Below are 57,671 nucleotides of genomic sequence, written 5' to 3' on the forward strand. Positions count from 1 at the left end.
CAGTTTTTGTATGTTTTCCTACCGGCTTCAAGCTCAGTCCATTTCGCTATCAGCCTTGGGCTGCCGTCCGTGGCAGCCCATATGAAAACATTCAAAAACTGCTTTAAGATTCTACTAGGCTCATTTCAAAATCATGCAATTAATACTAATATTGCCGCCACTGCTATTGCTCTAGGTAGAGTGTGTCTGTGAGATACATACAGTACCTTCGAATAGTCAAAGCCGTGAATAGAAAAATAGAGGCCAAGCGGTTTGCCTGGCCTCTACTATAATTAAAGGAGAAATAATGAATCTATTAGATAAGTGAAGCTACACACTTCTCAACTTCCTTCATGTCAGCTGTTGGCTCAAAGCGAGCAACAACGTTACCTTCACGGTCTACGATGAACTTTGTGAAGTTCCACTTGATCTCTGAATTGTTCTTGTAATCCTTGTCAATTTTCTTAAGCATAGCGCTCATTGCAAGAGCCTTAGGTCCTTTGCCGAAGCCCTCAAATGTCTTCTGTGACTTAAGGTACTTGAAAAGCTCAATAGCTGTCTCACCATTTACGTCAGCCTTCTTCATCTGAGGAAACTGTGTGTTGTAATGAAGTGAGCAGAACTCGTGAATTTCTTCATCTGTACCAGGTGTCTGACCTGCGAACTGGTTGCAAGGAACATCTACAATCTCAAGTCCCTTGTCATGGTATGTCTCATAGATGCTTTCAATATCTTTGTACTGTGGTGTGAATCCACAACCTGTGGCTGTATTAACTACCATTACTACCTTACCCTTGTAGTCAGCCATTGCCTGAGCTTCACCATTTGTCTTCTCTACTGTTAAATCATAAAATCCCATTCTAATTTCCTCCTTGATAGGTACGGGCTGTGCCCTTTTGTTTATAGTTCATTTAATTGTGCGCAATCTTTATTTGATGATTTGATTGTACGCAATTTAATTTTATTTGTCAACTACTTTTTTTATTTTTTTTATAATTCTTTTTTGGTAAAATTATATTGGGTTTAAAAATGGTAAAGGGGAGTTGAATAATGTTACTTACATCTATTAAAAGAATCTTAAAGAATAGTGCTATCTGCGCTACTGTTATTTCCACTGTTGTATTTTCTACAACCATTTCTTCACAGGCTGCTGCATATTCCGTCACACCAGAAACCGGGGTACTCTTATCCTGCGTTGGAACGGAAGTTTTCTCAGATGCCAATCCTGGAACCTACGTTACCACTGTAAAGGCCAACACACCTGTAAATGTAATTGGCCGCACCAGTAATGGTTTTTGGCAGGTGGATGTTAATGGTACGCCATACTATATTTCCCAGCAGGCATTGTCTACCATGCCAAATAAAACAGCCTATAGGCTTACATCCTTTGATGCTGGTGCAGTGCTTGTTGCCAATGCTTCAAATGGAAAGCTTATATATTCTCAAGGAGCCATGGATAAGCTTGAGCCTGCCAGCACCACAAAAATCATGACTGCATTGCTTACTGTAGAGGCAATTGAAGCAGGGCGAATATCTTTAGATACACCTGTCATGGTTTCGAATTCTGCCCTTGCTACACTTCCATCAGACGCAAGCCATGTATCTCCTAGGCTTAGTCCTGGAGAAATAATGAACGTAGACCAGCTGCTTACAGCTATGATGGTTAGCTCCGATTGTCAGGCCAGCAATGTGTTGGCAGAACTTGTGGCTGGCTCAGTTCCAAATTTTGTTGCCATGATGAACGCAAGAGCTGCTCAGCTTGGTTGCGTCAATACCAATTTCACTAATCCATCTGGCTATCCTGATGTAAATATGTACACCAATGCATATTCATTATATATAATCACATTAAATGCTATTTCACATCCACTGTTCAATCAGTACTTTGGTAAGACAACAGCTGTGCTTCCAGCCACTAACACTTGCCCTACACCTAGAGTCATTTCAAACACAGACTCTCTTATGGATGTAAACAGCGTTTACTACAATCCGTCAGTAATAGGTGGCAAAACAGGCAGTGCCAACCGCGCCGGTCAATGCCTGGTTTCAGTAGCATCCTCTGAAGGCAAGACTGTTATCTCCGTGGTGCTTGGAGCCAAAACAAGAACAATGTTTGACGGCAACAGGGTGGCTATGCGCTACGCTGAATCTAACCGCCTAATTAACCTTGGATTTGAAAACTATTAAAATAAGGCCACCTGCAAGTAACAGCGGGTGGCCTTTATTGTGTCAATATTAATTTACTCTACAGCATTGATTAGAGCAAAAATCTCTTCTTTGATTGCTGCGTTTGTAGCAAGTGCATTCTCACGAGAATCACGGTTTGAATAGAAGTAGAACTTAATCTTTGGTTCTGTTCCTGATGGTCTGATTGCAAACCATGAACCGTTATCAAGGAATAATCTGATTGCATTCTGTGGTGGAATGTCCTCGTAACCATTAATGTAATCGATTACCTTTTCTACCTTTGCGCCAGCAACCTCTGTTGGCATGTTCTCACGGAACCATTTCATCATTCGCTGAATACGCTGTGCTCCAGGAATTCCCTCTAGGATAATGTTTGGCTCGTCCTCTGCGAAGAAACCGTACTTAGCGTAGATTTCCTGAAGAACATCCCAAAGTGTCTTGCCCTGCTTTCTGTAATATGCAGCTGCCTCTGCAACCATCATACCTGCAGAGATACCGTCCTTGTCGCGGATATCTTCGCAGATAGCATATCCGACAGACTCTTCATATCCAAAGAGATATGTGTAACCATTCTCATGAAGATATGGGATTTTTCCACAAATGTTCTTAAATCCTGTAAGAGTTTCAAACATTTCCACACCGTAAGCCTTAGCCATGATTGTAGAAAGTGTAGATGTAACGATTGACTTAACCATTGCACCCTTAGCTGGTAAAGTTCCTGCATCCTTGTGACCTTCTAATATGTAATTAACAAGCAGATATCCTGTCTGGTTACCGTTAAGAGGTACATAGTTGCCCTCGCTGTCACGAATCTCAATGGCAAATCTGTCTGAATCAGGGTCTGTAGCCATAAGAAGCTCTGCACCAAACTTACGTCCATACTCCTCTGAAAGCTTAAATGCCTTAGGGTCCTCTGGATTAGGATAACCTACTGTTGTGAAGTCAGGGTCTGGATTTTCCTGCTCAGGTACGATTGTCCAGTTAGAGAAGCCTCTGTCTGTAAGCATCTGTCTGAATGGGATTGAACCGCAGCCGTTAAGTGGTGTGTAAACAAGTGGAATGCTAAGGTCAAGCTCGTCTCCTTCGTGAATTGCAAGAGACTCTATCTTATCAAGATATTCTCTATCATATTCCTCACCAAGAACTGTGATTTTGCCAGCCTTTACGCACTCATCAAAATCAGCCTTCTTAACGCCATTCCACATATCTACAGCATTAATGCACTCTGTCATTCCATCTGCAATCTCAGATGAAACCTGGCATCCATCATCCCAGTATGCCTTGTAGCCATTGTATTCCTTTGGGTTATGGCTTGCTGTGATGTTGATACCTGAAACCGTACCAAGTCTTCTAATCATGTAAGCAAGCTCAGGCGTAGGACGAAGGTCTGGGAAAACATAGACCTTAATTCCATTTGCTGCAAATATGCCTGCTGCAAGCTGTGAAAATTCCTTTGAGAAGTGACGTGGATCATGGGCAATAACAACACCCTTTTCCATTGCTTCCTTCCCCTTTGAAACGATAAAATCAGCAACACCCTGTGTAGCCTTGCCAACTGTGAAGAAGTTCATGCGGTTTGTACCTGCACCAACCTTACCACGAAGTCCTGCTGTTCCAAATGAAAGATCCTGATAAAATCTATCCTCTATATCCTTTTCATCGTTTTTGATAGCTTCAAGCTCTGCCTTTAAAGGGTCATTTGCTTCAAGCTTTTGTAACCACTCGTTATATCTTTCCTTGTAGTTCATAGTTCCTCCTTATTAATCAGATAAATCAATATCCATATTTATATTAAAATTATATTGTGGATATGCCTTACTTATAGCATCAACAATTGTGTTAAACAATTCTCTTCGGTTAGTAGCATCAAAGCTAATTACTAAGTCAAAGCTTACTGTTTGATTTGCTTCATCAAAATAAAAACCGTGGATTTGCTTAACATACTCGTATTTCTTTGCAAATTTGGATAATTCTTTTCTTAACAAATCTGCTGGTGAATCTTTTTTATTCTTGCAATAGATGCCGATTCCCTCTAAAAGTACCCCTGTTTCACCAAGGACTTTATGTGTAATCTCTCGCTGCAGCTGGTCAAGGCGCGCCATATCCATATCCTCATCTACCTCGATATGGATTGAACCTACATAGCGCTCTGGACCATAGTTGTGAAGGCTAAGGTCGTATGCACCAAGGACATCGTCAAATCCTACAACTACTCGCTTTACATCATGACTTAGCTGCATCTCAATTCGCTCACCCAATATATGAGAGATAGTGTCTGCAATCATTTCATAGCCTGATTTAATAATGACTATAGAAATGATGGCACCAAGCCATGCCTCAAGGCTTACACCTGAGAAAATAAAGATAATAGCCGCAACCAGTGTAGATGCTGAAATTACAGAATCAAGCTTTGCATCTTCGCCTGAAGCCACCAGGGAATCAGAATTAACTTCCTTGCCCACCTTTTTAACATAGGTTCCTAAAACAATCTTTACCACTACAGCAACAGCAACGATAATAAGACTGCTTGTTGTGTATTCTGGTATAGATGGATTTATAATCTTCTTTACCGACTCAATTAAGGAAGTGATACCTGCGTAAGATACAATAATTGCTATAATTGCAGCACTGATATATTCTACTCTTCCGTGTCCAAGTGGATGCTTCTTGTCAGGCTCCTTACCTGCAAGCTTTGTTCCAACTATCGTAATTACGGATGACAATGCATCACTTAAATTGTTAACAGCATCAAGAACAATAGCGATAGACCCTGTTACAGTACCAACAAATGCTTTAAAAGCGGCTAGTAGGCAGTTAGCACCAATACCAAGGATACTTGTTTGAATAATCTTTTTGTTTCGTTCCATGTTAGCTACTTTTTATTCTTAAGATTCTTAACGTAAGTCTTAAGCTCCTCCTTCGTTTTTTTATTCAGTTTTTCCATTTTCTTAAGCACATCATACTCTGCTGTGCCCTCACTTGCGATGAGGAAATCTACCTCACCAGCCCCCTTAGAAGGAATAGTATCCTGTAAAACCTCAAATGGAGAAACATCCAAAACATCACAGATAGACATAATCTTATCTGCCGATGGATTAGTTTTCTTTCTTTTCCAATCACTGATGGTACTCTGGGCAATGCCAGTGCGAGTAGCCATCTCAAGCTGCGATACCCCTTTTTCCTCCATTAACATAAAAATTCTCTCACTAATAATCATAATGCACCCCCTCCATTATTGCATATACGATAATAATATTTATTATACTCAATAATAATCTTAGTCACAAGTTTAGCCTAAAGCTACTGATTTGCCTTTTCTTATCAGAAACCAGAAAGCTACAGTGATGCATGATGTCTTTGCTTTTCATTATACATAAGCCTATCAATAATCTGTTGAAATTCCTTTGCACTCATTCCACTGGCATGATAATATTCTTCAAATCCACAGCTAACATCAACTCCATTTGGCCAGCCATGCTTTCTACTAGCCTTTGCTACATCAGTGTGAAGAATATCAATCTTTTTTGAAACCTCATATTTAGAAGCCTCTTCAACAACAATGCAAAACTCATCGCCACCAAATCTGCCAATATACGCATTTTCTCCAAAAATATCAACAAGAATGTCTGCAACCACCTTGATAGCTTTGTCACCTGCATCATGACCTAAGCTATCATTGATTTCCTTGAAATTGTCAATATCAATCATAACTGCAGTAAAATCCCGACCTGTGGACGCAGCATTCTTAACCATATCCTGCATCTTAATATCCAGACCACGCCTGTTTAATAAACCAGACAGATAATCTACATTAACGTCTCTGCTTTGGTAGAAGAAAAATAGTATAAGGCATCCCAGTGAAATACCTGCATAGGTAGTGTCAAGCTCAGCTAAGAATACCTGTAATACAGAGCCTATAAATGAAAATGCTGGAAGAAACAGCACCGCCTGCTTGTATTCGCTCATAATATTATTTCTAAATGCAATGGCATATACCACCAGCAAACAGATAAAAATCATTAGCAATATGGCTCTTGGATAAAAAAACTCTCCCCTATAATAAACACCATCTTCAAAATAGTAGAACCATTTTGTCTTAAATACTGTAGCCAAAAATACCAAAACAAAGTTTGTAACCGCAAAAAGCTCAAAGGCTATTCTAAAAGTTGCTCTAGGCTTTTTATTTCCATCATCCATCCAACAATCCATATAATAGACTGCAAAAAGAATATCTACAGGATCTAATAAAAAGATAATGAAGTACCCTATCTGAGAGAAAATTAAAAAATCGTTTGGATAAGTCTCTCCAATTCTACCGATTGACTCCGAAAGCAGTAAAACAAGGGTGCATTTTAGTATAGCGGAATATTTACGCCCCTTTTGAAGCCGTGATGATTTATTCTGAAAAATCAGCAATAGCACCAATAGGAAGGACGTGAAAAAGTTAAGTGTTATCCAGCTTGCTACCTCAACCATATTTCACCTTTCATCTAACTAATCCCATTAACGAACATACTACAAGTGTATGATACCATATAAAATCCATAAATCTGTGAATTAAAAAAATCACCTGAATTAGCTGATTCCATAGTAATCAGTTGTTTCAGGTGATTTTACCTATATGCTAGTGTTATTCAAGAATAATCTGATATTCACTAGCAAAAGCATCACTAGGATTTAGGCTGTTGCCATATTCTCTCTCTTCAAGCTTTTGGTTAAAGCCCACTCTATCGCATCGCCCGAACCATGGTTCAATACATACAAATGGTGCATGCTTTGCAACTGGTGACCACACACCAAATAAAGGTGTAGGGCATGTCACTGAAAGAAGAGGCTTTTTATCCTTGTCTAAAATAGTCACCTTATCTGCCTGTTCATCTTCTATCACCAAGGCATCCTTTGAAAAAAGCTCATCGGACATCTTAAGAATTCCATCTTCTAATGAATAATTATCCTTTTCATCAGAAAGGCATCCACTGCCATCACCAGCAATAACATTAGCTGTGATTGCTTCTAATGCCTCCCCTGCCTTTTCAAATCGAAGATAATCTGTATCAAGATCCACGTTAAAAGCAGGATGTGCTCCGATTGAAAAATACATTTTTCTGCTGTCAGTATTTAATACATTCCAACATACCTTAACTGTATTTTCCTCTATTACATATGTAATAGTAAGCTTGAAATCAAATGGATATTTTTCGTGGGTGCTATCATCAGAATTAAGCTCAAAAACCAGCTTGTTCTCACTCTCACTCGCCAATGCAAAATCCATATCTCTGGCAAATCCGTGCTGTCCCATTTCGTAGGTCTTTCCATCATATACTGATTTCTTCTGATAGTAGCTACCTACAACCGGGAACAATACAGGAGATGTTCTTCCCCAAAATGCAGCATCAGCCTGCCACATCATTTCTTTATTATCGTATTTACGAATCAAGGATTTTATCTCTGCACCATGTTCTGCCACTGTTAGCTTAAGGTTATTATTTTCAATTGTATAATTCATTTGTCTCTCCTAATTCAAAGTCCTTCTATCTTACATCCAACTATTTACTATCTTGATTTCTTCCATGTATCCTGCGTCATCATTTGGTGTTTCAAGGATGAAAGGAAGCTTCTGAAGAGCTGGATGAAGAGCTATACGTTTCATTGCTTCCATGCCAATAAATCCCTGACCTAGCTTTTCGTGGCGGTCTTTTGCGGCGCCACATTCATTTTTGCTATCGTTAAAATGAATAGCCTTTAAACGGTCAAGCCCTATTATTTTATCAAACTTAGTAAGCACACCATCAAAATCATTTACTATATCATATCCACCATCCCAAATATGGCAGGTGTCCAAGCAAACACCAAGCTTATCGTTTAAGGTGGTGCGGTCAATAATTTCTCGCAGTTCTTCAAAGGTCTTACCCACTTCCGAGCCTTTACCAGCCATAGTCTCTAGCAAGACGGTGGTTTGCATATCAGGCCACAGTGCTTCGTTTAATCCATCTGCAATCTGTTTAATCCCTGTTTCAACCCCTTGGCCTGTATGAGAGCCGGGATGAAAATTATAAAGCTGATTTGGAACCTGTTCCATTCTTTGTAAATCCTGCTTTAGCATATCCAGTGCATTTGCCCTGGTTTCAGGCTTAGCAGAGCAAAGATTCATAGTGTAGCTGGCATGCGCCACCAGCTTACCAAATTTCTTTTCACCTAAGATTTGCTGGAGTTTTTGCACATCATCTCCATCTATATCCTTAGCTTTTCCACCACGTGGATTTCGTGTAAACCAGGCAAAGGTATTGCCGCCAAAATCTACCATGGTACGCCCCATGGCTTCATATCCATTAGTCACTGACAAGTGACAACCTATGTATATCATATATTACCTCTAAATGCTTTATAGTAGCTTAGCTACCATACTAATAACTTTTCCAAGATTTTCTATATCTGTGGAAACTTCCCCTGTTTCAAGGGAATGATTTGCCTTTGGAATTACCACATAGGTAAGTGATAACTCATCGCAAAGCTGAGTACACATATCTGTATCGCAAAGTGGGTCAGCATCACCATGGAAAACAAAGCCCTCGCATGGATTAATATAGGCAAAGGTTGTTTCTATAGGAGTTAAAATAATCTGGTGTGCTTCAAGCTCATAGGTCATATTGTACCTGGCAGCCAGTGCTGAACCAATACTTTTTCCTATAAATACAATCTTTTCATAATCCGTAAATACGATATCTTTTAACTGCTCTGTAACCTGCTCAAATGCATTATCAAAGGCTTCCATCCTTTTTTCTTCATCTGCCTTGATTACAGAACCAGGCTCTGGTAAATCATACTTTATTTCTACAACTTCGTAATCCTTAGCCTTTGCAAGCTTTTTTGAATAATAAAGAAGTGGTTTATCTGTGTGATAGCCTATCCCTGGAAAAATTACTGCTAATTTCTTACTCATACTTTCCTCCGTGCCTTCTATACTTCAAAATCCAGGCAACTTCTGATTTTTGTGTAAGGTCTAACCTTTCCATCTGCCACTGCTACATGCTCTGGATGCACTGCATAACCCTTTAGGGCATCCTCATTTTCAAATGTAGAATCAAGCATCAAATCTGCATTTGAGCTGGCAAGACCATTGATGTTAACCTTGATATCAATCATACCTGGAATCTTTCCTGCAAGACCTTCTAATCCTTCCTTGATACCAAGCTTTACCTGCTCCTTCTCCTTGGCTGAAAGCTCATCCTTAAGTGTCCATAAAATAATGTGTTTTACCATTGTTATCTCCTTTCTTATAAACCACCCTTCATACTCCAATTCCCCTGGTTTTATAATAACCTCTTAATTTCTTCCATACGGTTATTTATCATTTTACCATAAAAAAACTGTAATATACTAAGAGCTAAACCTATATCAATTATTCGCCCTATTAACAATAAATATTCCAAGACTCACAAGTACAAGCGCCACCAAGTATTTTAAAGTGATTGTCTGCCACTCTGACAAGAATATTGCCGAAAGGATTGCTCCAAAAATTGGATTCGTAAATCCGTATATGGTGACTGATGATACTGGATTGTACTTAAGTAGCACACCCCAGATGGAATAAGCCACTGATGATATCAATGCCATATAAATAATGAGTGGAATGCCGGCAGGGGATGTCATGTGAAGTCTGCCACCAGCCAGTAATCCTACGATTATCATTATAAGACCACCAATAATAAACTGATATCCGCTGAGCGTGACAGGATTTTCCCTGAGGGAATATTCCTTAATAAGTACTGATGAAATAGCATAGGATACTGAAGCTATAAGGATAAAACCTTCGCCATTTATTGCAAAGCCTGCGCCCATGTCGCCGCCAGCTAAGCTAACCAGTATCACACCTGCAGCCCCCAGCACGCAGCCTACCATCTTATTGGTAGTGAGTTTTTCCTGTTTCCTCACAAGGGAAGCCATCAGGATTGCGAAGAAAGTGCTCATGCCATTAATAATAGATGATTTCACTCCTGATGAGTGTGCAAGTCCCATGTAGAAAAAGAAATATTGAAGGACAGTCTGGAAGATGCTGAGCTTGCAAACCATTCCCCAAGACTGCTTTTTAGGATACAATAACTTTTTCTGTAATAAGCTGCCAAAAACAATCGCCAAAATTCCTGCTAAGAAAAATCTGATTCCCGCGAAAAGAATCTGTGACATGCTATCACCAGCGCCTATTTCAAAAAGCCTGTAGCCAATTTTTATACTTGGAAATGCACTGCCCCACAGCAAGCAGCAAAGTATTGCCAGACCGCATACTACAATTTTGTTTTTTAATATACTTTTATTTTCCATCTAATATCTCTACTTACTTTATAATTGGACTTTGCATGCCCTACAGATTAGTTGTTAAGCTGTTTCCAATCCTCTTTTGTCATGAGATTTACCACATTTGTCCTAACCTCATTTAAAAGTGGCACCTTAACATTTTCATCTGTTCTATTATACTTGAATCCAAGCTTTTCTTGAACACGTTTTGACTTTTCATTTCCTTGGAAATATGCGCACCAAACCTTTGAAGCATTCAAATCTTCAAAGGCTCTTTTTAAGAGAAGTGTGCAGGCCTCAGGCATAATGCCCTGACCCCAGTAAGGCTTTCCCAGCCAATAACCAAGCTCGCACTCATCCTTATTTTCATAATGAAACATCAAATCAGCAGTGCCGATTGGCTCCCCTGTCTCCTTCAAGCAAATGGCATAATTTTCAGGATTCGTAAATACGTTATTTATCACGTTGATGCTTTCTTCTATTGTCTTATGAGCAGGCCATCCGCAAGGGCTTCCAACCTCTTTTTCTTTTGCCATGCTAAATAAAACCTCTGCATCATCCTCTCTCCAATGGCGAAAGCCTAATCTTTCTGTCTCAAATAAATATTCAGTTTTTGTGCTCATGTCGTCATCCTCCTACTCGTAAATATGTTAAACAATGGGCAGGTGCTTGTGTACACCTGCCCCTATTGCAGTCGTTTTAGCTAAGCTTAGCTTCCCATTCAGCTTCTTTAAATCCAAGCAACACAAAGTCATCTCCTATCACAAGTGGCCTTTTTACAAGCATTCCATCTGTTGCTAAAAGATTTAGCTGCTCATCTTCACTCATATCTGGAAGCTTCTTAGAAAGCTCCATGCCACGATAAAGCTGACCGCTAGTATTGAAGAACTTTTTAAGTGGCTGACCACTTTTCTCATAAGCCTCCTTAAGAGTTGCTTTGTCCGGATTACTTCCCTTAATATCTATGAGCTCATATTTGATTTTATTATCATCTAGCCATTTCAAAGCCTTCTTGCATGTAGTGCATCTTTCATAGCAATATACTTTCATAACCTAATACCTCCTACGAATATTTTAAATAGTATACTAAACTCTTATTTTATTGACTAGTACTATTACCACTTTTACATTTGTTTTTATCTTTTGATTTTGCTAGACTAGCTTATGGATTTTATTAATTTCATATTATGAAAGAGGTTAAGATGATTAAAACAATTATTTTTGATATCGGTGGAGTGCTTATCGGCTACGACTGGACTGCCTATCTAATGAAAGAGTTCAATAATGACGTAGCACTTGTTGAACGCATAAAGGAAAACGTATTTGGTAATCACAAATGGGATGAAGTGGACCGTGGTGTTTTAACAGATGACGAATTACTTGCGTCCTTCACTAAGGATGCTCCTGACATCAAAGATGAAATCACACATTTTTGGGAGACCTGTGGTGATGCATTATGGCAATATGATTTTGCTAAAGACTGGATTAAAGAGCTGAAAGCCAGAGGCTATCAAGTGCTTTATCTATCAAACTGGTCATATCATTTGCGAAAGCTTGCTGCAAAACAGATGGATTTCCTACCTTTGCTAGATGGAGGCGTTTTCTCTTGTGAAGAAAAGCTAATTAAGCCTGACCACGCAATTTATGAGCGTATTGTTGAAAAGTACAATCTGAAACCAGAAGAATGTGTATTTATTGATGATTCTGAGCGCAATGTAATTGGTGCTAGAGAGTGCGGCCTTTACGCTGTTCATGCCAAGGATAAAAACCATGATATAGCAGTTTCCGAATTAGAAGCACTTCTTAACCAGTAATTTTAAGGAGCTAGTTGACTTTATGAACATAGAAAACAAAAATGGAGTATCATTTTTAACATTTGATTCATTTAAGACTGCTGGTGTCAAGCATGGCTTTTCCACCAGAATAGGCGGTGTCAGCGAAGGCGTTTTCGATTCCCTAAACCTAGGCTTTAACAGAGGGGATTTAGATGAAAATGTCCGTGAGAACTATCGCAGAATCGCATCAGCACTTGATATGAATTATGAGCGCATGTGCCTGTCAAAGCAGACTCACACTACAAATGTAATCATTGTGGATGAGAAGGATGCTGGAAATGGATTAACAAAGCCTTTGCCATACGATGATGTGGACGGATTAATCACAAATGTAAAAGACATGCCGCTAGTTACATTCTACGCAGACTGTGTTCCACTATTCTTCTATGATCCTGTAAAGGAAGTGGTGGCATTGTCTCATTCAGGCTGGCGTGGAACTGTTGGCAAAATCGGAAAAGTGACAGTTGAAAAAATGCATGAAGCATTTGACTGTAATCCTTCTGATATTTTGTGTGGAATCGCTCCTAGCATCTGCAAGGATTGCTATGAAGTTAGTGTAGATGTGGCAGAAGAATTTATAAAAGCTTTTGGTGATTCACATAAAGCAGAACTGCTTCGTCCATCTATCTTTAATCCAAATGACAAGGATAAATATATGCTTGATTTATGGGCTGCCTGCCGGCTGGTGTTTCTTGAGGCTGGCATTCCTGAGGAGCATATCGAAATTACGAATTACTGCACCCGCTGCAATCCCAAACTTTTCTATTCCCATAGAATCATGGGAGCTAATAGAGGTAGCCTTGCAGCATTTATTTCTTTATAAAAATAAGACCTTGAAGAGACTTATTCATTAAGCTTTTCAAGGTCTTTTTAATTTACGCTTATTTCTACATTGCTGTCTAGCTATGATAGAGTTTATTTCCTTCGTAACGTGGTTCGCAGGTGAGTTGCATACCTAGCTGCTTAAATACTCCCACATCCACTGAAGAAAGAATAACTGAGGAATGTACCTCTGCACCATCCATCTGTGGGATGCAATCGTATGCCTTCTTTGCATTTTCATTGCTTATAGATTCCATAGAAAGAGCAATCAAAAGCTCATTCAAATGAAGATGTGGATTGTGATCTCCCAAATGCTGTGTCTTAAGGTTCATAATTGGTGTAAGCACTTCTGGCGAAATCAGCTTTACTTCATCTGGTATTCCTGCCAAATATTTTAAAGCATTAAGAATCATAGCTGATGAAGCACCTAACATCTGAGATGTTTTGCCTGTAATGATTTGACCATCTGAAAGCTCCATTGCAGCACATGGCACACCTGTTTGTTCAGCTTTAATATTTGCAGCGGAAACAACTAATCTATCTGCTGGTGAGATGCCGGCCTTTTCCATAAGAAGCTCTAGCTTCTGAATAGCAGAATCACTACCATCTCCCTTACGCTTTGCAACTACAGCCTCATAATAGCGGCGGATGATTTCTTGGTTAGATGCATTGCGGCACACATCGTCATCAATAATTGCATTACCAGCCATATTTACACCCATATCTGTAGGTGATTTATAAGGAGATTCTCCTGAAATTTTTTCAAACATAGTCTTAAGTACTGGGAATACTTCTACGTCGCGGTTGTAGTTTACAACAGTCTCTCCATAGGCATCAAGGTGGACTGGGTCAATCATGTTCACATCATTTAAATCTGCTGTTGCTGCCTCGTATGCCAGGTTTACAGGATGATTTAATGACAGATTCCATATTGGGAAGGTTTCGAATTTGGCGTAACCAGCCTTAACCCCACGCTTAGACTCATGATAAAGCTGCGAAAGGCATGTGGCCATCTTTCCACTTCCTGGCCCTGGTGCTGTAACAACTACTAGCGGCCTGGTTGTTTCGATATAATCGTTCTTTCCAAAGCCTTCATCGGATACTATGTATGGAATATTTGATGGGTACCCTGGAATGATGTAGTGTCTGAATACCTTAAGGCCTAGTGCCTTAAGCTTTTTCTCGTATGCTACAGCAGATGGCTGCTCTGCAAACTGAGTAAGTACAACAGAACCTACATACAAACCATAGCTTGTAAAAGCATCAATAAGCCTGAGAAGATCCATATCGTAAGTGATACCAATATCCCCACGAACCTTGTTCTTCTCAATATCTCCTGCCTTGATAGCAATTACGATTTCTGTTTTGTCTGCAAGCTCCTTGAGCATAGTGATTTTTGCATCTGGCTTAAATCCAGGCAAAACTCTTGATGCATGATAATCATCAAAAAGCTTTCCACCAAACTCAAGATAAAGCTTTCCACCAAACTGGTCTATGCGCTCTCTAATATTCTTTGATTGCATCTCAGTGTATTTTTCGTTACTGAATCCTAATTTCCTCATAATTTCCTTCTTCTAAAATGTATTTAATTAATGCCTATAAGTTTATCATGGATTAGGGATTAATCCAATAATTTTGGTATAAAATAAATCATTTTTTCTTTCATAGTGCCCTCCATTTCTTATGTGTTTTCTTGTTAGCTCATATGTTAAGGGCTGCCCCAAGGGCAAGGTCAACAGCTTTTTTTGAAATTTATTCAATTTCCATTCCATACTTATCCAAATCTACCTTTCCGTTTTGGATGACAATTCCATCAGCCTCCAAAAGCTCCTTCTGAGCCCAGGCTCCGCCAAACACATACTCGCCAGCCAGCTCGCCTTTGGAATTTACTACTCGATAGCAAGGAATATTTTCAAAATCCGGATTTTTGTGGAGGGCATTTCCTACAGCGCGGCTCATTTTAGGATTTCCTGCCATAGCAGCCACCTGTCCGTAGGTTGCCACCTTGCCCTTAGGGATGCGCTTTACTGCTTCGTATATACGTTTTGTGGGAGAATCTGTTACCAGGTCATAGCTTTCAGCAATCATTCGTTTAACATCTTCATCAGGAATACTGCCATCTAAAATTATAGTGTTCCAATGCTCCTTGTTTTGGTGATATCCAGGAAGCACCGCATCATAGGTGCGTCTCCAGAAATCTCTCCACTCCGGGTCGCATTTTAGATTCAAGCAAATCTGCCCATCCTTTTCATAAGACCATAGAAAAGCCTTCTTGCTAGGTTTCACCCTTATCAGCTGCCAGTTCTGGTCGTGAAATGGAGCCTCCTGATACGTATATGGAAATGTAAGGCCGTAGCTTAGTGCCTCTTCTCTGGTTTTCATTATAATCCCCCTTTTACCACACAAATGGAATAATTCTATATTTTACCCGCTCTTTGTACTGCTTGTATCCAGCGAGTCCCTCTTCAAGTACCTGTTCCTCGTTTCGAATGCGCTTTGCAATGATTGGAAGATATACAAGCATTATAACAAATGAAAATATTGAGCCTAGAATGATTGGCATAGATAAGAATAACAGAACTGTTGCCATATACATAGGATGACGGACGATTCCATAAAGCCCTGTGTCTACCACCTTTTGGCCTTCCTGTACTTCTATAGTTCTTGAAAGATATTCATTTTCCCTTAGCACTTCTGCGTATAATGCGTAGGCTAAAAGAAAAATCACTGTACCAGCAATCGTCACCCAGGCTGGCAGCACTAGCCACGAAAATCTGAAATTTAAACCTGCAATAACGAATGAAGCTAAAAACATCAGTCCACTGAACAAAACCACTTCTTTTTGCTCTAACTGTTCTTCCTTTGCATTAAGTCGCTTTCGCAAAAGAGATGGATTTTTCTTCATTAGAATCAAACCCGCTACAAACATAGGGATAAAAAGCACTGCCATAAAAAGCCACGCCTGCCAAAAGTCAAAGCTTCCTGCCGCTGGAAAAAGCAGCAATCCCACTAAGAGCACGCCTGCGAAAAATTTAATTAGTGCTGAACAAAAAAGCTTCTGCGTATTTATTTCCATTTTATCCCTCCAATAATTGCCAACTAACTCCTCATTTGATTATAGCAAATCCAGTGTCAGCTGTTCATATCTCTCAGGCAAATCATTCAGATAATTAAAGCAATCATCAGGTTTATAAAGGATATTATGAGCTTTGCAGGTGTCCTCAAAAAGTCGCATTAGCTTGTGGCTGTTAGGGCTTGGAACATTATAAGAATTGCCATAAGTCTCGATGTATTTTTCTTTCAATCCTGGAAAATTTTTATCCAAAGCTTCATAAAAATACTCCCTGTCACCTTCCCTCAGGGTCACGCCCATATCAAAGCAAATAATGCCCTTCACACCTACGCGAATACATTCTTCAAGTATCGCATTTACGTTTTCTTCTGTATCGTTTATAAAAGGAAGAATCGGCGTCAGCCAAACCACTGTTGGAATGCCACGCTTTTGCATCTCCTCTAACACCTGTATTCTGCGCTTTGTGTTGCAGACATTTGGTTCTAGGATAGCGCACAGGTCATCGTCATAGGTAGTCAATGTCATCTGCACTACAGTCTTTGCCTTTTGATTGATTTCATCCAGCAAATCAATATCTCTAAGTATTCTGTCTGACTTTGTCTGAATCGCTATGCCAAATTCATATCTTGAAATAATTTCTAAGCACTGCCTTGTAAGCTTTAGCTGCTCTTCACAGTGCATATACGGGTCAGACATGGAGCCTGTGCCAATCATGCATTTCTTTCTTTTGGATTTAAGGGCGCCTTCCAAAAGTTCTGGTGCATTGCTCTTCACCTCAATATCCTCAAAGGCATGGGTAAACTGATAGCATTTGCTTCTGCTATCACAATAAATACAACCATGTGTGCACCCGCGATATATATTCATACCGCAGCGACCATTATTTGTAGTTAGTATCCCCTTCGCATTTACGAAATGCATTTACTCCTCCATTTTCTTTTGTACAGTGGCATATCATACTCATCTTTCCCATTTTCTACAAATCCAAGAGTTTTCCAGAATCGTACCGAATCTTCTTTCGTACTGTTGATTTCATAGTAAACCGCACCATCCTGCTTTGTATATTGCTCTAAAGCTTTAAAACATTCATGGCCCCAGCCCTTATTTCTGAATTCCGGAAACACCCAAAAATCCAAGATAAAACACTTACCATCTTCACTTGAGTATGTGTTATATTGTGCAGCTCCTATCTTCTTTTCTTCGCTCACAAAATAAATCATATGATGCTTATCAACAGCTCTCTCCATATGTGCCTTAATAATTCCACGATACTCTTCCCCTGAAAAATATTCTATATCCTCCTCGTCACTTATGATGTTTTCATCAACAAGATATTTAAGATGTATCTTCCAAAAATCATCAATCTGGCTAACTGGTATTTCATCAATACGTATTTCATCACTCATTTGCATGTCTTCTCCCAATATTTCTCCTTTAATTCCGTTTCAAAGTCATCCCTCTGAGCATTTTTTACTTTTGGGATGCATTTTAACAAAATCAAACTAATCCTAGATACATTTTCAATGTTCTCGGCTTTTCACAAACTCATATACCTTTTCTGACCATTCCCATATGTCCGTACAATCATTGTCTAAATAAAATGTCCTACTCTCCAAATCATATGGAATGATTGCTTTAAACACAGCTCTTTCAGCCGATGGTATAATAATAGTATCAACCCAATCAGACAATTTTACTTCTTCCTTAATCTTTAGTGGTAATACGCCCTCAAATGTTGCATTTGGATGTTTTACAATTTCATCATACCGAAAGAAAAATCTTACTCCTGGTGTAAAGTATGTGCTTAAATCTTCCTCTGTGGGAAAACGCTTCAGTTTCCTCTCTATAACCAATCGGTCCCCGGCCTGACAGTTTCCCCATGCAAACATTACATAATCAAAATAATCTTCTGGGTCATTTGCTGCATTTCTGCTTTCTGCTTTTAATACCGATGCCGGAACACCTCTCCATTTGGTAGGTGCTTGTAAAGCTCCACATTTAAAAATCTTTACAGCATTTTCAATAGGTGCCGTGTGGCAAACGAAATCAGTCATACATCCTTTATACCTTGGGCAGGCTACACATTCTGTAATCTTTTTGGGAACTGCTACGCGCTCGCCCGCCTCATAAATTGACCTATAATTATCAATAGCTCTGACTATGGAATCAGTTGCTTCTATAGTGCACTCCCTACCATTCCTTTGCTCATAACTTTCAAAATCCAATATGGTTTGAATTTCCCATTCTGTAATATAAGGGTAGTTAGTGAGCTTTTTGTAAAAAACACCATCCCAGCACTCAGTACAATCAAATTCTCCTATTTTAATCAACATTTAAAACCTCAATTTTTCTATTGGCTTGTCCGTTCTAACCAATAATGTCCTTGTGTTTTTCAACCTCATTTTTATATCCATAAGAAATGACGTGACATCGTGCAGCCAGGTAACTATTCGAATCAGCATATTTTTCGTCTACTCCATGGTCACTTATGAATCTTCTTTGCTCTGATTCAAAATCAGCATGTCCTGCACTAACGAAATCAACATAATCATTGATTCTAACTCCGATATTCTTTAATCCCATCTTTTTCATGAATACTGGTACTCTCACTCCAACTTGATAATCTCTGCCGCCAGATTGTTCTTCCGATAGCCACCTTTGCTTTAGGAAATCATCGATTTCAAACGGATCATAGTTGCTATTGTCTACAAAAATACCAGCATTTTCCATGCGTCTACTTGGCTCAATACATATAACTAATCCATTCTCTTTTACTGCACCAATCATCTTCTTCAATATATCTTCCGGCTTTGTAAGATGTCGAAGCAACGCCTGACATATAGCTATATCATATTCTGATGTAGGCTCATACTCATTTAAATCTGCAACTTCAAAGCAGACATCCTTTTGTCCTGCAAAAATTTCTTGTGCCTCAGCTATAAGTGCCTCAGAAATATCAATCCCCTTATAGGTACTTCCCTGCGGAACTAACGGCATCAGCATCTGAGCCAAATATCCATATCCACAGCCAAAATCAATTATTCTAACCGGCTTATCTATCTTCCATACATATTTTACAAGGAACTCAAAATAATCATTGTTCCACAAATGCTGTCTTGTGCTGTGTAAGTATTCCTTTTTTAATCCCCAATCTTTATTACTGCTATCAGGCACTTTCTCACAATCTCCTTTTTTAGAATCTGGCTATCGTTGAATTCTATAATATATAAAGCTATCATCTTCCTTTACATATTTGAATCCAACTTTTTCAATAACATGCTGACTTCTGGTGTTCTTTTTCACTGTATCTGCATTCACAGCAATCATTCCCAGCTCATCAAAAGCATACTTGATTGCAAGCTGCTCCGCCTTTGTACCATAGCCTTTTCCCTTAAAATTATCATTTTGCATATGGATACTGAGAGTACATTCATTATTGTCATAATCTATTTGCTTTAGCTGTAATTCGCCGATTGGCTTATCAGACAGCATTATCACAAACATTATTCTTGATGAATCCTGTTTTGAATCAAAGTATCTATTTACCGCATCTTCAGCGTATTCATATGGCTTGAATAGGCTCATATCCATATAGATAGCTTCATCATTTTCCCACTCTTTATAAAGCTTATGGCACAGTTCTCTTGTCATTCGTTGCAGTTTTAGTTCTTCCATGTTGTCCTTAATCCACCCTTTCGTATGTCATCCAATTTCAGGTATTCGACAGTCTTCCGCGCACTTTCGGAAAGAAAATCATTGTTCATATCTGAATTCAACCTCATCAAGTTTACCAGTAATATGATTTCTATTTTCTGTAGGAACAAATCCCTGTCGCAAATACAGGCGCTCCGCTCCCTTGTTATTCTCTAAAATCCATAGAGATGGGATTAGTCCCAACTTCTGAATCTTAGCAATAACATAACCAAGCAATTGTGTTCCATATCCTTTGTTCTGGTGCTCTGGTAAAACATATAAGTCTTCTATAAGTCCCTCATTTATCGACACAACCGCAACTGGCTCTTTATCATAAAGCAGATAAAACTTGCTACCATTCTTCATTTTTGCCCTGATATATTCCTTTTGATGTTCAACCGTATGCTTCTGTATGAAGTCCTCATTGCAAAAAGAACGATGTGATTCCTGCCAAGAAACAGAATGGATTCTGGCTGCATCAGATATGTTTTCTTCTGTCACTGGGATAACTATGTTCTTTTGTGCCTCTACCACTGTAAAGTCATCCATGTCATACATCTTTCCAGTCTCTTTAAATCCATTCTTATGCCAGAAATGTTCTGCCTGAGGATTCCCTTTTACCCATCCTAACTGAATATCTGAGTATCCTTGGCTGCAAATAAACTGGCTCATTTCACTAATGATTGCACTTCCAACGCCCTTTCCTTGTACAGAAACATCAGTCATAAAAAATCCGATATAAGCAATGTCTTCATCTGGATATCCCAATATCAAATCCATTACTGCAATCAAATTATCATTATCAAAATATCCTAAATAGAATTTATCTTCCCTTCTCTTTCCCGGTGGTAGTGCCGTCATATCAGCCTTTATACTTTCAGGAGTCACAAATGGTGGACAGAAATCGTAGTACAGTGTATTCTTGCTACATAAGCTATAAATACTCGAAACATCGCTCTTTCCAAGCAGTTTTACTGCATATTTTTGGGAAAGATTGTCAACTTTTAACTTCATCATCTTTATAGTATCCTTTACTTTTCATTTTCCTTGCACCAGCACAGTATTCGAATGACTATAATGCAATAGAAAAATCTTCGTATGAATGTACCCCACTTCCATGATGCAATCCTCCATTTTGTTCAAGTTGCCATAATGCCTCTTCAATATCACCAATAATTGAGGTAGGTATATTAATTGCATGGTGTCCTGGAAATATTCTATCTACACTTAGTTTCCTAATTTTTCTTATAGAATCATAAAACAATAAAGGATCTGTAGAAAGATAATTAACATACAAACATCCTTTGTAAATCAAGTCACCCGAATACAAATACTTTCTGTCAGGTTCGTAAAAGCAGCAATGTCCAGGAGAATGGCCTGGTGTATGAATCACTTTAACTAAACGTTCGCCCAAATCAAAGTAATCGCCATCATGAAGTATAATCTGAGGCTCACCTTGAAAAACGTAGTACTTTTCAATATCAAAATCTCTAGGAGCATCAAAGCTCTCACGAGTCAAATTTGCCTTCACAACGCTTAGTGGCAAAGGGAACTTCCCGTTAAGCCATGGCTCTTCCAATTCATGAACAGCAATATTATCAAATAACGAATGTCCGCCTATATGGTCCCAATGAACATGTGTAGTTACCACCATCACTGGAAACTCAGTAATGGAATCAACAACTGCTTTAATATTAGCAATTCCAAGGCCAGTATCTATCAAAATCGCCTTTTGAGAGCCAAGCAGAAGATAACACCTTGTTTCTTCCCAATGTTTATTTTCACATATTACGTATGTTTGATTATCTATTTTTTCAACTGAAAACCAATCATTCATAACCCTACCTTATATCCAATCCTAACCTGATTATAGCTTCAATAATTCCTTTGCTCTCTTAAGAACATGAACTTCCCTATTTGCAACAAGCCTTCCCAGGCTCGTACATCTGCACCTTTCATATTCCCCAAGGTCTTGGTGTCATCAACGTAGTTTTTTCTATCCCAGGAAGTACATCATAAATTGAGCAGCCCATCAGCTCTTCAAAATACTCTTTTATACTAAATGCTACTTCCCACCCTTTGATATAGCCTTCCATAATGCCATATCTTCTTGTGACATCAACAAATCGCTTTTCTAAAATAACAAAGCCATAATCTGTTGCAAGAGAATCGCATAATTGAATTAACTTATCATAATCATCTGGCTCTCCGTAATTCATGATGTAATCCTTTATGACCTTCTCATGTTCAGTTTCAGGCTCATAACTGAACTCATCCTGCATTCGAAGATAAGAATGGGTCATGCAGATTCTGGCCACCTCATCCCAGCCTTTTTCCATACAATATTTATATCCATCATAAACATGGGTCGGAATATCGGTTATTCCAGCTCTTCTGCCTATATCATGCAAAAGCCCACAAATATAGGCTTTTTCAGAATCTAGCCCCGGCACTTTTTCTGCAATATATTTGGCTGCAGCTCCTGTATTCATAGAATGCTTAACCCAAGGACCTGGATTAAGTCTGCCTGCTATTTCTAACTCTTCAATTGCCTCATCAGCTGTTGGTAACATCTAATCTCCTCCATTGCACTTGCGCTTTAATAATCCCACTATCCCTGATATCCATTACAACTCCATCTCATAGCAAAGCATTGGCTGCTCATATATCTCGCACTCGCCAACCTTGTTAAATGGAAAGGCAGAATAACATTTAAGTGCTTTTAAATTATGTCTGTTTACCAAGAAATGCAGGCTTTTATAGCTTCTATCTCTTAGCTCTTCCAAGCCTGTTTCTATCATTTCTTTTGCTAAGCCTTTACTTTGACAATCAGGGCTGACTGCAAGACGTGAAAGTTCTCCGCCAGGTTGTAATTCAGATGTCCAACACTCCAAATTGTTAACCTCTTTATCGTCATCAACAGATATTGCGGCTATTATCTTGCCCTCTTCTCTCATTATAAGTAACGCATCTCTAGATAAATCAAAATCTATTGTTTCCATTGAAGGATAGTCTTCATTCCATGGGCAATATTTTCTACCCAGCTGGGATTTATATAGTTTAAGAATTTCGTCTTTGTCTTTTGCTGTAGCTTTCTCGATTACCCGCATGTTGTCCTCCATTTCTTATTACTACAAGTCTGCATCCACAGAACTACCATCCTTATGCCTTACAACTCCATCAATTATTTCCGCTGATTCCCTTGGAATAGGTAGACCACCTTAAAACTTCAGGGCAAACAGAAATGACCTCATGACCTTTTAAATATTCAAGAGTCTTTCCATCCTGTACTCGTCCACCTAGCTCCTCAATTCCATATTATGTCCAATAACAATTGCCTTCGAATCCGTGCCATGTCCTATTTCAGATGTTTTAGCCACAGGCAATGTATTAGGAATATGTCCTTTTAGCAAATCAAATACACTTTGTTTTGCGCCTGACTTTTCATACGCTGTAAATGTTCCAAGTATTATTCCCTCTACTTGTTTAAACACTCCCATCTGTTCAAGTTGCGTAAACAGCGCCGCTATTTGGCTAATCTTACCGCCATACGCTTCCAATAAAAGAATTCTGCCTTTCATATCAGGCCAGTACTCTGTTCCCGCCAGTTTTAGCAAGCATCTTATATTTCCACCTACAACAATGCCTTCCATTCGTTCACCCTGAAGAAATGTATATTTAATATCAAACAATTCATTATTCTTTTGGGATACAAACTCCGCATATCGTTTTCTCTGAAGTTCGCCATTAGCATAAACCAAGTTCTTAATCTGATACAAAACAGAAGATTTTCCCGTTTTTGTAAAAATAGCATTTATTATAGTTGTAAGGTCACTGTAGCCCCAAAACATTTTATTGGTAGCCGCAATAACATCCCAATCCAAGTATTTCAAAACGCCATTTGCCAAATCTCCACCGGATATATCATATATGGCATCAATAGAATCATCTTGATAAAAGCCCATCAAATCCTCAGCGCGTTCCTCATCCGTTCCGCTAAATGAATCTTCCTTAACGTAGATATGTTTTGCAAACACAACCTCTATTCCTTGTTCATAAAGAATTGTTTCTAATTCCTCATTCTGCTTTTCCCATTCTTTCAATTGCCCGTCCGAGCATGCTGTTATTCCTACTTTCATTAGTACCTTCCCGTCATTCTCCGTAGCTTCTTATGTTTCAAAATTGTAAAAGGATATTTTGCAATTTCAACTTCTTCTCATAATACTATATATGTTGCATATACGCATTTTATCTAATATCAAAAAATCTTACAATATATAGGTACATAAATATAATCCTCAAAAGCCTATTATAAAAGAAACTCTCTTATTTTCTCCTCAACAAGCTTCACATCTATAGGCTCATCTGAGGATTCCATCGTTGTAATCAAATCTCTTCCTTGCCAATAACCATTTTTTTCATAGGCTTGTATCTTTTTAAAATTCTTTACAGCATACTCTATATCAGATGTCATTCCCAAATGCTCCCAGTAAATAGTCTTTCTAGTGCGCAGGTTAAGGACAACAAAATCAGGATAAACTGTGCTATATCCAAGTTCCAACATAGGCTCGTATTGGTAAGGGACCTTGTACTTGGCCAATGCATCTGCGATAATCTTTTCAGATTTAGAACGTACCATCTCCCCGCGATTTGTCTGATATAGACCTTTTTCTGGAAAAGTATTTTGGTTACCGGGATGTTGCTCTAACCATCTTTGTATAAAAACCGATGTTGGTTCTACTAACGGAACTAACATATTCTTTCTGGAATCAGGCAATTTATCATACAGTGCCTCAATAGAATTTATGTCATAGCCTAAAATAAACTTGTTTAATCTATTCCGTAAATCAAATAGCTTCTTATCTACTGAAACAGCATATTCCTTTTGAATCAATTTCTTTATAAGCTTATATTTCTCTTTTCCGGCATACTTGCGTTTACCTGACTCTTTATCTACAAAATAGTATTGATGACAGCCTCTAACAGTTGAAGCTTTCACTCCATAATCCGGTAGGTTCTTTAATTTAGTCAAATTCTTTGTATTTACCTTTATTAATTCATCCAGTTCTCTTAACTGTTCTTCTAGTTCTTCCTTATAATTTCTCAAATTTTCCTCCATTTCTTTCTTACATGCATCCCATCTACGGGAACTATGTTTTTGGGATGCATTGAAATTTATTTAATTTTCAAATATGCATCCCGCTACCACCTTTTACCCATTTGGGATGCATGTTTTTCAGAAATCCAACGGGATTTCGTTCCCAATAAAAAATGTAGTAGCTCTTTATGCATCCTTATAAGTGCTTTTAAACAACAGGATGCATACATAACATTAGCCGTGCATCCTATAACAAAAATCTCACTAATGGGATGCATACTCCATATTTTGAATGCATCCCAATTCACAAATTCCTATTGTAGGATGCATAACTAAGTAAAATCCGCAAATAAATCTAATAAATTCATCTTGGAATAATTGGCGAAATGAAAATTCTGCCTTGATAGTGATATATTACACCACTCCTGCAAACGACAGCTATGAATATAACTCCTATCCAAAGAAATGTCAACAGAAAAACTTACTACTTTATCAATATGCTATGACGAATAGTATCAAAAAAGCCCCGGAAACATTGAATTTTCAATGTTTCCGGGGCTCCAATTTTTGTTACTCAAGTTCCACTGTTCCAGGTGGCTTAGAAGTAAGGTCGTACATTACGCGGTTAACGCCCTTGACCTCGTTTATGATACGGCTCATGACGCGCTGCAATACCTCGAATGGAATCTCAGATGCTTCTGCTGTCATAAAGTCGATAGTTTCTACGGCACGAAGGACTACGGCGTAGTCATAGGTGCGCTCGTCTCCCATAACGCCAACGGAACGCATGTTGGAAAGGGCTGCGAAGTACTGGTCTGGAAGCTTCTTAAGGCCTGCTTCAGCAAGCTCAGTACGGTAAATATAGTCAGCATCCTGTACAATGCGAACCTTTTCTTCTGTAACTTCACCGATGATACGGATTCCAAGGCCTGGGCCTGGGAATGGCTGACGGAATACCAGGTATTTTGGTAAGCCAAGCTCTAAGCCAACCTTGCGAACCTCGTCCTTGAATAGGTTGCGAAGCGGCTCGATGATTTCCTTGAAATCAACATAATCAGGAAGACCGCCTACATTGTGGTGAGACTTAATTACAACTGACTCACCACCAAGTCCTGACTCAACAACGTCTGGATAAATAGTACCCTGTGCAAGGAAGTCTACTGTGCCAATCTTTTTAGCTTCTTCCTCAAATACACGGATAAATTCCTCACCTATTATCTTACGCTTCTGCTCTGGCTCTGTAACACCTGCGAGCTTAGCGTAGTAACGCTGTGCTGCGTTTACACGAACAAAATTAATATCAAAAGAACCAGCTGAACCAAATACTGACTCTACCTCGTCACCTTCATTCTTGCGAAGAAGACCGTGGTCTACGAATACGCAAGTAAGCTGCTTACCAATTGCCTTAGCAAGAAGTGCTGCAAGAACTGATGAATCAACACCACCAGAAAGTGCAAGTAACACCTTACCAGAACCAACACGCTCTCTAATCTCTGCTATTGTATGCTCTACAAAGGAGTCCATGCGCCAGCTACCTTCTGTACCACAGATATTACGAACAAAGTTAAATAAAATTTCCTTACCCTGCACAGTGTGAAGAACCTCTGGATGGAACTGAATAGCGTATAGGTTCTTATCTAAGCACCCAGCTGCTGCAACCGGGCAATCTGCTGTATGTGCAAGGATTTCAAATCCAGGAGCCACCTTAGAAATGTAATCAAAATGACTCATCCATACTATAGTAGACTTATCCACTCCTGCGAATAATGAATCATAAGCTCCATCAATAAAGGTCTCAGTTTTGCCGTATTCACGAACTGGTGCCTTTTCAACCTTGCCACCAAGCACATGCATCATAAGCTGTGCGCCGTAGCAAAGACCAAGCACTGGTATACCAAGTTCAAAAAGCTCCTTAGTATAGGTAGGTGCTCCTTCTTCGTAGCATGAATTTGGTCCACCAGTTAGAATAATTCCCTTTGGATTCATTTTTTTGATTTCTTCTAACGGGGTACGATAAGAATAGATTTCGCAGTAGACATTACATTCTCTGACACGACGAGCCACAAGCTGATTGTACTGTCCGCCAAAATCGATAACGATGACTTTCTCCTGGTTCATAGATACTCCTTATGTGTTTGTTATAAATTTTCCTAAAGTATAGATTAAATTTTCAAATTCTTCAACCAAAAACATTAATATAAATAGGATTTCATTCGATACAATATGTAGAACCTTGATTTTCGTCTAAAGGAGTTCCTATGAATATAAGTGTAACTAATTCATTAAGCTTAAGATTGTTTTATAATGGCAATGCCTCTATCTCCCATGGCTCATCTAGAAACAACGAGCTTACTGGCACATTGTCTATGGCAGATGCCAGTGCTTTGCGCAATGCCATTAGAAAGCTGCAGGACTATGAATTTGAGGACGCATCTAAGACCTTAATCCAGGAGAAGCTAAAGGCCTTTACGGATACAGTGAATAATACAATTACATCCGCATCAAAATATGGGGCAGGTGATACATCTGTCAAAAACGCTGTGTCAAAGTTAAAGAGGCTTAATAATGATTACGCGTCAGAATTGCAAAAAATCGGTATCACTGTAAATAAAGATGGAACCATGTCACTATATGAAAATGCTTCCAAAACCTACTCTTCTAAGAAGATTGACAGCTTTTTTGATGTGGACAGCGAATACCTGAATAGCCTATATGATACCGCTAAAAAAATCACCCGCAAAGTAGATGTTAGAATTTAGCTTGCACTTTTGCCTCTTTTGGACTAGAGTATGAGTGGGTACTTGTGTATCCCATTTTTTTATTGGAGGCAATATAATGATTTTTGAAAAAACCTCAAAACGAGGACTTAAGATTATCATCGTTGGCTGTGGAAAGGTTGGTCGCACACTTGTGGATAGACTTTCCAAGGAAGGCCACGATATTGTTATCATAGATAAAGATCAAGACAGAATTGATAATCTAACAAATCTATATGACATAATGGGAATCCAGGGTAATGGTGCCAGCTATAGCATTCAGCTAGAAGCCGGTATTAAGGACGCTGACCTCATTATTGCCGTCACAAACTCTGATGAGCTTAATCTATTATGCTGCACTATTGCAAAGCAGGTAGGTGATTGTGCTTCTATCGCAAGAGTTCGAAATCCTGATTATTCAAAAGAAATTTCATATTTACAGGAGAAGCTCGGCCTTGTAATGGTTATCAATCCTGAGTTTGAAGCTGCAAGAGAAATATCATCTATTCTTTCGCTTCCTTCTACCTTAGAGGTTTCTTCTTTTGCTCACGGGCAGGCTGAACTTGTTGAGTTTAAGATTGAAGAAGGTAATGTGTTAGATGGTCTTACAATTAAGGATTTGTCTTCTGCTATTACCAGCAAGGTGCTTATTTCCGCTGTTAAAAGAGGCAACGATGTTGTAATTCCTACTGGTGATTTTGTATTACATGCAGATGATATTGTATCTGCTGTAGGTGCCAGAAGATTTGCACGTACATTCCTTAGTGAGATTGGATTCAAGACAAGACAGGTTAAGGATTGCTTGATTGTTGGTGGTGGTAAGGCTTCCTTCTATCTTGCTAAACTATTATTACAGGCTAGAATTAACGTTAGAATTATCGAGCGTAATAAGGAGCGTTGCGAGGAGCTTTCTATTGCCTTACCAAAGGCTACTATTATTAATGGTGATGGTGGCGATGAATCCTTGCTTCGTGAAGAAGGTATCGAATATGTAGAAAGCTTCGTTCCTCTAACAGGAATTGATGAAGAAAACATCCTTCTTACACTTTATGCAAATCAGGTTAGCAATGCCAAGGTTATCACAAAGGTTAACCGCATTAACTTTGATAATGTATTATCACAATTGAATTTGGGTTCAGTGATTTATCCACGCCATATCACTGCAGAATCTATCATTGCATACGTACGTGCCAAAAGTGCTTCAGGTGATGGTGATGATATCCTTACACTTTATCATTTATTTGATCAGAAGGTTGAAGCTATCGAATTCAACATTAGTGAAAAGTCAAAGGCTGTTGGCGTACCATTTTCAGTGCTCCAGTTTAAAGATAACGTGTTAATTGCATTTATCAATCGTAATGGTACAATCATTATTCCTAGTGGTTCTGACACAATAGAGGTTGGAGACACAGTAATGGTTGTTACTACACACACAGGCTTTGCCACAATACTTGATACTTTGAGGTAGTCGGATTATGAATCATTCCGTTATTCGTTTTATTTTAGGTTATGTTATTGGATTTATGGGATTGTTTTTGATGCTTCCCATACTTGTTGCTGTAATTTATCATGAAAATGTATGGATTGACTATGCAATTGTTGCAGTTCCATGTCTTCTGATTGGAATAGTAAATAGCTATTTCAAGCCAAAGCAGTTTTCCTTTTATTTGAAAGAAGGCTTCTTTTGTACCGGAGCTTCATGGGTGGTGCTTTCTATAATTGGTGCTCTTCCACTATACCTTAGTGACGAGATTCCACATTATATTGATGCATTGTTTGAGGCAGTTTCAGGTTTTACCACAACAGGTGCTTCCATCATTGATAATGTAGAGCTTCTTAGCCATGCATCACTGTTTTGGCGAAGCTTCACTCACCTTGTTGGTGGTATGGGAGTTTTAGTATTCCTGCTTACAGTTATTCCCCTTGCAGGTGGTGATGGTTCTCAGTTCAATCTTATGAAGGCTGAGTCCCCTGGACCTTCTGTTGGAAAGCTTGTTCCAAAACTTAAGAATACTGCCCAGATGCTTTATTTGATTTACTTGGGATTATGTGCACTTGAATTTATTCTTTTGTTAATTGCAGGCATGACACCATTTGAGGCAATCAATACAGCCATTGCTACAGCAGGTACTGGTGGATTTGGTATTTACGCAGACAGCTGCGCTGGATTTAATGTGGCCAGCCAATGGATTATTGCAATATTCATGTTTATATTTGGTGTTAATTTTAACTTTTACTATTATGTGCTCTTCCACCATGCAAGAGACGCATTTAGAATGGAAGAAGTTAGAATGTATTCCTTCCTGACTGCTATTTCTATTGGTATTATTACTGTAAATACATTAGGAAGCAGTGCAGGGCTTTTCGATGCCCTCACTAAGGCGGCATTCCAGGTTACATCAGTTCAATCATCTACCGGTTTTTCTACTGCTGATTTTGCTCAGTGGCCACAGGCCAGCAGATGTGTACTTGTACTTCTCATGTTTATCGGTGCTTGTGCCGGTTCTACAGGTGGTGGTATCAAGGTTTCCCGCTTCGTGCTTATGGGCAAGGCGGTTCATAAGGAGCTTATTAGCTACATTCATCCTCGTAGCGTCAGAAAGACTCTCATGGATGGCAAGCCGGTTAACCACGAAACAATCCGTTCTAACAACGTATTCTTCGGCACATTTATGCTGATATTCTTTGTTAGTGCATTTATACTATCATTTGAAAACCTTGATTTTTCTACAGTATTTACAGCTGTGATTGCCACAATGAGTAACATTGGACCAGGTCTTAGCCTGGTAGGACCAGCAGCCAACTTTGGATTCTTCTCTGATTTATCAAAGATTGTATTGATTTTTGATATGCTTGCAGGAAGACTTGAATTGTTCCCAATTCTTATGCTATTCCACCCTAAGATTTGGAACGATTTATTCTCAAAACGTCGTTGTAAAGAATTAAAGAACGCAGGAAAAGTATTAAAATAATGCAAACAACTATTATGAAGATGACTGATGCTTTCGAGCATCAGTCTTTTTACAAATCAAAAGAAAATATAAAAATTATCGACTGCCGTGACATAGAAGGTACACGCTGTTATTTGGACGACTTAGCTAAGGAGCAGCTTCTTAAAAGAATGGAGGCTGCTTCTTTAAATGGACTCCATTTTATCGATTCTGGCAACTACCACTATCTTACATTACTGTGGTTGCAAAGGATTAATACACCATTTAATCTGATTCTTTTTGACCATCATCCTGATAACCAGCCACCTAGCTTTGGACAAATTACATCCTGCGGTGGATGGGTTTTAGAGGCTACTACAGAGCTTTCTAACCTTAAGCAGGTATTTACCTTTGGTGTAGGGGAATTTCCAGATATTAGCCAAATTCCAACGGATATCCCTATATATATTTCCATTGATAAGGATGTACTTTCAACAGATTTTGCCGTCACTGATTGGGACCAGGGTGATATGACTATTGATGAAATGATTTCTTATCTGAAAGAAATTATTAAAAACCGCCAGATACTTGGTGTAGATATTTGTGGAGACAGTGGAGAATACGCTGAAAATGGAGCCTGTATTAATAATCAGATAAATCAGACTCTTTTTGACTTTTTCGCCAATTTTCTTTAAACTATAGATAAGAAAAATGATTGGAGGGAAACCACTATGTATCCAGTAATTACTATTTCAAGAGAATTTGGCAGCGGCGGTCATAGCATTGGCGAGGCTGTTGCAAAACAGTTGAATATCCCATTTTATGACGGAGAAATTGTTAATCGTGTAGCTGTGGAAAGTGGCTATGCAAAAGAGCTTATAGAAACCCAGGGAGAATATACATCTTCTACAGCAATGTGGTTTGATATTTCTGCTGCTGGAACAATGTATTTCCAAAGTCCTCAGGATGAAATCTTCATCGCACAGAAAAAGGTTATCCTTGATTGTGCAAGCAAGGGGCCTTGCGTTATCGTTGGTAGATGCGCCGATTACATCCTTAGAAAAGAAGGTGTACGCTGCATGAATGTTATGATTCACGCAGATATGGAGCACAGAAAAAAACGAGTGCTGGAGCGCTATGAAAACATCGAAAATGTAAGTATCGAAAAGCGTCTTGCTAAGAAGGACAAGCAGCGTAAAACTTACTACAAATATTACACTGATAAAAGCTGGGGTGATTTCAGAGAATATGATGTTATCTTAGATAGTGGATCTCTTGGTGAAGAGATGTGCGTAAAGACTATATGTGAATTAGCCGGTGCATTTCCGGAATAAAACAAAGAAAGAACACCCCTCGTAATAGTCGGCAAGCGCGAGCAAGAGGGCCCCATGGAGTTAAGGAGGGACCCTTTAGGGAGGTTCCCTTGACTCCAATGGGAGATGGCTTGCGGGAGCATGTAAAACTACAGGGGGGTGTTTTATTTTTTTATACCTGCGATAATACATTTACGCAATCGTCGCAGATTAAATCTCCATGCTCTAGCAAGAATGCTCCGTCGAAGCTTTCTGTAAACATCTGTGTAGCAAATTCTGCTAAAACTAAGATTACTGCTGATATCTGACGACGTGTAAGCTCAAAGTTAAGCTTGATGTAATAGTCATCACCGTAGCGATAAAGTGCACTCTGCATTCCATCGTACTTTGGAAGATGCTTGCATAGTAAAATAGCTGCATCCAAATCAGGTAAGATTGCCCAAAGTGGTGTATCCAAATACTGGGCTGTTACCTCATCTGTGTCATCAGTTATAGCCTGAGCCTTCTGAACCGGCACATCTGCTGTGCCAGGGCCAGCTGCTACCATAGCCGGTGTAGAACCTGTTGTATTTTTTGTGGTAGATAGTGTTTCCTGTAAACCAGTTAAATGCTTCTTCAATTCCTCAATTGCAGTGGCAAGTCCGCTGCTTGAATCCGGGGATATAAGTAATGCAACATCACCCTGTGGCATAACTGTCATCTGAACACTATATGCCTTTGCATGAGTCTCAATACCAAGTGTTTCACACGCCTCTGCTAAAATATCCCTAATAAAGCTCTGGGTCTTTTCCTGGTCACTGACGAAATCACCAAGCTCCATGCCGCTCATTTCCATTTCTTCTTTAGTGATGACACATCTAATTTTGTCCTCACCTATCTTCTTGAACTTCATCAGCTCCCCTCCTTTCAAATATGGACGTAATAAAAGTTTAGCAAATCGAATTAAAAGTGTCACGGAAATTTCTGTATATATTGTGTGAAAGTTTTAAGAACTAGTTTTATATTATTTAACTATTCCGACGATATCATTTATATCGTCTATTTTCTTCCGATTCATATAATCTATAACACCATCAAGTATATCCACTGTGGCTGTAGGATTATAGAAATTTGCTGTTCCAACAGACACTGCTGTAGCACCTGCCAACATCATTTCCACTGCATCTTCCCATGTGCTGACGCCACCCATTCCGATGATTGGGATGTTCACTGCGTTTGCACATTCATATACCATTCTAACTGCTATTGGATGAACTGCTGGGCCAGACATACCTCCGGTCTTATTTGCCAGAACAAAGTTTTGACGCTCTACATCGATTTTCATTCCTGTAAGAGTATTGATAAGCGAAATTGCATCTGCTCCTCCGGCCTCTGCTGCCTTTGCCATAACCTTGATGTCTGTAACATTCGGAGAAAGCTTCATAACAATTGGCTGCTTGGCATGCTTCTTTACAAGCCTCGTGATTTTCTCTACTGCCTTAGGGTCCTGTCCAAAGGCGATACCGCCTTCCTTTACATTAGGACATGATATGTTGATTTCAAGCATATCAACCCTGCTCTCTTCTGCCAATCTATCAACCACCTCAATATATTCTTCGGCTGAATGACCGCAAACATTAACCAGAACACGAGTATCTTTATAATTTTCTAGAAATTTTAGATCACGATTGCAAAATACTTCTACTCCAGGATTCTGCAAGCCAATAGCATTAAGCATTCCTGAACTTACCTCTGCAATACGAGGTGTAGGATTGCCTGGCCATGGTACATTTGCCACGCCCTTTGTAACAACCGCACCTAATCTATTTAAATCTACAAACTCTGAGTATTCCATACCAGAACCAAAGGTTCCAGAGGCCTCCATAATTGGATTTTGAAATTCTACTCCCGCAATTGTAACCTTAGTATTCATTATAGGACTACCTCCGTTGATAGGAAAACTGGACCATCTTTACATACTCTCTTATTATTTACATGGCTATGGTCATCTACCTCTGTAGACTGACATACACAGCCTAGGCAAGCTCCTACGCCACATGCCATACGCTCTTCCATAGAAACATAGCATTTAGCACCGATTGAAGCTGCGTACTCTGCCACACCTCTTAGCATAGGCTTTGGACCACAGGCATAGATTACATCTGCTTTAAGGTCATTTTCCTTCATAGCATCCACAACTGTTCCGTGGACACCTGCTGAACCATCGTCTGTGGCAAAAATCACCTCTCCTGCTGCATCAATAAAATCGTCAGCAAGGAACAAATCATCTGTACGATATCCAAGTACTGCTGTTACATCACCACTAAGTTCCTTAGCAAGCTCTAGCATTGGAGGTACGCCAATACCACCACCTACTACGATAGCCTTACCTGCCTCAAGAGGGAAGCCGTTACCTAGAGGTCCTAAAACTTCTACAGTATCTCCTGCCTGAAGCTTTGAGAACTCTTCTGTTCCCTTGCCTACTACACGGTAGACAACTCTGAGAGTGCCCTGTGCCTTATCAATCTCACAGATGCTGATTGGGCGTGGAAGTAGCTTGCTTCCATCGTTTGAAAAGATGTTGATGAATTGGCCAGGGATGGCGTATTGTGAAGCTGTTGTAGCTAAAAGCAAACTGTAGATATTATCTGCAAGCTTGTTAGAAGCTACAATCTGCGCTATTTCTTTAACTTTCATTTATTTGACTCCTTTTAGTTTTTACCCCTCATCAGTCACCTTCGGTGACAGCTTCCCCCCTATATAGGGGGGAAGCCTTTTATGCTAACGCGCTACGAATATCTGCAAGCATATCCTCAACTGCGGCGCGGCTGGCTTCAGCGAAGTTTGCCTCACCGTATTTTGCGTACTTTTCCTGCTGGTAGGCTGCGATAATTCCACGGCTGGAATTTACGATAGCACCAAGTCCATCTTCATTGAAGAAGTTTACAAGGTCTGCGCCTTTGCCTCCCTGTGCGCCATATCCTGGCACAAGGATATATGTATGAGGCATAAGCTTACGAAGCTTTGCACCCATTTCTGGGTAAGTGGCACCAACAACAGCACCTACATTAGAATAGTTGCCATCCATGCTTTCACTGCCCCACTCTTCAATCTTTTCAGCCATGTGCTCGTACAATGGTCTGCCATCAATTAATCTATCCTGGAACTCACCAGAAGAAGGATTAGAGGTCTTGCAAAGTACGAAAATACCCTTATCCTCTTCATTACAAACATCAACAAAAGGCTTCACGCCATCTGTACCAAGATATGGATTTACTGTAGCCATATCTGCGTCAAATCCCTGATACTTATAGTCCCCAACCTGAACAGAGCCTAGATGTCCAAGGGCATAAGCTGTAGATGTTGAACCGATATCACCACGCTTAATATCTGCGATAACCACAAGACCAAGCTCCTTAGCATAATCAACAGTCTTCTTATAAGCTATCATGCCTGGGATGCCGAAGCTTTCATACATGGCAATCTGAGGCTTAACAGCTGGAATCAAATCAGCACAAGCATCCATAATCTGTCTATTATAATCAAACATGGCCTCGCCAACTGCCTCTAGGGTCTGGCCCTGCTCTGCCATGTGCTTCTCAACCAGTGACTTTGGCATAAGCTTCATAGTAGGGTCAAGTCCCACAACAATAGGTGCATTCTTCTCAGTAATCTGATTAATTAATCTTGAAATCATAATATATCCTCCAGGTTTTTATCTCGCCTGTTACGCTATCAAAGATAAATATTACACACTCGACTAGGATGTCTCGCTTAGTAATATTTTTCTTTGACAGCTACAGGCTACTTTTACACACTACAATTATTTATTGCATACCCGACGAGAGTCTCGCTTAGTAATATTTTTCTTTGACAGCTACAGGCTATTTATACACAACCTTACCACCGAAGATGGTGGTTACCACTTTGCCGGTAACCTTACGGCCTTCGTAGGGCATGTTCTTAGATTTGCCGGCGAAATCGGCGGCGTGGATTTCATACTCTACGTTTGGGTCGAAAATGGTGATGTCGGCTGTTTTGCCAACAGACAGGTCGCCTAAAGCATTAAGGCCAAGGATTCTTGCAGGATTGCTACTCATGTAGGCAGCCATCTGCATAGGGCTAATTACTCCCCCAAGAACAAGCTCGGTGTATGTAAGGCTTGCGCTTGTCTCTAATCCTACTATTCCAAATGGAGAAGCGAAGCCCTTAGCCTTTTCTTCTGCTGTATGTGGAGCATGGTCTGTAGATATTACCTCAAATACTCCCTCTGCAAGGCCCTTTCTTAAAGCCTGCCTATCTTCTGCAGTTCTTACAGGAGGATTCATTTTATAGTTGCCATCACCTGGCACAATGTCCTCCTCAGTAAGAGTAAAATGATGTGGGCAAACCTCACCAGACACCTTAACGCCTCTGGCCTTTGCCTCCTTAACAATATCGTAGCTTTCCTTTGTAGAGCAGTGACAGAGATGAAGTGTGGCACCTGTTTCCTCTGCAAGCATTACGTCTCTTGCTTCGATAATGTTTTCAACAGCATTGCTGATGCCCTTTTCTCCCATGGAATCAGACTTTGCACCCATGTTCATTACTCCACCCTGAACAAGATTTATGTCCTCGCAGTGGGCAAGTACTGGTACACCCTTTTTTGCCACAATCTTCATGGCCTCACGGTACACACCTGAATCCATAACAGATTTGCCATCCTCGGAGATTGCAGGAATTCCTTCTTTAATCATCCCCTCTAAATCAGAAAGCTCCTTGCCTTCCATCCCCTTAGTAACTGAGCCTACCTGAAGTACCCTGGTAAGCCCTACAGCTTTTCCCTTGTCGTGCACATACTTAACAAGCTTCGGATTATCAACAACAGGCTTCGTATTTGGCATTGCAAGCACTGTTGTTACACCACCTCTGGCTGCTGCCTTAGAGCCAGTTTCAATATCTTCCTTAGCAGTCTGTCCAGGATCTCTGAAATGTACGTGCATATCAATGAACCCAGGGAAGACCATACAGCCCTTGGCATCAATTACCTCATCAGAAAAAACGGGAACAATGCCAGCCGAAAGGGCTGATATACTGTTCCCGTCTATCTTAATATCTAATATTTCGTCTGTGTTTGTTGGTGGGTTAATCACCCTACCATTTTTGATAATTAGGCTCATGCTATACCTCTTTCTTCTAAACTTTCAATAGTATAGCATAAACCTCTTCAAGATGAAACAAATAAACCTAAATTAAACCACTATTTAAGTAGCAAAATCTACATGCTGAATCCCCCCAGCACGACCATCTGATTCATGTAAATATATTCCTGATTCACGTATTGCAGCACGAGCTCTTTGCTCATCGTCATGGTTAATATATTCTGTAGGAATTCTACCTAAATATATGGCTCCTATATCAGATTGCTTTAGGGTATATAGCTCCATATCCCCTTTTTCATTCATAGACCATACTCTTAGCTTTTCAAAGATTGGGTCATTTTCATCTATCCAGCCATTGCAATCCTCATCAAATACCGCCAGTTCCCCAAAGCCATCTCCTGAACGGGTTCCAAACAGCTCCCCGCCATCATTAATCTCGCCATCCTCGTTCTTATCTAATGCTAAAAACCCCTGGCCTGCTGCAAGCTTATTTATCTCATCCATGTTCCCATCACCATCTAAATCAAAAAAGAATGTTTGATTGGATATATTTGCAGGGGAATCCGATAGATTTATTACCAATGGGTCTATAAATCTGCTAAAGGATTCTTGAATACTGGTGTACTCTTCATGTAATGATTCAGACATTTCAAAGCCGTAATCAAAGCTGATTCTTCTACCATCGGCAGTTAATGCCGTTCCCTTAGATGAATAGGAAAGGGATTGGGTTTCTGTCCTTTCATAGTTTACAGATGTGGTCTGTGCAAAGCCTGTGTTTTCACCAAAGAAATCCTTTAGTATATCAGAAAACCCCTTCTTTTCCCCAAAGATTCTTCCTAGCAGCAGTACCCTAAGCAAATAGCTCATAGTCTGCATTCTGGTTTCTCTGTTTGCAAAAAGAGAGTTTTCTTGTTCATCTTCAAGTGCACTAATGTCCTTAACCTCGCTAGCTCCTTTCTCTTCCCCATTTTCTGGAAGCTTAAATGTGATGTCTCCAATTTTAATAGCTGGAGTGTGGCTTACCTGATAAGTAGCCTTCGTAGTAACTGAATAGTTACTTTTTGAGGTCATTTGAACCTCAGAGTTTTGAATTACCATGTTCTTCCCTCCTATAAATGATGGATACTATTTATAAAAGGAAATTCCGTTTTCCCATCACAGGTTTCTTAAAATAGAAAAACCAGGAAAGCAATCGCCCTCCTGGTCCTGTGATTATCGTCCGTGTAATTATATATCGGAATAATTGTCCTCTTCCTTAACAGATGCTGCACTTCTTTTTAATAAAAGCAAACCGCCATAGGTCACCATCAAAGCTAACAGCACGCTAAAGAAAAATGAAATTAATGTGTCTCCACTAAATGGTAAAAATTCTGAGAAGAATGTTCCTACTAAGTTATACAGTATATGAACCATAATTGTTACCCAAATATTATCATATAGATGCATTATATATCCCAGGCCAAGGCCTAAAACAAATGCATAGCATCCCTGAATAGCATTCATATGGAAAGCTCCAAAAAGAATTGCCTGAACAATTATAGCCAGATAATATGGCATAACCTTTTTGGCCGCAGAAAATGTAATTCCTCTGAAAATGAATTCTTCTACAATTGGCCCTAAAATTACTGCATATATGCCCATTAAAACAGATATTTCATCATCAAGACCTGCACTTTCAAGAATCATTTCGTATTCTTCCATCCATGCTGGGAAGGCTGTACCAAGTGCATTCATCAAAAACACGCTAACATACTGCATACCAATACAAAACATCAAAAGGCCTGCTATAGTAACAGGAATATTTTTTGAAATGCCCTTAAGGCTATATGTCTTATTCTCCATAAACATTTTATGGTAGCAGCTGATAAATATACACATACCTACTGCAGAATATAAAACATATATAATCCCATTCACAGTATCCGATAACATTAATTTTAGAACACTATCCATCAGCTCATCCCATGTTGCCCCTTTAAAGGTGCCAAGAACATAAGCTACACTTCCTTCTAATACTACAATAGAAGCAATGTACTGGATTACTAATGCTAAAATACATGGAATAAAAATCCAAAAAATATACTTTCCTCTGTTGTCTTTATTCTGGTTCATATCAATTTCCTTACTTGCATTTAGTGTAATTCAAGCTTGTCTAAATGCCAAATATCGTCTACATATTCTTGTATAGTTCTGTCTGATGAGAACTTGCCTACATGAGCTACATTCTCAAGAGCCATCTGTCCCCACTTAAATCTATCCTTGTAAGCCTCCTGAATCTTCTCATGAGCTTCAACATAAGATGCAAAATCCTTTAATACAAAGTATGTATCAGCCTTTGCTGTACACTGTGTATTAAGCAACGAATTGTATAAAGGTCTGAATAGCTCAGGATTATCAATGCTGTAATATCCATTAACAAGCTGCTGCAGAACCTTCTGAATACGGTAGTCACTATTCATTATATCTACAGGATTGTAATCATTGTTCTTCTCATGAGCAATAACCTCATCTGAGCTCATACCGAAGATAAAGATATTCTTACCGCCTAAATCCTGGTACATCTCCACATTGGCACCATCCATAGTGCCTATTGTAACTGCACCATTAAGCATAAACTTCATGTTACCTGTACCTGATGCTTCCTTAGAAGCTGTAGATATCTGCTCTGAAACATCTGCTGCTGCAAAAATCCATTCAGCATTAGATACCCTGTAATCTTCAATAAATACAACCTTAAGCTTGCCATCAATTGATTTATCGTTGTTGATTACAGCCGCAACATTATTAATAAGCTTAATTATAAGCTTAGCATTCTCATATCCGGCTGATGCCTTAGCACCAAAGATAAAAGTAGTTGGGAAGAAATCCATCTCTGGATTTTCCTTAATCTGATTGTACAGATACATTACATGAAGAATATTTAAAAGCTGTCTCTTGTACTCATGCAATCTCTTAACCTGAACATCAAAGATTGAATTAGGGTCAACCTCAATGCCATTATGGTCAAAGATATATTTAGCCAGACGCTTTTTGTTTTCATGCTTAATCTCGATAAACTCATCGATAGAGCGCTTATCATCAATGTATCTTTCAAGCTTCTCCATCTGAGAAAGATCAGTAATCCAACCACGGCCAATCTTAGATATTACCCAATCTGAAAGCTTGTAATTGCCATGCATCAAGAAACGTCTTTGGGTGATACCGTTAGTCTTGTTATTAAATTTCTCAGGATACATCTCGTAGAAATCATGAAGAGAAACATTCTTCAAAATCTCTGTATGAAGGGCTGCAACACCATTTACAGAAAAGCCTGCTGCAATAGCCATGTGAGCCATCTTAACCTGACCATCTGCAAGGATTGCCATACGGCCTACCCTTGCCTCATCACCAGGGAACTTAGCCCTTATATCATCACAGAATCTACGGTTAATCTCCTCAACTATCATGTAGATACGTGGAAGCAGATTCTTGAAGATATCCTGTGGCCATTTTTCAAGAGCCTCAGACATGATAGTATGGTTAGTGTAAGCCACACAATGGGTGGTAATCTCCCATGCATCATCCCATCCAAGACCATGCTCATCCATAAGAAGTCGCATAAGCTCTGCAACTGTAAGTGTTGGATGAGTATCGTTCATCTGGAAAACTACCTTCTCAGGAAGTCTCATTATATCGTTATGATGGCGGAAATACTTAGCAAGAGCACGCTGCAATGAAGCAGATACAAAGAAGTACTGCTGCTTCAAACGAAGCTCCTTGCCCTGTATATGATTATCATTAGGATAAAGAACCTCTGTAAGGTTACGGGCAAGGTTCATATCCTCAACCGCCTTATTATAATCGCCTCGCTCAAAGGAATCTAATCTAAAGACCTCCTTTGGCTTAGCATCCCAAATCATAAGTGTATTTACCATACCATTATCAAAGCCTGTAACAGGCATATCATAAGGTGTGGCAATTACTGAATTGTAGCCCTCATGAACATACTTGGTAGAACCATCTGGCTGGCTCTCATAACGAACCCAACCACCAAATTTTACCTCGAATTCATACTCTGGGCGCTCCAATTCAAAGGGGTATCTTGTCTGAAGCCAGTTGTCTGGAACCTCACGCTGATAGCCATCCTCAATCTTTTGCTTAAACATACCATAATGGTATCTGATACCACAGCCATAAGCCGGGTACTGAAGTGTTGCAAGTGAATCCAAGAAGCATGCTGCAAGTCTTCCCAAGCCGCCATTTCCCAAAGCTGGATCTGGCTCCTGGTCTTCGATTGCATTAATATCTACCCCTAATTCATCAAGGGCATCCATAACCTCTGTATAGCCACGCATATTAATCATATTATTGCCTAAGAGTCTTCCAATCAAAAACTCCATAGACATATAATATACGCACTTAGGATCCTGTTTATTGAACTCCTTTTGGGTGTTCAACCAATTATCGATAACTACCTCGTTAACTACTTCGGAGCAGGCTCTATAAATCTCCTCCTCGGTAGCCTCCTCAAATTCCTTCCTAAACATGATTTTCACACGATTAACAATTTCGCGTTCAATCTCTTTAGTACTTGGCATCTGTCTCTTCATACTCAAAACCCCTCCTATATACGTATTATGTGCGTAGGACGTATAAGCTGCTCCTAGTTCTCCGTGCTCCCGCAGGCCACCTCCCATTGCAGTCAAAGGAACCTCCCCTTCGGGGTCCCTCCTTAACTACATGGGGCCCTCCTGCTCGCGCTCGCCAAGGATAAGAACAGCTTATACTAGTTTACGAATTGCTTCCAATGTAGTAAGAATAGCCTGTAGTGCACAAATAAAATATTTCTTAAGCGAGACGTGCTGTCGAGCGTAGAATTATTTTGTTTGTGCACGTAACAGGCGAGCCACAACGTAGTGGCTAGCCACGGCGTGTTACTGCTAGTGTTACCTTTTCGCCGTTGATGTTCCATTCTTTGATGTGGTCGCCGGCGGTGCCTTCGGCGATTTCATCTGCAAGAACTTCGCCTGCGATAAGGTTCTTATTCTTAGCGAAAATCTCGTTAGCTTTATCGGTACCTGCATATGCTACGCTGATGCGGTCCATAACCTCGAAATCAGCTTCCTTACGCATAGTCTGAATCTTTGAAACGATTTCTCTTACGAAGCCTTCCTCAAGCAGCTCCTCTGAAAGATTTGTATCGAGAACTACTGTTACGTAGTTGTCTCCGTCTGCTACGAAGCCTTCTGTCTGGGCCATAGAGATAAGTAAGTCTTCCTCTGCAAGCTCGATAGATGCATCAACCTCTGGCAATCTTAATACCCCATTTGCCTTAAGCTCTGCATAAGCTGCGTTTCCATCAAGTGATGCAAGTGCCTTCTGGATACCGCCAAGGAACTTACCATACTTAGGTCCTACTGTACGAAGCTGTGGCTTGAATGAGTATGATGTGAATGAAGATACATCATCTGTAAATGTAGCCTTCTTAACGTTAAGCTCATCCTCGATGATAGATACATACATTTCATCAAGCTCATGCTCAGCCTTGATGTACATCTGGCCGATTGGCTGTCTATTCTTAATCTGTGCTGTGTTACGGCAAGCACGTCCGTGAACTACAATCTTAAGAAGCTCATCCATATCTTCCTCAAGCTTCTTGTCAATGAATGCTTCATTAACAACTGGGAAGTCACAAAGATGGATTGACTCTGGTGCTGTCTTATCTACTGAGCGAACCATGTTCTGGTAGATTTCCTCTGTCATGAAAGGAATCATTGGTGCTGCTGCAAGTGAGATTTCCTTAAGGCATGTGTAAAGAGTCATGTAAGCATTAATCTTATCCTGCTCCATTCCCTTAGCCCAGAATCTGTCACGGCAACGACGAACATACCAGTTAGACATATCATCTACAAACTCATCTAAAGCACGTGCTGCCTCTGGAATCTTGTACGCGCCAAGATTGTCATCAACAGCCTTGATGCTTGAGTTAAGACGAGAAAGAATCCACTTATCCATAACTGCAAGCTTATCAAAATCAAGCTCGTACTTTGTAGGATCAAACTCATCAATGTTTGCATATAAGATATAGAAAGCGTATGTATTCCAAAGAGTTCCAAGGAACTTTCTTTGGCCTTCCATAACTGCATTCTCACCAAATCTCTTTGGAATCCATGGAGCTGAAGATGTGTAGAAGTACCATCTAATTGCATCTGCGCCCATCTTCTCAAGTGCATCGAATGGATCAACAGCGTTACCCTTAGACTTAGACATCTTCTGACCGTTCTCATCCTGAACGTGACCTAAAACGATAACGTTCTCATAAGGAGCCTTGTTGAAAAGTAAAGTTGATTCAGCCATCAACGAATAGAACCAACCACGAGTCTGGTCAACAGCCTCAGAAATAAACTTAGCTGGGAACTGCTGTTCAAATACTTCCTTATTTTCAAATGGATAGTGATGCTGAGCAAATGGCATAGCACCTGAATCGAACCAGCAGTCAATAACCTCTGGTACACGCTTCATTGTACCCTTACATTCTGGACATGTGCATGTAACCTCATCGATGTATGGACGATGAAGCTCGATTTTTTCAGCCTCAGGTCTGCCTGAAAGCTCTGCAAGCTCCTTGCGGCTACCGATAGAAATCTGCTTACCGCAATCAGGACATTCCCAAATGTTAAGTGGAGTTCCCCAATAACGGTTACGAGAAATACCCCAATCCTGAACGTTCTCAAGCCAATCGCCGAAACGTCCCTTACCGATGTTCTCTGGAATCCAGTTAACTGTATTGTTATTTCTAATCAGGTCATCCTTAACCTCTGTCATCTTGATGAACCATGATTCTCTAGCATAATAGATAAGTGGAGTATCGCATCTCCAGCAGTGTGGATATTCGTGTTCGAACTTAGGAGCATCGAAAAGCTTACCTTCCTTATCAAGGTCCTTAAGAACCTCTGGGTCTGCCTTCTTAACGAAGAGACCTGCATAAGGAGTTTCCTCGGTCATCTCACCCTTGCCATCTACGAACTGAACGAATGGAAGGTCATACTTACGACCTACCTTAGCATCGTCCTCACCAAATGCAGGAGCGATATGTACGATACCAGTACCATCTGACATAGTAACGTATGAGTCACATGTAACGAAATGAGCCTTCTTGTGCTGCTTTTCAGCTGCAACGCCTGCACACTGGAAAAGTGGCTCATATTCCTTGTACTCTAAATCTGTACCCTTGTATGTCTCAAGTACTTCGTAAGGCTTAACGCCCTCTTCTGTAGCAACCTTTGAAAGCACCTTATCTGCAAGTGCCTCTGCAAGGATGTATGTATATCCATCAACAGCCTTAACCTTGATGTATGTCTCATCAGGGTTTACACAAAGTGCAAGGTTAGATGGAAGTGTCCATGGTGTTGTTGTCCATGCAAGGAAGTAAGCATCCTCACCCTTGATTTTGAAACGAACAACTGCTGAACGTTCCTTAACTGTCTTATATCCCTGTGCAACCTCCTGTGCTGAAAGTGGAGTACCGCAACGAGGGCAATATGGAACAATCTTAAAGCCCTTATAAAGAAGCTTCTTGTCCCAGATAGTCTTAAGTGCCCACCACTCAGACTCAATAAAATTATCATCGTATGTGATGTAAGGATTATCCATATCAGCCCAGAAACCTACTGTTCCTGAGAAATCCTCCCACATACCCTTGTATTTCCAAACGGATTCCTTACACTGCTTAATGAAAGGCTCCATTCCGTACTCTTCAATCTGTTCCTTACCGTTAAGGCCAAGAAGCTTCTCAACCTCTAGCTCAACTGGAAGTCCATGTGTATCCCATCCAGCTTTTCTAGGCACGAATTTACCCTTCATAGTCTGGTATCTAGGAATCATGTCCTTGATGGCACGTGTCTCTACGTGGCCAATGTGTGGCTTACCATTTGCTGTTGGAGGACCATCGTAAAATGTGTAAGTCTCCCCCTCTTTTCTTGAATCCATTGACTTCTGGAAGATGTCATTCTCTTCCCAGAACTTCAATACCTGCTTCTCCCTTTCAACGAAGTTCAGGCTAGCGTCTACTTTGTTGTACATATTAAGTAATTCCTTTCTATGAGGATATCCTTTCTCGTCAGATATCCCTTCTCTTACTATTAAAAATGCCAAAGTCGGCACATTTAACCAAAATTAAAGTGTGTCATCAAAATCCACTTCAGGATGTTCATCCTCACCTATTTTTCCATCAAATAAATTGTTTAAATCATCCCCATTTGGATCATCAAATATATAATTATTTTCATCATCGTATGGCTCTAAATCATCATATATACTATCAATACCATAATAGCCATACCACTTCTCCATACCATCTTTATCATTTGCAAGATTTAAGATGCCATCTACGTTGCTAAAGATAAAATTCCATGCCGCTATACAGCAGGCGATACCAAGCACTGATGTAACAATACCAGTAATAGAAAAAATTCTGCCAAGCTTATCACTACTTCTAACAAGAAAAACTATTCCAAGAATAATAGAAATAATTGAAGCAATGATATTGATACCACATAAAAACAAAACAAACGAAATAATACCAAGCACCATAGAAGCTACAGCTATTCCCAAGCCATCTGACTTTGGCTTATACCCTGGATCAATATAGCTATATTTAGGACCTGTATACTGCCCGCTCTGATTCCCATCATCGAAGCCAAACTGTTGATTTTGTTGGCTTTCCTGATTATGGTTACTGTTGTAATCCATATTATCTTCGTCTTCAAACATATAATCGTTATTCATAATTCACCTACTATACCTAATATTAACCTAATCTTAATTATGATAACTGTTTACACCTTTTTTTACAACCCCCTATAGATGCGACCTTCCTAGTTTTTCATGCTCCCGGAGGCCACCTCCCATTGCGGTCAAGGGAACCTCCCTAAAGGGTCCCTCCTTAACCGCATGGCATGTCCTCAAAGGCATCCTTGCTTTGCAAGGAACTTTGAGGGCCACCGATGTAAGCTCCGCTTACTAGACCAACATTTTCCTTCATTACATTCGGAAAATGATGGTCATATCCTCCTCGCGCTTGCCAAGGTTATGCAGGTCGCTAAAGAAAAAAGCCACCCAGCTAATATAACTGGGTGGCAAATGACTAAGTGATATTAGAAATCTGTAAGATTAGCTGCACGTCTCTCAAGGAAAGCGCCCATTCCTTCAGCCTTATCATGTGTAGAACATGTAATACCGAAGAGGTTAGCTTCCATCTCAACAGCGTTCTTGATATCCATGTCGTATCCGTTGTTGATAGCAGCCTTTGCGATAGATACTGCGTAGCTTCCCTTTGAAGCAATCTTAGCAGCCATAGCCTTAGCTGTAGACATAAGCTCTTCTGTAGTTGTTACCTTGTTTACAAGGCCGATTCTGTATGCTTCGTTAGCATCAATAGAATCACATGTGAAGATAAGCTCCTTAGCACGTCCCATACCAACAAGACGAGCAAGTCTCTGTGTGCCACCGAAACCTGGGATAATTCCAAGGCCTGTCTCTGGCTGACCAAATGTAGCGTTCTCTGAAGCGATACGAATATCACAAGCCATTGCGATTTCGCATCCACCACCAAGTGCAAATCCGTTAACTGCAGCGATTGTAACCTGTCTCATATTCATGAGCTTAAAGAATGGAACAGAAGCTCTCATACCGAATGCTCTAGCCTCTGCAGCTGTGAAGTTAACCATCTCAGAGATATCTGCACCAGCTACGAATGACTTAAATGCATTATCCTTCTTGTCAGGACCACCTGTAAGAATAAGAACCTTAACATCATCTCTTGCCTCGATTTCTGTTAAAGCTACATTAAGCTCATCAAGTGTCTCTGAATTAAGTGCATTAAGTGCTGCTGGACGTGAAATTGTAAGAACTGCAATCTCATCTGCAACTTCAAGCTTTAAGTTGTTAAATTCGCTCATAGTAATCCTCCTCTTTAAGGGTCTTGCCCTTTTTCTCATGTTTATAATAGTAGTCTATTGTTAAACTTTTGTCAATCCCAATTAAGTCATTATATATCTTCTTTCATCTTCTTTTTGTTTGCATACATAGTTGAATCTGCTCTCTCAAAAACATCCGATACAAACTTGTCCGCTTTGTTGAACACAGAAGAACCTACAGCAATTGTGACTTTACCATTCTTCTTATTCTTATCATTGATTTTGGTAATCTTGGATATTCTTGAATTCAGGCGGTCATAGTCTTTTCCTTGAACTATTGCCACAAATTCATCTCCACCAATTCTAAAAACAGGGCTTCTTGAAAATGCATCGCAGATTATCTCACAGCCCTCTTTTATGTACGCATCACCGGCCTGGTGCCCCTTTGTATCATTTATTTGCTTCAAGCCATTTATATCGCATACAACAATGCCAAATTCAAAATCGGAACCTGTTTTAATCTGCAGGTTAATACGTTCCTCTTCATCCACATAGGCTCTCTTGTTTTTAACACCTGTGAGCTGATCCTTAAATGCCTTATCTTCTGCGGCCTGCAAGTTGGCAGCATACTCCTGCTCCATCATAAACTGATTTTCAATGTTCATTATACCTACAATAAGCTTTGGACCGGTGTTTTCCTCCACAAGAGTGGATCTAAGCATTACATGAATAGTTTCATCCTGTAATCTGAATCTGTACTTATGTATGAAGATGCCGTGATTCTTAATATTTGTGAGAACATTTTCCTTAGTAAATACAGATAAAAATTCTCGCAAATCATCTCGATGAACAATACGCTTGGCATTTTCTCTGGACTCTGCAAAGAAATTATCATCATCCATTGGTATATTAAATTCATCCAACTCATCTGTTGAGTTGAAGCAAACATAATGCTCTGTATCTGGATCAACTAAATAAATGCTAAATATGTCACCAGCAAGAGACATTACGCGAGAATACATAATCCGCTCTTCTTTAACCTTTTCTATTAATTTTCGTTCCTTAATCTGGGCATCTATATTATTGATTCCAATCAGTATGTGATTTCTGTCACTTCTAACCTTAACTGCTTTCAAAATAACATATGTAGGAACCCCTTGTACCATTCTTCGATAGGTAATGGAATAAGCCCTCTGCTCTTCAATCATCTTTAAAATATTTTCTTTAGTAAATGAGTTTCGCATTAATTCGATGTCATCAGCATACACCCTTCTGCTATACTCATAATCCAGTCTTCTAAAGAAATCCTGCCCACGCATTTCAACAGACACATCCCTGTTAAGGCCATCTGGATTGTATTCTACATAATCCTCTGTATCCATATTAACAAAGAACAAATCCACATAATCCTCAGACAGTGCCCTTGCTATATAGTTATAGGTAAGTGAATCAGCATTAGTCTGTTCCTCATTAACCTGTAAAACAGCTATTACAACAGCTGCAACCTTTGTCACAGGATTAACTGCAATTCGTTGAACAAGCATTTGAATTATACGACCATCGGAAGTTCTATCATCAATGATTCTGCGCTTACCATTCTCACCGCATTTGCGGATGCTGTTCATGGTATATACTCCAACAGATTTATGATTCTTGCCAAAAATATATTCTGAATAAAGATTTGCATTAGGAAAATTCTTATCCATAAATTTCTTGAAGGATTCATTTCCCCTTACAAATCTTAAGCTTGTTTCACTTGTTTCCAATATTGCAATTGGAAAGGTATCGAAATAATTAGCCAATTCATTAGAATTATTTCTTGCAAAGGATATATCATATAAGCTGATTTTACCTACAGCAGAGTAGTAAGAAGACTCTTTAGGATTTTCAAAGCCTATTGCAGTTCCGTTTTCGTATCTGGCAAATATCTGACTGATAGGAAGAGGTTTGCAATAAATAAAGCCCTGAAGCTTTGTGCAACCTATCTCCTGCAAAAAATCTATTTGCTCTTTAAATTCAACACCCTCTACTACAGTCTCCATTCCAAGAGACATTGCAAGCCTAACAAGCTCTGTTAATATAATTCTTGCTCTCTCACTCTTTTTTATCTGTTGAACAAAAAACATATTGATTTTCAGGGCATCAAAATGTACCTTCTGCAATATAGTAAGAGCAGCATCCCCGCTGCCATAATCGTCCATCCATACCTGGAATCCCAAATCTCTAAACTGTTCCAGTTGAGAAATAATATAGTCATTTCCTGCTGAAAGAGTTTCCTCTGACACCTCTATGGCTATTAACCTTCTGGAGATATTTGCTTTTTCTACTCTCTTGGCAACCTCCTCAACCACATCGCAAGTATAAAAATCCACCTGAGACAGATTAATAGATGTAGGAACAACATATATTCCCCTTCTAATCTGTTCATTCATCTTAGCAAGAGCAATCTCTAACACATATAGATCCAGCTTGTGAACTATATTCACCGCCTCAAGAGATGGAACAAAATCCATAGGATTAAGCATGCCAAGCCTAGGGTCTTCCCATCTCACCAGGGCTTCTTCTGCGCATACTCGACCGTTAGAGGTACGTATTATCGGTTGAAAATATACTTCTACCCAGCCTTCTGCAAGCGCCCTATCAAAATTGTCTATTAAGTATTTGCTCTTATTAAAAGTGCCCCCCATTTTATCCATTAGACGCTTAACCTCCTTTGAATCTCGCCAGCCACTTCTCTTCCCTTAAAAATAATTGCTCCTACAAAAAGGATAACACTTATTAACAAACATACTATCCAGGCAATTGGACAGTCTCTTTCCATAAAATAAAAAACAATATATGGCAAAATTCCAACCACAAGATTTGTTAACAGATAAACCATAGCATTGCCATTTTTATCTAACATGGCAAGTACAAAATTAGCTATCAATGTTCCCATTACAACAATCGGTGCAATCCAATCGGTAACTAATGAAAAAATCCCCACATAATAAGCTGTAATTCCAAGCATTACTAACACTATGAATACAAACAGGGTCATTATTCTTGATGAGCTAATGCCTTTTTTGAATAGCCTCATTATTCCAAATTCAAATACAATCAACCACATCGCCACTATAAGACTCCAGTGAATATCAAGCGTTGGCCACACCTTAAGGTTAAACAAGAAATCCAAGCCCAGGCTTAGGATAACCATGGACCAAACTATAAAAAGCTGTAGCTTATAGAAGAAAGATTGAATCTTTAATGTGGTCTGCTGTGGAAAATAAGGCCTTTCTGCCTCGCCGTTTAATCTACTTTGGCACAGTGGGCATTTTTTAAGATTGCCGCCCACTTCTATTTTACAATAAGGACAATTCTTCATTATCGAATCACCTCCGTCGCATATATTCTGATATTTACCCCATCCTCAGAAAGACCTCGCACAAGGTTCTTAACTACCCTTGTGTTTGCGTATGGAGAAGAGATTCCAAGGGATAGCTCCCCATTATAACTATACATGGTAGAAAACAGATTAGCCGAGCTACAAAAGGCACTGTAGTTTTGAATCATAGATGCCACTTCCTCTGGTGGCTTCTGCACACCAAGATTAGATAGCACTACAGACACCTTTTTATCTGTGACCTTTGAGCCATATCTTACCACCCACTGCTTGATAAAAAGTGGTACTGCCCTAACAGGAGCCACATATTCCATGGTCTCAAAATTGTCCATCTGCTTTTTGATATTTTCTTCTGTAAGATTAGCCTTTAGCTTTTCATCGAACTCTTTAGCCAAATCTTCAAGGGAAATGTCCTCATCAAATACATGAGAAACATTTACATTGTTAAAGAAATTACGTGATGTGTGGCTAGGATAATAGTTTCTAAGATTAACAGGCAAGGATACATTAATAGGTGTTTTACGCTTACGTGGTGGCATATCCTCCATAATAGCAAGCATAAACCTTGCCCCTATATAGCTGGTAAGGGAAACCCCAAGTTCCTTAGCCTTAGGAAGTATCTGTTCTGTAGGCATGTGAACCTCAAAGAACTGTAATTGGTCGTATGGAAGCTTTAGCCCACTAGGGTGATAAGCGTACTTAAGGGAAGAGCCCTTTAATCCCATTCCACCAAAAAACTGCTTATAGCTATCCTGATTCAAGTCATCCTCAGAAGCTCCTGAATGGATGGTGGTATTTTCGTATCTGCCAGGATATTTAAGCTTCAGATAATCTAAAACAATAATGTTCAAAAATTCCAACGCACCTGTTCCATCTGAAATAGCATGGAACAAATCAAGATTGATTCTATTGCCGTAGTATGTAACCTTATAGTGAAGCATTGCTCGCCCTGGTATGTACAAAATAGGACAAACCCTGCCATGCTCCTCTGTAACCACCGGCTGAATATCAGTATCCTCCATATAGTGCCAAAAGATTCCTCTTCTAATACGCACCTGAAACTGAGGGCGAATCTGAATAGCCGATAAAACTGCCTCCTGTAAAAGCTCCGGGTCTATATCCTCCCAAAGTGTTGCGCTTACACGCAGTGTTCTTGTATCTCTCTTTGCTGCTGTTGCAAGAAAAACCTTTGCAACATTATCTACCTTATACCAATTGTCTCTACTCATTATTTATCCTTTACTCCCAGGCTACATATAGATTAGGTTTGACAGGTAATCCGACAAACGCTTCATAGCCCTGTTTGCCAATGGCAATGGCATTTGCTGATACACATGCCACCCATCCTTTTCTATATCAATCACTGCATTGCAGCCAGCCTTATGCATCTTTTTTTGTAAAGATATACTGTCATCCAGTAAAATCTCATTCTTGCCTACCATTATATAGGTAGGTGGAAATCCCACAAAACTGCCATTTAGTGGGCTATATATTTCATCTGCCGGATTTGCATCCTTACCTATATATGCTTCTCTAACACCTAGCACATAATCCTTTGTAAGAATCGGATCCTTTTCTTTACAGGCTTCGTAGGATGAAGCCGTTGCTGTCATATCTGTCCAAGGGCTAAATAGCATCATGCACCTTGGAGTCAGTTGTTTTTCCACTAAAAGCTTTCTGGTCATACATAATACCAGATTACCTCCTGCGGAATCACCTGCAAAAATCACCTGCTTAGCACCGTACCCTTTATCCATCAGATAGGACCACACCTTCATAGCATCCTCTAAAGGTGCGGGATATTGATACTCTGGTGCCAATCTATACTCAAATGAAACTACAGAAAACCCTGTTGATACTGCAAGCTTGGCTGCAAGAATCCTTGCATATCCTAAGCCCCCACAGGTGTAGCCTCCACCGTGAGCATATAGAATGATATACTGAGGATTATGTGCCAAATCCGGTTTAACCCATTCGCAGGAAATGTCCCCTGTAGTAAAAGCTTCTACTGTAACTCCACCTGTAGGCGCAGCAAGCTTCCCAGCTAATTCCATAGCGGACCTTTGCTTTTTTAAGTCTTCATCCGTTAGGGATTTGCCACCAATAGAATTAACTGCTTTGATAGCCTTCATCAACGGATCATTAAGATTGATTTTTAATAAAGCCATACTTTCCCTCTTAATTATACTATTTTTATTATAATAATTATGAGCTTCTTTTTCTATAAAATCAGCAAGAAACATTTAGTAATATACATTTTTATTGCTTTGAGTAAAATTTCACAGTTTTTTCACATTTTGGTCACAGTTTGACACCAAATGTAAAGCGTTACATGATAGAATGTCTTTGTACAGAAAAAGCGTTAAGTCTTTTTTAGGGGAGGCGCAGCATGGATATAGCTGAGATTTCTATGAATTTAAGTCAAAACCAGCTCCTTTCAGCAGTGGGGACTGCTATGCTCGGCAAGACTTTAGATGTCGTAGAAGGACAAGCCGAGGCTTTATCAAAAAGTATGGATATGAATTCTCCTTCTTTGGAAAGCTTGGTTTATCCTACGTCAGGTACCATGATTGATATGCGCATATGAGTTATAAATGTATTTTGGTTTTTACTATAAAAGAGCTTGCCCGTTGCAAGCTCTTTTCATTTGCGTTATAGTTATTAACCTATATCAATTACTTTCAAATATCGGTAAGCAATTCACAATATAAAATTTTCTTTCTATGCTTTATTCACATTTTTTACATTGTTAGTTCACCTGTAGATAGTATTATAATTACATCGCAAGACAGAAGCGATGAACCATTTTTTTCATAACATTATTCTCCCTTTTGAAAAGCGATGCCCCGCCGGCATCGCTTTTTACCTGTCTAAAATTAATTAAAAACAGCTCTTTCGTTCTATAACCTTAGGTTCGAGCATAATATGCGCTTCTTTACGTGGAAGTGTACCATCTATCAAGCCCAGAAGGGTGGTCGCGGCAACTTTGCCAAGCTCCTCCTGTGGATGTGCGATGGTTGTGATTCCTTTGCTGTGGGCAAGTAGGGAATTGTCGAAGCCTGTCACAGAAATATCGTGAGGCACACTTCGCCCAATATTTTGAAGACCCTTTATAACATCGGCGGCTATCTCGTCATTGTAGCAAACCACTGCATGACAGGATAAGCCGCTTTCTAATATTCTAATTAAGCCTTCCATTGGCTTCATTGTTTTATCCTTAGTGTGGTACCAGATAACTAAATCAGGATTGTAGGCTATGCCGGCAGCCTGTAGTGCCTTGATGTAACCCTTGTGGCGAAGGATGCCCTGGGTGTCGTCAGCCTTAAAAATGCCAGCAATATTTTTGTGTCCTAGACCAATCAAATGCTCGGTGATTAGCTTTCCACCTTCCACGTCATCAAGCATTACAAATGGACGGTCCATCATTGCTTCGTAACAGCCTTGTATGAAAACGTATGGGATTCCCATAGCATCCATCTGGTCGTAAAGAACCTGGTGCTGACAGCTGATGGCACTTTGGCTAGGCTCGATAATCATGCCATCGATGTTTTTGGATAACAATTCTTCCATACACCAAGCCTCACCCTTTCTGGAGTTGTTGGTAGTTTTAAGAAGAATACTGTAGCCGTTTTCATCTAAAACCTGATTAATCCCCTGTATTACCCTAGGAAAGATATAGTCTGACATATAGGTTGAAACCACAGCAATATTTTTAGTATGTCTTTTATGATTTTTACGAGTTGCAACAAATGTGCCACTTCCGTGCATTGCGTAAAGGTAGCCCTCAGTTATCATTTCAGATAGCGCTTTTCGTACGGTTTGCCTACTAACTCCATACTTATTTGCTAATTGGTTCTCTGAAAGAATTTTATCTCCCTCTTGATACCGTCCTTCATTTATTAATTTTTTAATATCCCTTATTATTATGTCTTTTTTAGAATAATTCATCTTTCCAAATTATCATCTATTGATAGTTCTATTATAGCTATCTAACGCCATTCCCTTAGATATTGGATTGTTTTTATACTCTAGTGTTTTTGAATTAAATCCTATATATGATTCAAAACCAAGGAAATACATAGCTAAACACATAGACAATTCATCAGTTTGCGCATCAAGAGTAGATGCTATCGCCCTTAATTCATCTATAACTGTATCATTCGGCACACATACTTTGTCACTTTCGGAAACAACTGATTCTATTATTTCAGGAAGCTTCAAGCACATTTGATAAAAGGCATCTTCTTCCCCAGTAACTATATCGTAGAACTGGTCAATACTAACTCTTCTAATTCTTTTATGTGATACCTTGTTTCCATCAACACTTGTTTCCCATTTAATATTCTGCGAATGCTTAGCAATAGCCTCTACTAAAAAACATGCACAATCATCATCTGACAATAGTTGATTTTGCATTTTTATATATGTTTTAGCAGCAGAAGCTGAATTCATAGTGTTATGTTTATTCTTCATCTCAACATAAACAGTATGAACTGTATCTCCATCTGGAAGTATGATTCCATCATCATTCTTATAAATTACGTCCCAGCCACCATCTTTTCCATTATCTGGCACATAGCATTTATCGATATATTGAAAAATTCTTTGATGAAAATAACCTATATCATTATTATTAGATTTATCTCTCTGTCTTGATATTTCATTGCTAACAATCTCATCCCAAGATGCCTGATATACCATTTTGTCAAACAATATCTTTATAGGGTCAACAATATTACTATTAAACTTTTTAATATCGTATGGCTCCAATTTTGTACCATACTTAGTTATGGTATTTTCAACATGTTTTCTAAAATCTTCTTCTTTTATAAAACTAAGCTCCCAAGACATATACATTTTCCTCCAAAGCTTTCTTAATCTGCGCCGCGACTTCATATCCCAAATTAACCGGAACAGCATTTCCCACTTGCTTGTATTGAGACATAATACTTCCGCAAAATTCCCACTCATCTGGAAAACTTTGACATCTAGCATTCTCTCTTATAGTGAAAGGTCTTGCCTCAAGTGGATGACAACGTTCTGTTTGCTTTTGAGATGGAGATGTCAATACTGTCAATGAGGGTTCCTCCATACTTAATCTTCTTAAAATACCCGTCCTTCCACCAGCCATATACCAACAGCTTTTCATATATTCTTTTGCAATTTCAGGATCAATATCTCTCCAATAGCCTCCAGGAGGAACAAGTTCAAATATTTTTCTTTTCTTTTCTCCGTATGGAGTGTATGGAGAATCAGGAACATTATATAAAATATCTTTCAAAACAGGCTTATATTCATGTTTTTTTGGAAACTCAAACTTTATTTGATTTGCCAAATCTTTTCTTATTCCAACAGTTATAAGCCTTTCCCTTTTTTGAGCTACCCCATAGTCCCAAGCATTAAGCACCTGTTTTTCAGTGACATAACCAGCATCTTCAAAAACATTAAGCATGGTTTTATATGTTTTTCCACCATCATGTGTTAATAAACCTCTAACATTTTCAAATAAAAACATTTTTGGTTGTAACTTCTTCAAAAACACTGCGTAATGGTAAAACAATGTGCCACGAGTATCTTCGAAACCAAGTCTTTTTCCAGCATAAGAAAAAGCTTGACAAGGAGCACCGCCTGACAATAAATCTAAATCGCCTTTTTTTATATTAAATAATTCTTCCAAATTTTGATTTGAAACATTTGCAATATCATCATGTATCACGTTCCAATTTGGCCTGTTAGTCTTAAGTGTATTGCACGCATCTGCGTCAAATTCCACTAATCCAATTGTATTAAATCCTGCTTTTTCAACACCAAGTGCCAAACCACCTGCTCCAGCAAACAGTTCTATTGTTGTATACATTTCTACTCCCTATCTATAATTTATTGTATAGATTATAACACTAAATATATGCATAAATTAAGAACAATTATTTTTAGCATTATCATCCATGTAATTTTATCATATTAAAAAAATCTGGTCCATCCATATTTAAAAAAATCCTAGCAGCTAACTACTGCTAGGATTTTATATACTATAGTTTCTTTATACGCTCAATTGCTCTAGCGGTATTTTCTGTGGATCCGAAGGCTGTCAGGCGGAAGTATCCTTCACCGGATGGTCCAAAGCCTGCTCCAGGTGTTCCTACTATCTGAACCTTTTCTAATAAGTAATCGAAGAATTCCCATGAAGTCATGTTGTCAGGAGTCTTAAGCCAGATGTATGGTGCGTTAACGCCACCGTATACCTCGAAGCCTGCATCCTTAAGACCAGTATATATTGTCTTGGCGTTATTCATGTAGTAGCCAACCTGCTCCTTAATCTGAGCCTGACCTTCTGCTGAATAAACTGCCTCACCAGCGCGCTGGATGATGTATGGAGCTCCGTTGAACTTAGTGCCGTGACGTCTAGCCCACATTCCGTGAAGTGATGCCCCATCAAATACCAAATCCTTAGGTACTACAGTATATCCAAGGCGTACGCCAGTAAAGCCTGCATTCTTAGAGAAAGAATGAATCTCTATAGCGCATGTGCGGGCACCTGTACATTCATAGATGGAATGAGGTACATCTGCTTCAGAAATATAAGCCTCATAAGCTGCATCAAAAATAATCAGGCAGCCATTTTTATTAGCATAATCAACCCATTGCTGAAGCTGGCTCTTAGTAAGAGTAGTTCCAGTTGGATTGTTAGGAAGGCAAAGATAAATAACATCAGGTGTCTCACTTGGAAACTCTGGCACGAATTTATTCTCTGCTGTTGTAGGCATATAAATAATATCTGACCACTTGCCAGACTTGTCATCGTATGTGCCACCTCTGCCTGCCATAATATTAGAATCAACATATACAGGATAAACAGGGTCACATACTGCTATCTTAACATCATCAGCGAACAGCTCCTGAATATCTGCAGAATCTGACTTAGCTCCGTCTGATACGAATATCTCATCTGCACTAATATCACAGCCTCTAGCCTGAAAATCTGTCTTAGCAATAGCTTCTCTTAAGAAAGGATAGCCTAAATCAGGTGCATAACCATGGAATGTGTTAGCGCTGCCCATCTCATCAACTGCACTATGAAGTGCCTTAATCATAGCTGGTGCAATAGGCTGAGTAACATCGCCAATGCCAAGTCTGATTATATCAGCATTTGGATTAGCCTCAGAGTATGCTGCTACCTTCTTAGCTATTGTAGAGAAAAGATAGCTTCCTGGAAGTTTTGCAAAATTCGAATTTACCTTAAACATGTCCGCCTCCCTTTTAATATTTAATTATCTGGTTGTTATTCTTTTAACTAT

The 57,671-nt window shown here is 39.4% G+C and carries 56 protein-coding genes (1 of these 56 running past the window's edge); 9 read left to right on the plus strand and 47 right to left on the minus strand.

Annotated elements, in window-relative coordinates; translation table 11 throughout:
* Positions 1-295: 295 nt before the first annotated feature.
* Positions 296-838, minus strand: a complete 543-nt coding sequence (locus tag IJ535_RS08515) for a glutathione peroxidase (protein WP_294294819.1) — start codon at positions 836-838, stop codon at positions 296-298.
* Positions 839-1,029: 191 nt separating this feature from the next.
* Here IJ535_RS08515 and IJ535_RS08520 point away from each other — a divergent pair, with 191 nt between their 5' ends.
* Positions 1,030-2,166, plus strand: a complete 1,137-nt coding sequence (locus IJ535_RS08520; RefSeq protein ID WP_294301318.1) for a serine hydrolase — start codon at positions 1,030-1,032, stop codon at positions 2,164-2,166.
* A 53-nt stretch (positions 2,167-2,219) separates the two neighbouring features.
* Here IJ535_RS08520 and IJ535_RS08525 read toward each other — a convergent pair whose 3' ends face one another.
* The 11 genes from IJ535_RS08525 to IJ535_RS08575 all read right to left on the minus strand — a co-directional run bounded on the left by IJ535_RS08525 (position 2,220) and on the right by IJ535_RS08575 (position 11,508).
* A complete protein-coding gene (locus IJ535_RS08525; RefSeq protein WP_294301323.1) occupies positions 2,220-3,914 on the minus strand; it encodes a phospho-sugar mutase in 1,695 nt (564 codons plus the stop codon).
* A gap of 12 nt (positions 3,915-3,926) precedes the next feature.
* Positions 3,927-5,033 carry a cation diffusion facilitator family transporter gene (locus IJ535_RS08530; RefSeq protein WP_294301326.1) on the minus strand — a complete coding sequence of 369 codons (1,107 nt, stop codon included), beginning with the start codon at positions 5,031-5,033 and terminating at the stop codon, positions 3,927-3,929.
* A 5-nt stretch (positions 5,034-5,038) separates the two neighbouring features.
* Complete coding sequence (locus IJ535_RS08535) at positions 5,039-5,383, minus strand: helix-turn-helix domain-containing protein (RefSeq protein ID WP_294294831.1); 345 nt, start codon at positions 5,381-5,383, stop codon at positions 5,039-5,041.
* A 119-nt stretch (positions 5,384-5,502) separates the two neighbouring features.
* Entirely contained in the window at positions 5,503-6,375 is an 873-nt protein-coding gene (locus tag IJ535_RS08540; RefSeq protein ID WP_330619555.1) for a GGDEF domain-containing protein, read from the minus strand.
* A 421-nt stretch (positions 6,376-6,796) separates the two neighbouring features.
* Positions 6,797-7,672, minus strand: coding sequence for an aldose 1-epimerase family protein (locus IJ535_RS08545; protein WP_294301332.1), 876 nt, complete (start codon positions 7,670-7,672; stop codon positions 6,797-6,799).
* A gap of 30 nt (positions 7,673-7,702) precedes the next feature.
* The gene (locus IJ535_RS08550; protein ID WP_294301335.1) at positions 7,703-8,530 is read right to left on the minus strand and encodes a deoxyribonuclease IV; all 828 of its coding nucleotides are present in this window, start codon (positions 8,528-8,530) and stop codon (positions 7,703-7,705) included.
* 18 nt (positions 8,531-8,548) lie between these two features.
* Complete coding sequence (locus IJ535_RS08555) at positions 8,549-9,106, minus strand: alpha/beta hydrolase (RefSeq protein WP_294301338.1); 558 nt, start codon at positions 9,104-9,106, stop codon at positions 8,549-8,551.
* A 17-nt stretch (positions 9,107-9,123) separates the two neighbouring features.
* Positions 9,124-9,426, minus strand: a complete 303-nt coding sequence (locus IJ535_RS08560) for a Dabb family protein (protein WP_294301341.1) — start codon at positions 9,424-9,426, stop codon at positions 9,124-9,126.
* Between the two features lie 135 nt (positions 9,427-9,561).
* Positions 9,562-10,485 carry a DMT family transporter gene (locus IJ535_RS08565; protein ID WP_294301344.1) on the minus strand — a complete coding sequence of 308 codons (924 nt, stop codon included), beginning with the start codon at positions 10,483-10,485 and terminating at the stop codon, positions 9,562-9,564.
* A 47-nt stretch (positions 10,486-10,532) separates the two neighbouring features.
* Positions 10,533-11,081 (minus strand): GNAT family N-acetyltransferase, encoded by a 549-nt coding sequence (locus IJ535_RS08570; protein ID WP_294301346.1) that lies wholly within the window; start codon positions 11,079-11,081, stop codon positions 10,533-10,535.
* 76 nt (positions 11,082-11,157) lie between these two features.
* Entirely contained in the window at positions 11,158-11,508 is a 351-nt protein-coding gene (locus IJ535_RS08575) for an arsenate reductase family protein (protein WP_294301349.1), read from the minus strand.
* 152 nt (positions 11,509-11,660) lie between these two features.
* On the opposite strand from IJ535_RS08575, the gene IJ535_RS08580 reads away from it, so the two are divergent.
* Positions 11,661-12,272: an HAD family hydrolase gene (locus IJ535_RS08580; protein WP_294301351.1), complete on the plus strand. Its 612-nt coding sequence runs from the start codon at positions 11,661-11,663 to the stop codon at positions 12,270-12,272.
* 22 nt (positions 12,273-12,294) lie between these two features.
* Positions 12,295-13,116 (plus strand): peptidoglycan editing factor PgeF, encoded by an 822-nt coding sequence (gene pgeF / locus IJ535_RS08585; RefSeq protein WP_294301353.1) that lies wholly within the window; start codon positions 12,295-12,297, stop codon positions 13,114-13,116.
* Between the two features lie 76 nt (positions 13,117-13,192).
* On the opposite strand, the gene IJ535_RS08590 is transcribed toward pgeF, so the two are convergent.
* The 15 genes from IJ535_RS08590 to guaA all read right to left on the minus strand — a co-directional run bounded on the left by IJ535_RS08590 (position 13,193) and on the right by guaA (position 27,097).
* On the minus strand, positions 13,193-14,677 hold the full coding sequence (locus IJ535_RS08590; protein WP_294301355.1) for a DUF1846 domain-containing protein: 1,485 nt from the start codon (positions 14,675-14,677) through the stop codon (positions 13,193-13,195).
* A gap of 190 nt (positions 14,678-14,867) precedes the next feature.
* Complete coding sequence (locus IJ535_RS08595; protein ID WP_294301358.1) at positions 14,868-15,497, minus strand: methylated-DNA--[protein]-cysteine S-methyltransferase; 630 nt, start codon at positions 15,495-15,497, stop codon at positions 14,868-14,870.
* 13 nt (positions 15,498-15,510) lie between these two features.
* The gene (locus tag IJ535_RS08600) at positions 15,511-16,191 is read right to left on the minus strand and encodes a methyltransferase family protein (protein ID WP_294301360.1); all 681 of its coding nucleotides are present in this window, start codon (positions 16,189-16,191) and stop codon (positions 15,511-15,513) included.
* A 39-nt stretch (positions 16,192-16,230) separates the two neighbouring features.
* A complete protein-coding gene (locus tag IJ535_RS08605) occupies positions 16,231-17,109 on the minus strand; it encodes an SPL family radical SAM protein (RefSeq protein ID WP_294301362.1) in 879 nt (292 codons plus the stop codon).
* Entirely contained in the window at positions 17,097-17,594 is a 498-nt protein-coding gene (locus IJ535_RS08610; protein WP_294301365.1) for a GNAT family N-acetyltransferase, read from the minus strand. The genes IJ535_RS08605 and IJ535_RS08610 overlap by 13 nt, the downstream gene beginning before the upstream one ends.
* Positions 17,595-17,708: 114 nt before the next feature.
* Positions 17,709-18,521, minus strand: coding sequence for a hypothetical protein (locus IJ535_RS08615; protein ID WP_294301367.1), 813 nt, complete (start codon positions 18,519-18,521; stop codon positions 17,709-17,711).
* A 34-nt stretch (positions 18,522-18,555) separates the two neighbouring features.
* Positions 18,556-19,362 (minus strand): class I SAM-dependent methyltransferase, encoded by an 807-nt coding sequence (locus IJ535_RS08620; RefSeq protein ID WP_294301370.1) that lies wholly within the window; start codon positions 19,360-19,362, stop codon positions 18,556-18,558.
* A 30-nt stretch (positions 19,363-19,392) separates the two neighbouring features.
* On the minus strand, positions 19,393-19,863 hold the full coding sequence (locus IJ535_RS08625) for a GNAT family N-acetyltransferase (protein WP_294301373.1): 471 nt from the start codon (positions 19,861-19,863) through the stop codon (positions 19,393-19,395).
* Positions 19,864-19,941: 78 nt separating this feature from the next.
* On the minus strand, positions 19,942-20,898 hold the full coding sequence (locus IJ535_RS08630) for a GNAT family N-acetyltransferase (protein ID WP_294301375.1): 957 nt from the start codon (positions 20,896-20,898) through the stop codon (positions 19,942-19,944).
* 55 nt (positions 20,899-20,953) lie between these two features.
* Positions 20,954-21,718, minus strand: coding sequence for an MBL fold metallo-hydrolase (locus tag IJ535_RS08635; protein ID WP_294301378.1), 765 nt, complete (start codon positions 21,716-21,718; stop codon positions 20,954-20,956).
* A gap of 118 nt (positions 21,719-21,836) precedes the next feature.
* Complete coding sequence (locus IJ535_RS08640; protein ID WP_294301380.1) at positions 21,837-22,454, minus strand: HD domain-containing protein; 618 nt, start codon at positions 22,452-22,454, stop codon at positions 21,837-21,839.
* A 54-nt stretch (positions 22,455-22,508) separates the two neighbouring features.
* A complete protein-coding gene (locus tag IJ535_RS08645; RefSeq protein ID WP_294301383.1) occupies positions 22,509-22,991 on the minus strand; it encodes a GNAT family N-acetyltransferase in 483 nt (160 codons plus the stop codon).
* 189 nt (positions 22,992-23,180) lie between these two features.
* On the minus strand, positions 23,181-24,020 hold the full coding sequence (locus IJ535_RS08655; RefSeq protein ID WP_294301387.1) for a S66 family peptidase: 840 nt from the start codon (positions 24,018-24,020) through the stop codon (positions 23,181-23,183).
* 170 nt (positions 24,021-24,190) lie between these two features.
* A complete protein-coding gene (locus IJ535_RS08660) occupies positions 24,191-24,988 on the minus strand; it encodes a hypothetical protein (RefSeq protein WP_294301390.1) in 798 nt (265 codons plus the stop codon).
* 561 nt (positions 24,989-25,549) lie between these two features.
* Positions 25,550-27,097 carry a glutamine-hydrolyzing GMP synthase gene (gene guaA / locus IJ535_RS08665; protein WP_294301392.1) on the minus strand — a complete coding sequence of 516 codons (1,548 nt, stop codon included), beginning with the start codon at positions 27,095-27,097 and terminating at the stop codon, positions 25,550-25,552.
* A 140-nt stretch (positions 27,098-27,237) separates the two neighbouring features.
* Here guaA and IJ535_RS08670 point away from each other — a divergent pair, with 140 nt between their 5' ends.
* The 5 genes from IJ535_RS08670 (at position 27,238) to IJ535_RS08690 (ending at position 31,999) form a co-directional block, all read left to right on the plus strand.
* On the plus strand, positions 27,238-27,738 hold the full coding sequence (locus IJ535_RS08670) for a hypothetical protein (protein WP_294301395.1): 501 nt from the start codon (positions 27,238-27,240) through the stop codon (positions 27,736-27,738).
* Between the two features lie 76 nt (positions 27,739-27,814).
* On the plus strand, positions 27,815-29,203 hold the full coding sequence (trkA, locus tag IJ535_RS08675) for a Trk system potassium transporter TrkA (protein ID WP_294301398.1): 1,389 nt from the start codon (positions 27,815-27,817) through the stop codon (positions 29,201-29,203).
* A 7-nt stretch (positions 29,204-29,210) separates the two neighbouring features.
* Positions 29,211-30,707 (plus strand): TrkH family potassium uptake protein, encoded by a 1,497-nt coding sequence (locus IJ535_RS08680; protein WP_294301401.1) that lies wholly within the window; start codon positions 29,211-29,213, stop codon positions 30,705-30,707.
* The gene (locus IJ535_RS08685; RefSeq protein ID WP_294301405.1) at positions 30,707-31,360 is read left to right on the plus strand and encodes a hypothetical protein; all 654 of its coding nucleotides are present in this window, start codon (positions 30,707-30,709) and stop codon (positions 31,358-31,360) included. Before IJ535_RS08680 ends, IJ535_RS08685 begins: the two co-directional genes overlap by 1 nt.
* A 36-nt stretch (positions 31,361-31,396) precedes the next feature.
* Positions 31,397-31,999: a cytidylate kinase-like family protein gene (locus tag IJ535_RS08690; protein WP_294301408.1), complete on the plus strand. Its 603-nt coding sequence runs from the start codon at positions 31,397-31,399 to the stop codon at positions 31,997-31,999.
* A 151-nt stretch (positions 32,000-32,150) separates the two neighbouring features.
* Here the strand turns inward: IJ535_RS08690 and IJ535_RS08695 are convergent, their stop codons facing one another.
* From IJ535_RS08695 to IJ535_RS08765, 15 genes are all read right to left on the minus strand, one after another.
* A complete protein-coding gene (locus IJ535_RS08695; RefSeq protein WP_294301411.1) occupies positions 32,151-32,870 on the minus strand; it encodes an adaptor protein MecA in 720 nt (239 codons plus the stop codon).
* Positions 32,871-32,981: 111 nt separating this feature from the next.
* A complete protein-coding gene (locus IJ535_RS08700) occupies positions 32,982-33,890 on the minus strand; it encodes a dihydroorotate dehydrogenase (RefSeq protein ID WP_294301414.1) in 909 nt (302 codons plus the stop codon).
* Entirely contained in the window at positions 33,890-34,654 is a 765-nt protein-coding gene (locus IJ535_RS08705; RefSeq protein ID WP_294301417.1) for a dihydroorotate dehydrogenase electron transfer subunit, read from the minus strand. The genes IJ535_RS08700 and IJ535_RS08705 overlap by 1 nt, the downstream gene beginning before the upstream one ends.
* A gap of 79 nt (positions 34,655-34,733) precedes the next feature.
* The gene (gene pyrF, locus IJ535_RS08710) at positions 34,734-35,654 is read right to left on the minus strand and encodes an orotidine-5'-phosphate decarboxylase (RefSeq protein ID WP_294301420.1); all 921 of its coding nucleotides are present in this window, start codon (positions 35,652-35,654) and stop codon (positions 34,734-34,736) included.
* Positions 35,655-35,841: 187 nt separating this feature from the next.
* On the minus strand, positions 35,842-37,116 hold the full coding sequence (locus IJ535_RS08715; RefSeq protein WP_294301422.1) for a dihydroorotase: 1,275 nt from the start codon (positions 37,114-37,116) through the stop codon (positions 35,842-35,844).
* 84 nt (positions 37,117-37,200) lie between these two features.
* The gene (locus tag IJ535_RS08720) at positions 37,201-38,196 is read right to left on the minus strand and encodes a hypothetical protein (protein ID WP_294301426.1); all 996 of its coding nucleotides are present in this window, start codon (positions 38,194-38,196) and stop codon (positions 37,201-37,203) included.
* Positions 38,197-38,325: 129 nt separating this feature from the next.
* Positions 38,326-39,210: a CPBP family intramembrane glutamic endopeptidase gene (locus IJ535_RS08725; RefSeq protein ID WP_294301429.1), complete on the minus strand. Its 885-nt coding sequence runs from the start codon at positions 39,208-39,210 to the stop codon at positions 38,326-38,328.
* Between the two features lie 20 nt (positions 39,211-39,230).
* A complete protein-coding gene (locus IJ535_RS08730) occupies positions 39,231-41,687 on the minus strand; it encodes a glycogen/starch/alpha-glucan phosphorylase (protein WP_294301432.1) in 2,457 nt (818 codons plus the stop codon).
* A gap of 310 nt (positions 41,688-41,997) precedes the next feature.
* Positions 41,998-45,159 (minus strand): isoleucine--tRNA ligase, encoded by a 3,162-nt coding sequence (gene ileS, locus IJ535_RS08735; RefSeq protein WP_294301504.1) that lies wholly within the window; start codon positions 45,157-45,159, stop codon positions 41,998-42,000.
* Positions 45,160-45,252: 93 nt separating this feature from the next.
* Positions 45,253-45,864, minus strand: coding sequence for a hypothetical protein (locus IJ535_RS08740; RefSeq protein ID WP_294301434.1), 612 nt, complete (start codon positions 45,862-45,864; stop codon positions 45,253-45,255).
* Positions 45,865-46,232: 368 nt separating this feature from the next.
* A complete protein-coding gene (locus IJ535_RS08745; RefSeq protein ID WP_028242123.1) occupies positions 46,233-47,036 on the minus strand; it encodes an enoyl-CoA hydratase-related protein in 804 nt (267 codons plus the stop codon).
* Between the two features lie 89 nt (positions 47,037-47,125).
* Positions 47,126-49,690 (minus strand): bifunctional diguanylate cyclase/phosphodiesterase, encoded by a 2,565-nt coding sequence (locus tag IJ535_RS08750; RefSeq protein WP_294301444.1) that lies wholly within the window; start codon positions 49,688-49,690, stop codon positions 47,126-47,128.
* Complete coding sequence (locus IJ535_RS08755; RefSeq protein WP_294289942.1) at positions 49,690-50,358, minus strand: DUF6320 domain-containing protein; 669 nt, start codon at positions 50,356-50,358, stop codon at positions 49,690-49,692. The genes IJ535_RS08750 and IJ535_RS08755 overlap by 1 nt, the downstream gene beginning before the upstream one ends.
* Entirely contained in the window at positions 50,358-51,605 is a 1,248-nt protein-coding gene (locus IJ535_RS08760; RefSeq protein ID WP_294301446.1) for a hypothetical protein, read from the minus strand. The genes IJ535_RS08755 and IJ535_RS08760 overlap by 1 nt, the downstream gene beginning before the upstream one ends.
* 21 nt (positions 51,606-51,626) lie before the next feature.
* Entirely contained in the window at positions 51,627-52,544 is a 918-nt protein-coding gene (locus IJ535_RS08765; RefSeq protein WP_294301449.1) for an alpha/beta hydrolase fold domain-containing protein, read from the minus strand.
* Positions 52,545-52,765: 221 nt separating this feature from the next.
* Between IJ535_RS08765 and IJ535_RS08770 the strand changes: the two genes are divergently transcribed.
* Positions 52,766-52,963, plus strand: coding sequence for a YjfB family protein (locus IJ535_RS08770; RefSeq protein ID WP_294301451.1), 198 nt, complete (start codon positions 52,766-52,768; stop codon positions 52,961-52,963).
* A 293-nt stretch (positions 52,964-53,256) separates the two neighbouring features.
* On the opposite strand, the gene IJ535_RS08775 is transcribed toward IJ535_RS08770, so the two are convergent.
* The 5 genes from IJ535_RS08775 to hisA form a co-directional block, all read right to left on the minus strand.
* Entirely contained in the window at positions 53,257-54,324 is a 1,068-nt protein-coding gene (locus tag IJ535_RS08775) for a GntR family transcriptional regulator (RefSeq protein ID WP_294301453.1), read from the minus strand.
* A 12-nt stretch (positions 54,325-54,336) separates the two neighbouring features.
* Positions 54,337-55,227 (minus strand): Eco47II family restriction endonuclease, encoded by an 891-nt coding sequence (locus IJ535_RS08780; RefSeq protein WP_294301456.1) that lies wholly within the window; start codon positions 55,225-55,227, stop codon positions 54,337-54,339.
* Entirely contained in the window at positions 55,211-56,233 is a 1,023-nt protein-coding gene (locus IJ535_RS08785) for a DNA cytosine methyltransferase (protein ID WP_294301459.1), read from the minus strand. Before IJ535_RS08785 ends, IJ535_RS08780 begins: the two co-directional genes overlap by 17 nt.
* Before the next feature lie 172 nt (positions 56,234-56,405).
* Complete coding sequence (locus IJ535_RS08790; RefSeq protein ID WP_294301462.1) at positions 56,406-57,620, minus strand: LL-diaminopimelate aminotransferase; 1,215 nt, start codon at positions 57,618-57,620, stop codon at positions 56,406-56,408.
* A gap of 24 nt (positions 57,621-57,644) precedes the next feature.
* Positions 57,645-57,671 carry the end of a phosphoribosylformimino-5-aminoimidazole carboxamide ribotide isomerase gene (hisA, locus tag IJ535_RS08795; protein WP_294301465.1) on the minus strand. The gene runs 762 nt beyond the window's last position, so 27 of the gene's 789 nt are visible here — the last part of the coding sequence; its start codon lies beyond the right edge, outside the window; its stop codon occupies positions 57,645-57,647.

It is taken from the genome of Pseudobutyrivibrio sp. (assembly GCF_017471675.1).
In the GTDB taxonomy this organism is placed as follows: domain Bacteria; phylum Bacillota; class Clostridia; order Lachnospirales; family Lachnospiraceae; genus Pseudobutyrivibrio.

Excerpts from the sequence above, each read along its gene's own strand:
- IJ535_RS08615 (WP_294301367.1), bottom strand. The coding sequence starts at position 18,521 with ATGTTGATTAAAATAGGAGAATTTGATTGTACTGAGTGCTGGGATGGT.
- IJ535_RS08625 (WP_294301373.1), bottom strand. The coding sequence starts at position 19,863 with ATGGAAGAACTAAAACTGCAACGAATGACAAGAGAACTGTGCCATAAG.
- IJ535_RS08720 (WP_294301426.1), bottom strand. The coding sequence starts at position 38,196 with ATGGTAATTCAAAACTCTGAGGTTCAAATGACCTCAAAAAGTAACTAT.
- IJ535_RS08635 (WP_294301378.1), bottom strand. The coding sequence starts at position 21,718 with ATGAATGATTGGTTTTCAGTTGAAAAAATAGATAATCAAACATACGTA.
- IJ535_RS08645 (WP_294301383.1), bottom strand. The coding sequence starts at position 22,991 with ATGCGGGTAATCGAGAAAGCTACAGCAAAAGACAAAGACGAAATTCTT.
- IJ535_RS08525 (WP_294301323.1), bottom strand. The coding sequence starts at position 3,914 with ATGAACTACAAGGAAAGATATAACGAGTGGTTACAAAAGCTTGAAGCA.
- IJ535_RS08770 (WP_294301451.1), top strand. The coding sequence starts at position 52,766 with ATGGATATAGCTGAGATTTCTATGAATTTAAGTCAAAACCAGCTCCTT.
- IJ535_RS08765 (WP_294301449.1), bottom strand. The coding sequence starts at position 52,544 with ATGGCTTTATTAAAAATCAATCTTAATGATCCGTTGATGAAGGCTATC.
- IJ535_RS08700 (WP_294301414.1), bottom strand. The coding sequence starts at position 33,890 with ATGAATACTAAGGTTACAATTGCGGGAGTAGAATTTCAAAATCCAATT.
- IJ535_RS08560 (WP_294301341.1), bottom strand. The coding sequence starts at position 9,426 with ATGGTAAAACACATTATTTTATGGACACTTAAGGATGAGCTTTCAGCC.
- IJ535_RS08600 (WP_294301360.1), bottom strand. The coding sequence starts at position 16,191 with ATGGAAATAAATACGCAGAAGCTTTTTTGTTCAGCACTAATTAAATTT.
- IJ535_RS08705 (WP_294301417.1), bottom strand. The coding sequence starts at position 34,654 with ATGAAAGTTAAAGAAATAGCGCAGATTGTAGCTTCTAACAAGCTTGCA.
- IJ535_RS08690 (WP_294301408.1), top strand. The coding sequence starts at position 31,397 with ATGTATCCAGTAATTACTATTTCAAGAGAATTTGGCAGCGGCGGTCAT.
- IJ535_RS08750 (WP_294301444.1), bottom strand. The coding sequence starts at position 49,690 with ATGGATAAAATGGGGGGCACTTTTAATAAGAGCAAATACTTAATAGAC.
- IJ535_RS08685 (WP_294301405.1), top strand. The coding sequence starts at position 30,707 with ATGCAAACAACTATTATGAAGATGACTGATGCTTTCGAGCATCAGTCT.
- IJ535_RS08640 (WP_294301380.1), bottom strand. The coding sequence starts at position 22,454 with ATGTTACCAACAGCTGATGAGGCAATTGAAGAGTTAGAAATAGCAGGC.
- IJ535_RS08730 (WP_294301432.1), bottom strand. The coding sequence starts at position 41,687 with ATGAAGAGACAGATGCCAAGTACTAAAGAGATTGAACGCGAAATTGTT.
- IJ535_RS08565 (WP_294301344.1), bottom strand. The coding sequence starts at position 10,485 with ATGGAAAATAAAAGTATATTAAAAAACAAAATTGTAGTATGCGGTCTG.
- IJ535_RS08695 (WP_294301411.1), bottom strand. The coding sequence starts at position 32,870 with ATGAAGTTCAAGAAGATAGGTGAGGACAAAATTAGATGTGTCATCACT.
- IJ535_RS08545 (WP_294301332.1), bottom strand. The coding sequence starts at position 7,672 with ATGAATTATACAATTGAAAATAATAACCTTAAGCTAACAGTGGCAGAA.
- IJ535_RS08590 (WP_294301355.1), bottom strand. The coding sequence starts at position 14,677 with ATGAGGAAATTAGGATTCAGTAACGAAAAATACACTGAGATGCAATCA.
- IJ535_RS08780 (WP_294301456.1), bottom strand. The coding sequence starts at position 55,227 with ATGTCTTGGGAGCTTAGTTTTATAAAAGAAGAAGATTTTAGAAAACAT.
- IJ535_RS08575 (WP_294301349.1), bottom strand. The coding sequence starts at position 11,508 with ATGAAAGTATATTGCTATGAAAGATGCACTACATGCAAGAAGGCTTTG.
- IJ535_RS08745 (WP_028242123.1), bottom strand. The coding sequence starts at position 47,036 with ATGAGCGAATTTAACAACTTAAAGCTTGAAGTTGCAGATGAGATTGCA.
- guaA (WP_294301392.1), bottom strand. The coding sequence starts at position 27,097 with ATGAACCAGGAGAAAGTCATCGTTATCGATTTTGGCGGACAGTACAAT.
- IJ535_RS08515 (WP_294294819.1), bottom strand. The coding sequence starts at position 838 with ATGGGATTTTATGATTTAACAGTAGAGAAGACAAATGGTGAAGCTCAG.
- IJ535_RS08555 (WP_294301338.1), bottom strand. The coding sequence starts at position 9,106 with ATGAGTAAGAAATTAGCAGTAATTTTTCCAGGGATAGGCTATCACACA.
- IJ535_RS08790 (WP_294301462.1), bottom strand. The coding sequence starts at position 57,620 with ATGTTTAAGGTAAATTCGAATTTTGCAAAACTTCCAGGAAGCTATCTT.
- IJ535_RS08760 (WP_294301446.1), bottom strand. The coding sequence starts at position 51,605 with ATGAGTAGAGACAATTGGTATAAGGTAGATAATGTTGCAAAGGTTTTT.
- IJ535_RS08740 (WP_294301434.1), bottom strand. The coding sequence starts at position 45,864 with ATGAATAACGATTATATGTTTGAAGACGAAGATAATATGGATTACAAC.
- IJ535_RS08595 (WP_294301358.1), bottom strand. The coding sequence starts at position 15,497 with ATGAAAACCAGAGAAGAGGCACTAAGCTACGGCCTTACATTTCCATAT.
- IJ535_RS08530 (WP_294301326.1), bottom strand. The coding sequence starts at position 5,033 with ATGGAACGAAACAAAAAGATTATTCAAACAAGTATCCTTGGTATTGGT.
- IJ535_RS08655 (WP_294301387.1), bottom strand. The coding sequence starts at position 24,020 with ATGAAAGTAGGAATAACAGCATGCTCGGACGGGCAATTGAAAGAATGG.
- IJ535_RS08630 (WP_294301375.1), bottom strand. The coding sequence starts at position 20,898 with ATGATGAAGTTAAAAGTTGACAATCTTTCCCAAAAATATGCAGTAAAA.
- trkA (WP_294301398.1), top strand. The coding sequence starts at position 27,815 with ATGATTTTTGAAAAAACCTCAAAACGAGGACTTAAGATTATCATCGTT.
- IJ535_RS08785 (WP_294301459.1), bottom strand. The coding sequence starts at position 56,233 with ATGTATACAACAATAGAACTGTTTGCTGGAGCAGGTGGTTTGGCACTT.
- IJ535_RS08540 (WP_330619555.1), bottom strand. The coding sequence starts at position 6,375 with ATGGATTGTTGGATGGATGATGGAAATAAAAAGCCTAGAGCAACTTTT.
- pyrF (WP_294301420.1), bottom strand. The coding sequence starts at position 35,654 with ATGATTTCAAGATTAATTAATCAGATTACTGAGAAGAATGCACCTATT.
- IJ535_RS08610 (WP_294301365.1), bottom strand. The coding sequence starts at position 17,594 with ATGAGTGATGAAATACGTATTGATGAAATACCAGTTAGCCAGATTGAT.
- IJ535_RS08725 (WP_294301429.1), bottom strand. The coding sequence starts at position 39,210 with ATGAACCAGAATAAAGACAACAGAGGAAAGTATATTTTTTGGATTTTT.
- pgeF (WP_294301353.1), top strand. The coding sequence starts at position 12,295 with ATGAACATAGAAAACAAAAATGGAGTATCATTTTTAACATTTGATTCA.
- IJ535_RS08580 (WP_294301351.1), top strand. The coding sequence starts at position 11,661 with ATGATTAAAACAATTATTTTTGATATCGGTGGAGTGCTTATCGGCTAC.
- IJ535_RS08755 (WP_294289942.1), bottom strand. The coding sequence starts at position 50,358 with ATGAAGAATTGTCCTTATTGTAAAATAGAAGTGGGCGGCAATCTTAAA.
- IJ535_RS08570 (WP_294301346.1), bottom strand. The coding sequence starts at position 11,081 with ATGAGCACAAAAACTGAATATTTATTTGAGACAGAAAGATTAGGCTTT.
- ileS (WP_294301504.1), bottom strand. The coding sequence starts at position 45,159 with ATGTACAACAAAGTAGACGCTAGCCTGAACTTCGTTGAAAGGGAGAAG.
- IJ535_RS08520 (WP_294301318.1), top strand. The coding sequence starts at position 1,030 with ATGTTACTTACATCTATTAAAAGAATCTTAAAGAATAGTGCTATCTGC.
- IJ535_RS08605 (WP_294301362.1), bottom strand. The coding sequence starts at position 17,109 with ATGCATTTCGTAAATGCGAAGGGGATACTAACTACAAATAATGGTCGC.
- IJ535_RS08680 (WP_294301401.1), top strand. The coding sequence starts at position 29,211 with ATGAATCATTCCGTTATTCGTTTTATTTTAGGTTATGTTATTGGATTT.
- IJ535_RS08550 (WP_294301335.1), bottom strand. The coding sequence starts at position 8,530 with ATGATATACATAGGTTGTCACTTGTCAGTGACTAATGGATATGAAGCC.
- IJ535_RS08715 (WP_294301422.1), bottom strand. The coding sequence starts at position 37,116 with ATGAGCCTAATTATCAAAAATGGTAGGGTGATTAACCCACCAACAAAC.
- IJ535_RS08535 (WP_294294831.1), bottom strand. The coding sequence starts at position 5,383 with ATGATTATTAGTGAGAGAATTTTTATGTTAATGGAGGAAAAAGGGGTA.
- IJ535_RS08775 (WP_294301453.1), bottom strand. The coding sequence starts at position 54,324 with ATGAATTATTCTAAAAAAGACATAATAATAAGGGATATTAAAAAATTA.
- IJ535_RS08670 (WP_294301395.1), top strand. The coding sequence starts at position 27,238 with ATGAATATAAGTGTAACTAATTCATTAAGCTTAAGATTGTTTTATAAT.